Genomic DNA, 56775 nt, shown 5'->3' on the forward strand with positions numbered 1-56775 from the left:
ATCGCGGTGCCGAGGAACCCGCGGAAGGTGACCAGATCCCAGGCGGTCTTGAACTCGCCCAGGTCCTCGACGTACTCGATGCGGGTGTCGCCCTGCGGCTGGTAGCCCAGCGTCTCGGCGAGCACCCGCTGCTTGCTGGCCGCCTTGGCCGCGTTCGGCGCGGGCTGGGCCAGGTTGGCCCCGTCACCGCCGCCCAGCAGGTTCGCGCCCGACCAGCTCCGCACGGCCAGCGCCCGCATCGCGAACATGGGCGCGAGCACCGACTTGACCAGGGTCTCCCCCGTCTTGCCGTCGTGCCCGGCGTACGGCACCCCGCGCTCGTGGGCCAGCTGCGCCAGCGCGGGCAGCCGAGCGCCGGTGGACGGGGTGAAGTCGACGTACGAGCAGCCGGCCGTGAACGCCGCGTACGCGTACAGCGAGCTGGGCGGCAGCACCGGCGTCGGGCCGCGCAGGGCCTCGCGCAGCACGTCGAGCGCGGCGTGCGCCTCGTGCGGCTCGGCGGCGGGCTCGGTCGACGACACGTTGACGACCACGACCCGCCCCAGTTCGTGGCGGCGGCGGAACTCGTCGATGTCGGCGGCTACCAGCGCGGCCGTCTCGGCCTGGGTCGCGCCGCGCGGCGCGGGACGCACCTCGGCGTCCAGCGCGGCCAGCTCCGGCTGCAGCGCGGTGACCAGACGGCCGGGCAGCACGCCCGCGTCGGCGAGCGCGTCGGCCTTCTTGAGGATCGGGGTGGCGACCACGTCGTGCCCACCGAATACCAGGTCGGCCAGGCCCGGCAGGGCGGGGCTGCGCAGCTGCGGCAGTTCCGTGACACAGCCAGCGGGCTCGGCGAGCCCCGCGCGCAGCGCGAATGCTCCGACGATGCTGGTGACGGCGACCGACCCCCGCCCACCGACCAGCCAAACACCTGTTCGCATGCGGTCTCCCGGGGAGATGGAGGAAAAACCACGACAGATTACTTGATTTCGCCGAGACTACCCGGATTCGGACCTACCGGCGTTTCGTGAATCGTCGTCGCAGCTCACCCCCGCGTTTCGAACAAAGGAAGGGCACCTTCCCATCGCTATGCGATGTAGAAGGTGCCCTTCTTAACGGTGACTGCGGGTGTGGCGCTCCGGCTCCGGGCGAAGATCGCCGTTTCGGGTTAAGATCTGCGGTTGAACCGCACATCTCGACCGCAAACAGCGATCTTCGACCCGCCGGCCGCCGGGCCGGACAGCGCCGGGCCAGGCGTGGGTGTCAGCAGGTTGAGCAGGCCGAGTCGGCCGGGGCGGGCTGCGCGGGCGGCCGACCGATGGTGGGCAGGCCGAGCATCACTCCGGCGGTACGCGCCACCCGTCCCGCCTCGTATGCGTCCCCCGCCCGGGTGCGCCGGTGCGACACCAGCGCCCCGTCGCAGTTCAGGTGGTGCGGCGCGGCGTAGTCGACCACGGCGTGCACGATGTCGCCCGGCCGGACCAGCGCGGACTGCTCCGGCGCGACCGCGAAGTGCACCAGCCGGCCGTCCCGGGCCCGCCCGGACATCCGCCTGGTGGCCTGGTCCTTGCGGCCCTCGCCGACGGCGACCAGCACCTCGACCTCACGCCCGACCAGCTTCTTGTTCTCCGCCCAGGTGATCTCCTCCAGGGTGGCGACGAGCCGCTCGTAGCGCTCCTGCACCACCGCCTTGGGCACCTGGCCGTCCATGGTCGCGGCGGGCGTGCCGGGCCGGATCGAGTACTGGAACGTGAACGCGCTCGCGAACCGCGACTCGCGCACCACCCGCAGCGTCTCCTCGAAGTCCGCGTCGGTCTCGCCCGGGAAGCCCACGATGATGTCGGTGGTGATCGCCGCGTCCGGCATGGCCGCACGCACCTTCTCGATGATCGACAGGTACCGGTCGGACCGGTACGAGCGCTTCATCGCCTTGAGCACCGCGTCGGACCCGGACTGCAGCGGCATGTGCAGCGAGTGGCACACGTTGCCGGTCTCGGCCATCGCCTCGATCACGTCGTCGGTGAACGCGGCAGGGTGCGGGCTGGTGAACCGGACCCGCTCCAGGCCCTTGTCCTGCAGCTGCCCGGTGGCCCGCAGCAGCTTGCCGAAGGCGAGCCGGTCGCCGAACTCCACCCCGTAGGTGTTCACGTTCTGGCCGAGCAGGGTCACCTCCAGCACGCCCTCGGCGACCAGCGCCTCGACCTCGGCGAGCACGTCGCCGGGGCGGCGGTCCTTCTCCTTGCCGCGCAGGCTGGGAACGATGCAGAAGGTGCAGGTGTTGTTGCAGCCCACCGAGATCGACACCCAGCCGGAGTACGTCGACTCGCGCCGCGTCGGCAGCGTCGACGGGAAGACCTCCAGCGACTCCAGCAGCTCGACCTGGGCCTGCTCATTGTGGCGGGCCCGCTCCAGCAGCACCGGCAGCGAGCCGATGTTGTGGGTGCCGAACACCACGTCGACCCAGGGCGCCTTCTTGACGATCTCGCCCTGGTCCTTCTGCGCCAGGCAGCCGCCGACCGCGATCTGCATCCCGGGGTGCTTGTCCTTGACGGGTCGCAGGTGGCCGAGGTTGCCGTAGAGGCGGTTGTCGGCGTTCTCGCGAACCGCGCAGGTGTTGAAAACGACGACGTCGGGGGTGCGGCCGGGTTCCGCGGCCGGGTCGAGCCGCACGTATCCCGCTCCGTCGAGCAGGCCCGAGATGCGCTCGGAGTCGTGCACGTTCATCTGGCACCCGTACGTGCGCACCTCGTAGGTGCGGGCGGGCGCGCTCTGGGTTTCAGGCTGACTGGTCATCTCAATCGACCAGGGTATCCGGTCGCGGGCACGGGTACGGAATCCGGGGAAGTTACCCGGTCGTGACCATCCAGCGCCGTTGTCGTCGCTTCGGCGGCCCTAAGGTCGGTGGGACGACGATGTACGAACGCCGAAAGGACGGTGGCATGTCCCACGAACCGCTCATTGTGCTGGACGCGGTGAACAAGTGGTTCGGAGACCTGCACGTGCTCCGCGATGTGAGCCTCACGGTGGACCGCGGTGAGGTGGTCGTGGTGATCGGCCCGTCCGGCTCGGGCAAGTCGACGCTGTGCCGCGCCGTCAACCGGCTGGAGACGATCAACTCGGGCTCCATCCGCTTCGACGGCAATCCACTGCCGGCCGAGGGCCGCGCGCTGGCGAAGCTGCGCAGCGAGGTCGGCATGGTCTTCCAGTCGTTCAACCTCTTCGCGCACAAGAGCATCCTCGACAACGTGACGCTGGCGCCGATCAAGGTGCGCGGCGAGTCGAAGGCGAACGCTCGAGCCCGCGGCATGCAGCTGCTGGAGCGGGTCGGCATCGCCAACCAGGCCAACAAGCTGCCGGCGCAGCTGTCCGGCGGCCAGCAGCAGCGCGCGGCGATCGCGCGAGCGCTGGCCATGCAGCCCAAGGCGATGCTGTTCGACGAGCCCACCAGCGCGCTCGACCCGGAGATGGTCGGCGAGGTGCTCGACGTGATGACGTCGCTGGCCAAGGAGGGCATGACCATGATCGTGGTCACCCACGAAATGGGCTTCGCCCGGGCGGCCGCCGACCGGGTCGTCTTCATGGCCGACGGCCAGCTCGTCGAGCAGGCGCCGCCCGCCGAGTTCTTCGGCGACCCCCAGAGTGAGCGAGCCCGCGACTTCCTGTCGAAGGTGCTGTCCCACTGATCGACTTCTGCCGGCCGCCCGGAGCGACCCTCCGGGCGGCCGGTGATGACTCCGCCGCCGGCCGCGGCGGGTTGGGTAACGAGCTTCGTCGCCTCCGGCGGCGGGAGATATGAGGAGGAAGCATGCGTCTGAAGCGTTTCGCGGCGCTGGCCGCTGTGTCCGTACTGGCGTTCGGGGCGGCGGCCTGCGGTGGCGAGGACCCCGGCACCGCGCCGACCACCTCGAAGTTCGAAGCCGGCACCACGATGGAGAAGCTGAACAAGGCCGGCAAGATCACTATCGGCACGAAGTTCGACCAGCCCGGCTTCGGCCTCAAGGGCCTGGACGGCAAGCCGGCCGGCTTCGACGTGGAGATCGGCAAGATCATCGCTGCTGAGCTGGGCATCTCCGCCGACAAGATCAACTGGATCGCGACGCCGTCCGCGGTGCGCGAAGAGGTGCTGGAGAAGGGCGACGCCGACGTGGTGATCGCCACCTACACCATCAACGACAAGCGCAAGGAGCGCATCGACTTCGCGGGTCCGTACTACGTCGCGGGCCAGCACCTGATGGTGCGCTCGGACGACAGCTCGATCACCGGGCCGGACTCGTTCAAGGACGGCGCCAAGAAGGTCTGCTCCGTGCAGGGCTCCACGCCGGCCACGAACATCGAGAAGTTCCTCAAGGACAAGGCCACCCAGCTGGTGCTGTTCGACGTGTACACCAAGTGCGTCGACGCCCTGAAGAACAAGCAGGTCGACGCGGTGACCACCGACAACGTCATCCTGCTGGGCTACGTCTCGCAGAGCAACGGCGCGTACAAGCTGACCGGCAGCAAGTTCACCGACGAGCCGTACGGCATCGGCGTGAAGAAGGGCGACGCCAAGTTCCGCGCCTTCATCAACGACCTGCTGGAGAAGATCTACGCCGACGGCCGCTACGCCAAGGCGTGGACCGACACCGCAGGCAAGTTCGACGCGAACGTGCCCACCGGCCCGGCCGTGAACCGTTACTGATCCACCCCCGATTGACGTAGTACTGGAGAGGTGAGCCGATGGATGTCCTGATCGACAACGCCGACGTGTTCGTCAGCGGCTTCTGGCTCACCCTCCAGCTCTGCGTGCTGTCGGCCACGGGGGCACTGCTGATCGGCACCACCGTGGCGGCGATGCGGATCTCTCCCGTGCCGTCGCTGCGGTGGGCCGGCGCGACCTACGTCACGCTGGTGCGCAACCTGCCCCTGACGATCGTCTTCTTCCTGACCTCGTTCGGCCTGCCGGAGCTTGGCTCCAACGCCGACTTCCTGCGCATCCCCGGCCTGTCGTCGATCTTCGACCGGCTCGGCATCGACCTGCCGTACTTCCGGTTCGCGGTGATCGCGCTCAGCGTGTACACCGCGGCGTTCGTCTGCGAGGCGATCCGGTCGGGCGTGAACGCCGTGCCGGCCGGGCAGGCCGAGGCGGCACGCTCACTGGGCCTCACCTTCCGGCAGAACCTGCTCTCCATCGTGCTGCCGCAGGCCTGGCGGGCGGCCATCGTGCCGCTGGGAAGCGTCATTATTGCGATGATCAAGAATTCGGCGCTGGCCGGCGCGTTCGGCGTCACCGGCGAGCTGTTCAGCTCCGGGCAGTCGCTGACGTCCTCGGGGGGCAACCCCATCGTTCCTGTCTTCATCGGCATCTCGATCGGCTACCTCATCATGACCGTGCCGCTCGGCATCTTCATCGACCGGGTCGAGAACCGTCGGGCGGTGGCCCGATGAGCCCCCAGTCGAGCGTCCTGTATGACGCCCCCGGTCCCCGCACCCGCCGCCGCACCACCGTCGCCGCCGTGCTGATCGGCGTCCTGCTGCTCGTCGGCGCCTACTATCTCGTCTACCGGCCGCTGGAGGCCAACGGCCAGTTCACCGCGCTCAAGTGGGGCCCGCTGGTCGATCCCGACGACCCGAACCTGCCACTGGTCTGGGAACGCATCCGGCTCGGCATCATCGCCACGCTGACCGCCGCCGCGCTGGCCATCGTGTGCTCCCTGCTCGCCGGCACGCTGCTGGCCATCGCTCGGATGCTGCTCAAGGAGCAGGCGAAGCGCCGCTACGCCGGAATTCCGGTGGCCGCCGCGTACGCCCTGCGCGGGCTCAACACCGCCCTGCGTGGGATCACCCGGTTCTGCGTCGAGGTCTTCCGGGGCCTGCCGGTGCTGGTCACCATCTTCTTCGCGTGGCGGATCTCGGGCATCAGCGACCCGCTGTGGCCGTTGGTCATCGGCCTGAGTATCTACAACAGCGTTGTCATCGCCGAGATCATCCGATCCGGCATGGAGGGCCTGCCCCGCGGCCAGCGCGAAGCGGCCGACTCCCTCGGCCTGACCCCGTTCCAGGCGATCCTGCTGGTCCAACTGCCCCAGGCGTTCCGGATCATGCTTCCCGCGCTGATCAGCCAGCTTGTCGTGATCCTCAAGGACACCACGCTCGGCTACATCATCACCTACGAGGACATCCTCGCCGTCGCCCAGCAGATGATCCAGATCCTGCAGAACCCGATCCAAATGTACGCGATCATCGGTGCCATGTTCATCGCGATCAACTACGCGCTGTCCCAGCTCGCCGGTTACGTGCAGCGCCGAGTCTCCCGCGTCCGGGCACACACCCCGACTGCCGCGAACTCCGCACCGGCAATCGAGCAGGTCGGCATCGACGCCTGATCGGCGTCAAGCACCCGGTCCCGCAGGGACCATCGGGCCCGGTCTCCGTGGAGACCGGGCCCGATTTCCGAGCCCACCCCCCATCTGCCTGAAGCTGTCGCCCATTGGCGATGCGTTACATCGCACAATGCTCGGCCGGACGGCTTTCCCCTTGCTTTCCACAGTTGTTGTCCATACAGATTTCCCGATGGCAGATTAGTCAATTCAGAAATACGCGGGCGCCACCCGAGTCATTTATCCATTGACATGTCATGACCATTCTGAAAAGCTCGATCAGCAAATGACCCACTCCATCCCTCGAGATTGGGGACATCTTGACGAGCGCACTCCGCTCTATCCGCATCGGTGTACTCGCCCTGCTTTTGGGCGTCGCCGGATCCATCGCTTCCGCTGGCGCCGCGAGCGCCGCGACCGGCGACGCCACCCCCACACCCACCCCAGCCGCGGCAATGCCGACCGACGTCTCCCCGCAGGGACTATTCGGCGACGTGTACAACTACTCGTCGTACAAGATGGTCATTGCGAAGTGGGACAACGTCGGCGGCGGAACCTGCAAGATCTGGAACCAGTACGCGGGCACAACGGCTTCCTCGAAGACCGTCAAATGCACGACCCGCGACGTTTCGCCGGGCGGCACGGACCCGTCCACGTGGGACACCGATCTCTTCACTCTCGTCGTGCCGTACTCGCTGAGCATCGACGGCGTTTACGTCGGGGTGAAACCCGCCAACACCTACACCCGCATCCAGGACAACCAGATCGCGGAATGCTACACCGACCAGGACGGCACCTACTGCCTGGTCACCACGTAAGGAACGACTGACGGCCCCGGGGTGCACCGTTCGGAGGTGGTGCAGCCCGGGGCCCTTCCGTGCGGTCAGCGGGCGATCTCGGTGGTGCGGGACTCGCGGACCACGGTGATGCGGATCTGACCCGGGTAGGTCAGCTCCTCCTCGATCTGCTTGGCGACGTCGCGGGCCAGCACCGCCGCGCCGATCTCGTCGACCTCCTCGGGCCGCACCATGACCCGGATCTCCCGGCCGGCCTGCATCGCGAACACCTTGTCCACGCCGCTCTTGGCCCCGGCGATCTCCTCGATGCGCTCCAGCCGCTTGACGTACGCCTCCAGCGACTCCCGCCGCGCCCCCGGCCGCCCGCCCGAGCAGGCGTCCGACGCCTGAGTCAGCACGGCCTCGATGGTCTGCGGCTGCACCTCGTTGTGGTGCGCCTCGATCGCGTGCACTACCTCGTCGCTCTCCCCGAAGCGCCGGGCCACGTCCGCGCCGATCAGCGCGTGCGAGCCCTCCACCTCGTGGGTGAGCGCCTTGCCGATGTCGTGCAGGAACGCCGAGCGCTTGATCAGCTCCGGGTCCAGCTTCAGCTCCGAGGCCATGATCCCCGCGATGTGCGCGGTCTCGACCAGGTGCTTGAGCACGTTCTGCCCGTACGACGTGCGGTAGCGCAGCCGGCCCAGCAGGGTCACCAGTTCCGGGTGGATGTCGGTGATGCCGACCTCGACCAGTGCGTCCTCCGCAGCGCGCTGGCACATCCGCTCGACCTCGAACCGGGCGACGTCGTACACCTCCTCGATGCGGTGCGGATGGATCCGCCCGTCGAGGACCAGCTTCTCCAGGGTGAGCCGGCCGACCTCCCGGCGCACCGGGTCGAAGCAGGACAGCAGCACCGCCTCGGGAGTGTCGTCGATGATCAGGTTGACCCCGGTGACGGTCTCGAAGGCCCGGATGTTGCGGCCCTCCCGGCCGATGATGCGGCCCTTCATCTCGTCACTGGGCAGGTGCAGCACGCTGACCACGCTCTCCGCGGTCTGCTCGCTGGCCACCCGCTGGATCGCGTCGACCACGATGTGGCGGGCGCGGGACTCGCCGGTGGACCGGGCGTCGGCCTCGATGTCGCGCACCAGCAGCGCCGCCTCGCGCTTGGCCTGGACCTCGATCGTCTCGACCAGCTCGCTCTTGGCGGCGTCGGCGGTCAGCCCGGCGACCCGCTCCAGCTCCTTGCGCCGCTGCTCCTGCGCCTGGGCCAGCTCCTGCTCCTTGCCCTGCAGGCTCAGCTCCCACTTGGCCAGCTCGGCCTCGGCGGCGGCGATGCGGCGGTCGCGTTCGGCGAGGCGCTCGGCCTCCTCCACGTTCTGGCGCTCGCGCTCGGCCAGCCGCTCGGCCTCGGCCGCGTGCATGCGCTCGCGCTCGTCGAGCCGCTGCAGCCGCCGCTCGGCCTCAGCGGCCTGGTCCTTGGCGGTGGAGGTGAGCATCGCGATCTCGCGCTCGCCGGTGCGCCGGGCGGTCGAGCGGACCTGCTCGGCGTCCTCCTCGGCCTGCCGGTGGGCCCGCTGCAGCACGGTGTCGGCCTCAGCGTGCGCCGCGTCCAGCACCCGCTGCGCCTCGGCCCGAGAGGTGGTCACCTCGGCCTTCGCGGCCGCGTTCTCGGCGCGTACTGCGGTGGCCTCGGCGCGGGCGGCGGCCACGGAGCGGCGTTCGGCCTCCAGGGCGGTCTGCGCATCGGAGACGGAGTTCTGCAGCTCGACCAGGGTCTGGCGCTGGCGCTCGCGCTCGGCCACGGCCTCCGGGTCGTCCACGATCACGCTCAGCGGCTGACCGGTCGGGGCGGTGGGGGCGGCCAGCCGGCGCACCAGGCGCACGCCGACCGCCAGCATCCCCGCCACCATCAGCGCGAGGAGGACGATCGCCGCCAGCAGCAGCCCTTCCATCGTGGTCATGCCACTCGCCCGTCGAACTCGGTCATGGCCGCCTCCTGACGCTCCGAACCGCCGACACGGTGGTGCCGGCGCGGAGGCAACCCGACCAGATGTGCGGACCCGCCACACGACGCGCACGGCACGGCCCGGCGACACCCACCCTTTCGGTGGATGCGACCGGCGCACCAAAGCCCGCGAACCGCTTCAACGGCCCTGAGCTGCGACTACATGTAGGCAGCCGCAGGGGTACAGCGGCTGCGCGTATCCTCACCAGGCAAAACTGTTGTCGTACTGTTACACGTTCTATGTTGTGTGGTTTAACACGTACTGGTCGGTGATACCTCTCCTGCGAGGCTAGGTTGCCGATGGCGGTCCGGTCAAGAACTCATGATCGGACACCAAGACGGACGCATCGCCCATTGTGTCCGGTTGTCACGCAGCCCACCGATGCCGAACCGTGACCTGACCGGCGAACCCACGCCGCGCGCGGCGTGTCGCGAACCCGACCGAAGGCCGAGAAAATCACTGCTCCGGCGTGTCGAAAAGATCGGGGTCGAGCAGCTCCGCCAGCTCCGCGTCCTCGGCGCTGCGAGCCGCCAGGGCGTCCTTCACGGCACGCACCGCGATCCCGCCCGGGTAGCCCTTGCGCGCCAGCGCGCCCACCACCCGCCGGAACACCGCGTCCGGCTCGCCGCGCGTCGTGCGCAGCTTGCGCACCGCCAGCTCGTACGCCGTCCGTGCCTGGGTCTCGTCGTCGAGCTCGGCCAGCGCCTCGGTGACCACCTCGGCATCCACGCCGCGCCGCCGCAGCTCCTGGCCCAGTGCCCGGGACGCCAGCCCCTTGCCGTGATGGCGGCTGGACACCCAGGCCCGCGCGAACGCCGCATCGTCGATCATGCCGACCTCGTCGTAGCGGTCGAGCACCGCCTCGGCAACCTCGTCGGCCACGTCCTTGGCCCGCATCGCGGCGGCCAGCTCCGCCCGGGTGCGCGGCCGCACCGCGAGCTGGCGCAGGCAGATCTCCCGCGCGACCTCGTGCGGGTCGCGCTGCGCCTGCCGTTTCGCGGCCCGTTCGGCTCGGGGCGAGCCGTCGTCCACGAGCTCCGCACTGTCCGACAGGCCCGTGCCGTCGTCGCCGGGGCGCGCGGGCCGGGCCGGGGCGGGCGGTTTCGCGTCCCATCCCCGGCCGGTGCGCGCACCGCGGCGTCGTCCCGTCATGGGTTCGTCGGCTTCTCAGACGGCGGTCAGAAGTCGACCGGCGGCAGCGCCGGGCCGCCCGCGGCGTCCGACACGCTCGACTGGCCGACGCCCAGCTTCTCCAGGATCTTCTTCTCGATCTCGGCGGCGACGTCCGGGTTCTCCTTGAGGAACTCGCGCGCCTTCTCCTTGCCCTGGCCCAGCTGGTCGCCCTCGTACGTGTACCAGGCGCCGGCCTTGCGGATGATGTTCTGCTCGACGCCCACGTCGATCAGCGAACCCTCACGCGAGATGCCCTTGCCGTACATGATGTCGAACTCGGCCTGCTTGAACGGCGAGGCGACCTTGTTCTTGACCACCTTGACGCGGGTGCGGTTACCCACGACCTCGGTGCCGTCCTTCAGGCTCTCGATGCGGCGGATGTCCATGCGGACCGAGGCGTAGAACTTCAGCGCCTTGCCACCGGTGGTGGTCTCCGGGCTGCCGAACATGACGCCGATCTTCTCGCGCAGCTGGTTGATGAAGATCGCGGTGGTGTTGGAGCTGTGCAGGCCACCGGTCATCTTGCGCAGCGCCTGGCTCATCAGACGCGCCTGCAGACCGACGTGGCTGTCGCCCATCTCACCCTCGATCTCGGCGCGGGGCACCAGCGCCGCCACCGAGTCGATCACGATCAGGTCCAGCGCGCCGGAGCGCACCAGCATGTCCGCGATCTCCAGCGCCTGCTCACCGGTGTCCGGCTGGGAGACCAGCAGGGCGTCGGTGTCGACGCCGAGGGCCTTGGCGTATTCCGGGTCGAGGGCGTGCTCGGCGTCGATGATCGCCGCGATGCCGCCGGAGCGCTGAACGTTCGCGATCGCGTGCAGGGCCAGCGAGGTCTTACCGCTGGACTCCGGGCCGTAGATCTCGACGATGCGCCCGCGCGGCAGGCCGCCGATGCCCAGCGCCACGTCCAGCGCGATCGAGCCGGTGGGGATGATCGCCATCTGCACCTGCGGCCGCTCGCCGAGGCGCATCACCGAGCCCTTGCCGAACTGCTTGTCGATCTGGGCGAGCGCCAGGTCGAGAGCCTTGCTCTTATCGGGGTTAGCCGCCATCTTCGTCGCCACCTCTTTTAGGGCACTGTCAGTCGCCGACTTCGCAGCCTTCTTCGTCACGCCGACACGCTAGGCGCTGGGTCCGACAAAGGCGATACGGGCACGCCGGGCCTGTGGACAACCACGGCATGCACAAGCACTGGTTGTGGACGATAGCCGAACACGTGTACGAGCGCCATCCTGCCACGCCGTAGGTGTGCTCGCACACGCAAACGGGTCAGCGAAGGCGGCCGGGCACCCGTTCGGCGTACTGGTCGCACACGGCACGCCAGATCACGTGCACTTCCTCACCGTCGGCCAGGGCGGTGTCGATCGTCCGCCCGCCCAGCTGCGGCAGCACCTGGTCGGCGGCGACGCTGGCGGCATAGGTCGGGCCGAAGACCTCGGTCAGCCGTTCGTAGAAGTCGGTCCGTCGCATCGGGCTAGTCTGCCACCTTCACGGCGGCGAGCGTGGAGGGCCGCAGCGCCAGCGCGATCAGCGGGATCGTGGCCAGCGCGGCGAGCAGGGCGAGCACCGCATACCCGGACAGCTCGACGACGACGCCGGACAGCACCCCGGCGGTCGCCCCGGACAGGCCGGTGACCAGGTCCGACAGGCCCTGCGCGCGGGCCTTGACCGCGATCGGCAGCGACTCGGTGAACAGGGTCGACCCGGCGACCATGGTGCCCGACCAGCCCAGCCCCAGCGTCAGCAGCGCGACGGTGAGCAGCGCCGTGTCGTGGCCCGCGGTGGCGGCGACCGCACACGCCGCGATCAGCAGCGCGACCCCGCCCAGGATCACCGGCACCCGCCCTACCCGGTCGGTGAGCCAGCCCACCACCGGCGACAGCCCGTACATCCCCGCCACGTGCACGCTCAACACGAAGCCGACGATGCGCAGCGTGTCCGGGGCGCTGTGGGTCTCCCCGATGTGCACCGGCGTCATCGCCATCACCGCCACCATGACCAGGTGGCCCAGCGCCATCGCGGTCACGCCCAGCCGGGCGGCCGGCGATGCCAGCACCGCCCTCGCCGCCGAGCCCAGCGTGTGCCGCTCGACCGGCCCACCGCCCGCCGCCGCACCTGCCCCGCCGTCCGCCGCCTGGCCTCCCCCGGCCGGCAGGCGCTCCGCGGCCGCCGCACCGCCGGGGACCGCGGTGGTGCCGGACAGTGCCGCGGTCCGGTCCGCCGGGGCACGCACTCCGGCCGCGACCTGGGCCAGCAGCAACGGGTCGGGCCGCAGGAACAGGGTGAGCAGCAGGGCGCTGAGCAGGAACGAGACCGATGCGAAGGCGAACGGGCCCGCCAGCTCGGGGATGCCGAACCGGGACAGCGACCCGCCCAGTGGGGCGGCCAGGTTCGGGCCGATCACCGCGCCGAGCGTGGTGGACCACACCACCAGCGACAGCTGGCGGCCTCGGCGCTGCGGTTCGGCCAGGTCGGTGGCCGCGTAGCGGGACTGCAGCTTCGCCGTGCTGCCCGCGCCGAACAGGAAGAAGCCGACGAACAGCAGCGGGATCGAGTCGAGCGCCGCCGAGGCCAGCACCGCCACCCCGCCGACCGCGCCGGTGAGGTAGCACAGGGCCAGGCCGGGCCGCCTGCCGTACCGGCTCATCAGGGCCGCGGCCGGCACGGCCAGCACACCGCCGCCGACGACCGCCGCGCTCTGCGCCACCCCGGACAGGGCGGTGCCCGCCATCGCCCGGGTGAGCAGCGCACCGACCGAGATGCCCATGGCCACGCCCAGACCGCTGACGACCTCGACGACCATGAGCAGGCGAATGGTCCTGGCCTGGACCGCGCTGTGCACGGCGACGGCGGACGTCATGAGGGGCTCCCGGGGGCGTAAGGGGTGTGGGCGCTTGCTCTACCTTGCCCGACCGCGCCCGATCACGCCGCCCCGCCCCTGGCGGGCCGCCCCTAGCGCAGGTCCTCGGGAAGCAGGTCCATCAGCAGTCCGTCGTGCCAGGAGCCGTCGGGGCCGAGCTCGTACCGGCGCATCACGCCCACCGGCTGGAAGCCGACCTTGGCGTAGCAGGCGATGGCCGCGGTGTTGTCCGCGGCCGGGTCGATCACGAGCCGGTGGTGCCCCAACTCGTTGATCAGGTGCCGGGACAGCGTGCGCACCGCGTCGGTGCCCAGACCACGGCCGTGCACGCCGGGGTCGAGGTAGAGATCCATGCCCGCATGCCGGTACATGGCGTCGGTCTCCTCGTGCCACTGGATGGCGCCGACGACCCGGCCCTCGTGCTCGATCGCCAGCAGTTCGAGATCGGGATCGGCCAGGTCGTCCTTGATCTCCGCAGCGAGATCCTCGCCCTGCCACCGGACGCGGACCTCCGGCGTGGCCCGGATCGCGGCGAGGCCGTCCACGTCCTCCGGCCCGGCCGGCCGCAGCGTGACCCGCTCGCCGTGCAACGTCGTCATGCCGCCACCGTACGGCCCGGCCCGGCTCCCGGCCCGCGGATTACCCATGATCGACTCTGGACGCGACTCGCTAGGCTCGGGCGCATGCAGATGACATGCCCGAAATGCCACGGACAGATGCGGCAGTACGAGCGCAACGGCGTCACCGTCGACCAGTGCACCGACTGCCGCGGCATCTTCCTCGACCGCGGTGAGCTGGAGCGGCTGACCGCGGCCGAGAACGCCTGGCACGGCAGCCGGCAGCAGGCCGCCCCGCCGCCGCCCCCGCAGCAGCACGGCCACCACGACTCGTACCCCCGTCACGACCAGCACCGCTACGACGACCACGGCCACGGCCACCACAAGAAGCACAAGCACCAGGAGTCCTTCTTCGAGGACCTCTTCGGCTGACCGCCCGTTTCTTAACCGACGTTGGCCTATCACATCGAGTTTTCGTCGATCGGAGTCGATGTCATAGGCCAACGTCGATGACAAGACGGGTCAGCGCAGCACGGCGCCCGGAGCCGGGAGCACGGCGGCGGCCACGGCCGCGGCCAGCGGCTCCACCTCCTCGGCACGCAGCGTCGCGATCGTGATCCGGATCCCGGGCCCGGTGGCGGTGCGGAACACGTGCCCCGGCGCCACCGCGAACCCGGCATCACGCAGCGCGGTGACCGCCCCCGTCTCGTCGGGCACGGGCACCCACACGTTGATCCCGGTCCGCCCGCTCGCCGCCACGCCCCGCCCGCGCAGCGCCGCGACCAGGGCGTCCCGGCGCTCGTCGTATACCCACCCGGCCGCCGCCACCGCCCGCCGCGCCGCCGGGTCGCGCCACAACTCCAGCAGGGTCCGCTGGAGCAGCCCGGACACCCAGCCCGGCCCGAGCCGCAGCCGCCCCTCCACCCGCGACACCGTCTCCGGGTCCCCGGCGAGCACCGCGCAGCGCAGGTCGGGGCCGTACGGTTTGCTGGCGCTGCGCACGTAGGCCCAGTAGGCCCCACCGGCGACCGGGTGCGACGGCACCGCCGCGAGCTCTCCGGCGTGGTCGTCCTCGATCACGAACACGTCGCGCAGCAGCGGCCGCAGCAACGCGGCCCGCTCGGCACTCACCGCGCCGCCGGTCGGGTTCTGCGCCCGCGTCGTGATCACCGCGGCGCGCGCACCGGCCGCGACGGCCGCGCGGACCCCGTCCGGCAGCGGCCCGTCGTCGTCGACCGGCATGGACACCGGCACCAGGCCGTGTGCCGCGATCAGGTGCAGCAGCGCGGCCCAGCCGGGATCCTCCACGGCCACCCTGTCGCCGGGCCGCAGCCGTGCGCCAAGCAGCCGGTCGATCCCGTCCAAAGCCCCATTGACCAGGGTGTACGCCGCACCATCCGGCAACCCCGTCAACCGCGTGCGGGCCTGTTCGAGCAGTTCGGGCAGCGGCCCGCCGTCGGCGTAGCGCAACGCGGCCGCACCGGCGGCGAACGAGTCCGCCACGCGCCGCAGCACCGGGGCGAGTTCGGGCAGCAGGGCCGGGTTCGGCTCGCCGTCGGACAGGTCGCGTACGCCCTCGGGCACGGCGCGCGCCGCCCGGCCGGTCGCGATCGGGGTCACCGGGCGCACCCGGGTGCCGTGGCGGCCTGCGGTCACCACGATGCCCCGGTCACGCAGCCGCTGGTAGGCGGCGGCGACCGTGGCCGGGCTGATCGCCAGCTCCTCGGCCAGCGCGCGCACGCTGGGCAGCGCGTCCCCGGGGGCGAGCGCACCGCGGCGTATGCCCTCCTCGACGCAGGAGGCGATCGCCGTTGCCGTGCCCCCGGTGATCGGATATCGTACTGTCACAAAGCCAATAATGTACTAGTACATTATTCGAGTCAAGGAGGCGGGCGTGACGGCCTACCCGCAGACCTCGCGCACCACCGCACTGCGGATGCGCGAGCGCATGTCCTACGAGCGCAGCGCCGCGCACGCGATCCTCGACGAAGCCTGGCACTGCACCCTCTCCTTCGTCCTCGACGGCGAGCCCCGGGCCCTGCCCACCCTGCACGTACGCGTCGACGACACGCTCTACCTGCACGGCTCCAGCGGCGGCCGGATGGGTCTGCAGGCACGCTCCGGCCTGCGCGTGGCCGCCTGCGTCACCCACCTGGACGGCCTGGTCCTGGCCCGCTCCCAGTTCCACCACAGCGCCAACTACCGCTCGGTCATCGCGCACGGCACCGCCACCCTGGTCACCGACGAGCAGGAGAAGCTGCGCGTCTTCACGGCGCTGGCCGAGAAGATCGGCGAGGGCCACGCGGCCCGCACCCGCCCCCCGTCGGCCAAGGAACTCGCCCAGACGGCGCTGCTCGCGCTCCCGCTCGACGAGGTCTCGGTGCGCGCCCGCACCGGCACCGCCGGCGACGACGAGGAAGACCTGTCCCTGCCGCACTGGGCGGGCGTGCTGCCGCTGCGGGTCACCGCCGGCCCGGCCGAACCCGCGCCCGGCGTCACCGTGCCCGCCCCCGCCTACCTGCGCACCGACCGCAGCCCCTGGCACGAGCCGGCGGTCCTGCGCGGCTCCGTGGTCACCCTGGAGCCGCTGGACATGTCGCACGTCGACGGCCTGTACGCCGCCGCCGGCAACGACGAGGAGGTCTGGCGCTGGCTGTACAAGCCCGCTCCGCGCCACCGCGAGGAGATGGCCGCCGTCGTCTCCGACGCACTGGCCATGCAGGCCCGCGGCGACCGGGTCCCGTGGGTGCAGCGCGCCACCGCCACCGGCGAGATCCTCGGCACCACCTCGTACTACGCCATCGACACGGTGCAGCGCCAGCTCGGCATCGGCCACACCTTCCTGGGCCGCCAGGCCTGGCGCACCGGCGTCAACACCGAGTCCAAGCTGCTCCTGCTCGAACGCGCCTTCGACGTCCTCGGAGCCGAGCGCGTCGAATGGCACACCCACCACAACAACCTGCGCTCCCAGGCCGCCATCGCCCGCCTCGGCGCGGTCCGCGAAGGCGTCCTCCGCCACCACCGCATGCACCACGACGGCCAGTGGCGCGACACCGTCACCTTCTCCATGCTCGCCGCCGACTGGCCCACCGCCCGTCTCCACCTCGAAGGAAGGGCACCTTCACATCGCTCCGCGTAGAGGAAGGGCACCTTCTTAACGTGGCACCCGTGGCGAGCTGCAACGTTCGGGCTCGGACGGTGATGTAGGGCACGTCCCCGGTCGGCCTATCGGCCGAGGTCGCGGTCGGGTCGGGCACGAGAGGATGTAAGGCATGCTCGGCATTACGGACCTGTACACCTTCGTGCTCGGCACGATCGCCATCGTGCTGCTGCCCGGCCCGAACTCGCTGTACGTGCTCGCCGTCGCGGCCCGGCGCGGCGTACGCCAGGGCTATCGGGGCGCGATGGGCGTCTTCTGCGGCGACGGTGTGCTCATGCTGGTCTCCGCCGCGGGCATGGCCTCGCTGCTGCGCGCCGTGCCCGCGCTGTTCATGGTCGTCAAGTACGCCGGTGCCGCGTACCTCGGCTTCGTCGGCGTGAAGATGCTCTACGGCGCGATCCGCAGCTGGCGGGACCGGGCGGCGGGCCAGGCGGCCGCACCCGCCCCGGAGGTCGAGCCCAAAACCGAGAACGCGTTCCGGCGGGCGTTCACGATCAGCCTGATGAACCCGAAGGCGATCCTGTTCTTCGTCTCGTTCTTCATCCAGTTCGTCGACCCGGGGTACGCGTACCCCGCCGTGTCGTTCCTGCTGCTGGCGATCATCGTGCAGATCTGCAGCGCGCTCTACCTCAGCGCGCTCATCTTCAGCGGCAACCGGCTGGCCGCCGCGTTCCGCACCCGGCGCAGGCTGGCGGCGGCCGGCACCAGCGCCATCGGCGCCCTGTTCGTCGGCTTCGGCGTCAAGCTAGCCACCTCGTCCCTGAGCTGACCCACCCCGCGCACCCCGACCGCGCACCCCGACCCCGCACTCCGACGGCACGCGGCCGCCGCGGCCCGTACACCAAAAAGACGTTGGCCTATCTCATCGAAAATTCGGCGATCGAAGTCGATGAGATAGGCCAACGTCTGTGAGAGACGCGGTGCCGACACCCACAAAAAACGGCGGTCGGCTCAGAGGCCGGTCGCGCGTCGGCGGGGCGGGCGGGGCTCAGGCGATGGCCGGCTCCGGGATCAGCAGGTCGTGGCGGCCGAGGTCGCGGATGATGTCGTTGACCACCCAGACGTCCACGTGCGCGGGGCGCGCGTGCGTGTGCGGGTGCCGGGCGTCGCGGTTGCGCACGACGAAGTAGTGCACGGCCGCGCGCACGCGGGCGCGGTCGACGGCGCTGGCGCGCACCGTGTCGCGGATCAGCTGGCGCAGGTGCGCCGCGATGCGCTCGGCCAGGGCCAGCTCGTGGCCGGAGTGCTGGGACTGGGACTGGCCCGCCTGCAGCCGGGCGAGGTGCCCGTCGAGCTGGCGCAGCAGGACGTCCGATTCGTGGCGGCTGTTCTTCCTGTCGACTGCCGGTGTGGTCTGTCGTTCGGTCATGCTCACCCTCCGCACACCGTGTTCGATGGACTACTCATCGTGAGCAAGACGGTACGTGATTCGGGCGCATCCGGGCAAGACTCCCAACGAAACCGTCTCACTGACTGGGCCTACCCGCGCGTGGCGTGTGGTTAACGCCTCACCTGCGGCATCACCCGGACGAGACCGCGAACGTGTGCCAGGCGATTGTCGGTGGCGGAGGGCAGGATGGTCGGTGATGAACACGCCCGCCGCCCTGTTCGGCCCTGCCACGCAGGCCTGGTTCGACGCAGCCTTCGCCGCCCCCACTCCGGCCCAGGCGGGCGCCTGGAAAGCCGTCAGCGCCGGTGACCACGCCCTGGTCGTGGCCCCGACCGGCTCGGGCAAGACCCTGGCGGCGTTCCTGTGGGCGCTGGACCGCCTTGCTCACGAAACCCTGCCCGAGGACCCCACCCGGCGCTGCCGCGTGCTCTACGTCAGCCCGCTCAAGGCCCTGGCCGTGGACGTCGAGCGCAACCTGCGCACCCCGCTCACCGGCATTCGCCACGCCGCGGCCCGGCTCGGGCTCCCCGAACCGGACATCACGGTCGGCATGCGTACGGGCGACACACCCACGGAAGAACGCCGCACCTTCAACCGGCGGCCGCCGGACATCCTGATCACCACCCCCGAGTCGCTGTTCCTGCTGCTCACCTCGCAGGCGCGAGAGTCCCTGCGCGGCGTGGAGACGGTGATCGTCGACGAGGTGCACGCGGTCACCGGCACCAAACGCGGCGCGCACCTGGCCCTGTCCCTGGAGCGGCTGGACGCCTTGCTGCCCAAGCCGGCGCAGCGCATCGGCCTGTCGGCGACGGTCGAGCCGGTCGAGGCGGCGGCGCAGTTCCTCGGCGGGGCCGCGCCGGTGCACGTGGTGCAGCCGAAGTCCGCCAAGACCATCGAGGTCAGCGTCGAGGTCCCGGTCGAGGACATGACCGCCCTCGACGAGGGCCACGCCGACGACGAGGGCCCGCGCCGGGCCTCGATCTGGCCCGCGGTCGAGGAGCGGGTGTACGAGCTGATCGGCGAGCACCGCAGCACCATCGTCTTCACCAACTCCCGCCGCGGCGCGGAACGCCTCTGCGCCCGGCTCAACGAACTGGCGGCCGAGCGGCTGGTCACGGCGGTGCCGCCGCCCGCGCAGATCATGGCCCAGTCCGGCGCGTCGTACGGGGCCGCGCCGCAGATCGCCCGCGCGCACCACGGCTCGGTGTCCAAGGAGGAGCGCAAGCAGATCGAGGAGGAGCTGAAGTCCGGGCGGCTGCCCGCCGTGGTCGCCACCTCCAGCCTCGAACTCGGCATCGACATGGGCGCGGTCGACCTGGTCGTGCAGGTCGGCGCGCCGCCCAGCGTGGCCGCCGGGCTGCAGCGGGTCGGTCGCGCCGGGCACCAGGTCGGCGCGGTCTCGCGCGGCGTGGTGTTCCCGACGCACCGCGGCGACCTGCTGTCCTGCGCCGTGGTCGCGGGCCGGATGACCGGCGGCAAGCTGGAGCCGCTGACCTTCCCGCACAGCCCGCTGGACGTGCTCGCCCAGCACATCGTGGCGATGACGGCGCTGGACGAGTGGACCGTCGCCGAGCTGGCGGCCCTGGTGCGCCGGGCCGCGCCGTTCGCGGCGCTGCCCGAGTCGGCCCTGCACGCGGTGCTGGACATGCTGGCCGGGCGCTACCCGTCGACGGCCTTCGCCGAGCTGCGCCCGCGCATCGTCTGGGACCGCGCCGCCGACCGGCTCTCCGGCCGCCCCGGCAACCAGCGACTGGCGGTCACCTCCGGCGGCACCATCCCCGACCGCGGCCTGTTCGGCGTGTTCCTGGCCGGGTCGGAGAAGGCGTCGCGGGTCGGCGAGCTGGACGAGGAGATGGTTTACGAGTCCCGCGTCGGCGACGTGTTCGCACTCGGCACCAGCTCCTGGCGCATCGAGGACATCACGCCCGACCGGGTGCTGGTCTCCCCCGCCCCGGGCCAGCCCGCCCGGCTGCCGTTCTGGAAGGGCGACCAGGCCGGACGGCCTGTCGCGCTCGGCAAGGCGCTGGGGGCGTTCCTGCGCAACCCGTCCGGGTTGGACAACCTGGACCCGTCCGCGGTCGGCAACCTCACGGCATACCTGGAGGAGCAGCGGGCGGCGACCCGGCACCTGCCGGACGACCGGACCGTGCTGGTCGAGCGCTTCCGCGACGAGCTGGGCGACTGGCGCATCGTGCTGCACAACGTGCTCGGCGCACCGGTCAACGCGCCGTGGGCGCTGGCCATCGGGCAGCGGCTGCGCGAGCGATACGGCGTCGACGCGCAGGTGCACGCCGCCGACGACGGCATCGTGATCCGGTTGCCGGAGACCGCCGAGGAGCCGCCGGGCGCGGACCTGTTCGCCTTCGACGCCGACGAGATCGAGCCGCTGGTCGCCGAGACGGTCGGCGGGTCGGCGCTGTTCGCGTCCCGGTTCCGCGAGTGCGCGGCCCGCTCGCTGCTGCTGCCGCGCCGCGACCCGGGCCGGCGGCAGCCGCTGTGGCAGCAGCGCCAGCGCGCCGCGCAGCTGCTCGACGTGGCCCGGGAGTACCCGGATTTCCCGGTGACCCTGGAGGCGGCCCGGGAGTGCCTGCGCGACGTGTTCGACCTGCCGTCGCTGTCGGCGATGATGCGCGACATCGCCTCGCGCAAGATCCGCATGGTCGAGGTGGCCACGCCGCAGCCGTCGCCGTTCGCCCGCTCGCTGCTGTTCGGCTACGTGGGCGCGTTCCTGTACGGCGAGGACACCCCGCTGGCCGAGCGCCGGGCGGCCGCGCTCTCCCTGGACCCGACGCTGCTCGGCGAGCTGCTGGGCCGGGTGGAGCTGCGCGAGCTGCTCGACCCGGCGGTCATCGAGGCGACCGCGCTGCGGCTGCGCTGGACCGACCGGCGGGTACGCGACGCCGAGGACACCGTCGAGATGCTGCGCCAACTGGGCGACCTGTCCCCGGACGAGCTGGCCGAACGCGGCGTGCAGCCCGGCTGGCTCGACGAGCTGGCCCGCACCGGCCGTGTCCTGGCGGTCCGGGTCGCCGGGCAGGAGCGCTTCATCATCGCCGAGGACGCCGGCCGCTACCGCGACGCCCTCGGCGTGGCGCTGCCGCCGGGCCTGCCCGCCGCGTACACCGCCGCGGTCGCCGATCCCCTGCTCGACCTGATCGGCCGGTATGCGCGCACCCACGGCCCGTTCCGGGCCGACGACTGCGCGATCCGGTTCGGGCTGGGCGTCGCGGTGGTCGAGCACACGCTGCGGCGGCTGTCCGCCTCGGGACGGCTGGTGCAGGGCGAGTTCACCGCGTCGTCGGACGGCGGCTTCATCGAGTGGTGCGACGCGGAGGTGCTGCGTACCCTGCGGCGACGCAGTCTGGCCGCGCTGCGCAAGGAGATCGAACCGGTCCCGCCGGAGGTGCTCGGCCGGTTCCTTCCGGCCTGGCAGCACATCGGGCGGCGCAGCGAGGGCATCGACGCGGTCGCCGCCGCCATCGACCAGATCCAGGGCGTGCCCGTGCCCGCATCGGCTCTGGAACGCCTCGTGCTGCCCGCGCGGGTCGCCGACTACCGGACCTCCTATCTGGACGAGCTGTGCGCCACCGGTGAGGTCGTCTGGGCCGGTGCGGGGCCGATCGGCGGCAACGACGGCTGGATCGTGCTGGCCTTCGCCGACTCCGCGCCGCTGCTGCTGCCCCCGCCCACCGAACTCGCCCAGACGGGGGTGCACGAGGCGCTGCTGGCCGCGCTGGGCGGGGGTGCGCTGTTCTTCCGGCAGCTCGCCGACCAGATCGAGGCCGAGCACGACGAGTTGCTGTCCGCGCTGTGGGACCTGGTCTGGGCCGGGCTGGTCGGCAACGACACGCTCGCCCCGGTGCGGGCGCGGCTGTCCGGCGGCGGCGCGCACCGGGCCAAGCCCACCCCCGGCCGGGCCCGCTACCGGCGGCCCAGCCTGACCGGGGGCCGCTCACTGGCCGCCGCCCGGGGACCGGCGCATCTGCCCGCCGCGGCGGGCCGCTGGCACGCGCTCGGCGAGCGGGACACCGACCCGACCGCGCGGGCCGCGGCACTGGCCGACGCGCTGCTGGAACGCTACGGCGTGGTGATCCGGGGCGCGGTCGCCGCCGAGAACCAGCCCGGCGGTTTCGCCGCCGTGTACCCGGTGCTGGCCGCCCTGGAGGACCGGGGCGCGGCCCGGCGCGGCTACTTCGTCGAAGGGCTGGGCGCGGCCCAGTTCGCGCTGCCCGGAGCGGTGGACCGGCTGCGCTCGTACGCCGACACCCGCGACGGGGCACCCCGTGCCCTCGTGCTGGCCGCCACCGACCCCGCCAACCCGTACGGCGCCGCCCTGCCCTGGCCGCACACCGCCGAGGGCCACCGCCCCGGCCGCAAGGCGGGCGCACTGGTCGTCCTGGTCTCCGGCGCGCTCGCCCTGTACGTCGAGCGCGGCGGGCGCACCCTGCTGTCCTTCAGCGACGACGAGGCGGTCATGGCCGCCGCGGCGGCGTCGCTCACCGAGGCGGTGACCAGCGGGGCGCTCGGTCCACTGACCGTGGAACGGGCCGACGGCGAGTCCGTCACCGGCAGCCCGCTGGGCGCGGCGCTGGAGGCGGCCGGGTTCCGGATCACTCCCCGTGGACTGCGGTTACGTGGCTGAGGGCGGTCCCGGACCCGGCCATCAGGGAAATACCGGGGAAACCGGTGTCGGATTCGCGCTGGCGGGTCGCGCCACGCCGGTGGCATGCTGCGGTTCATGAGCACTGCCGCCGCCCCTGCGCGCCGTGACACCTATGTGGACTTCCTCCGGGCGTTGAGCCTGATCGTGGTCGTGGTCTGGCACTGGGCGTTCACGATCCTCGACTGGCGCGCCGACGGCCCGCATGCCACCAGCCCGCTCGGCTTCACCCGCGGCCTGTGGCTGGCGACCTGGCTGTTCCAGGTCATGCCGCTGTTCTTCTTCATCGGCGGCTTCGTGCACATCCGCAGCTGGGAGCGGGCGCGGGCACGCGGGGTCAGCATGGGCGCGTTCGTCTGGCGGCGCATCCGCCAGCTGCTCATCCCGGCCGGCATCGTGCTGCTGCTGTGGATCGCGGTGGGCGGCCTGATCGGCAGCTACTTCAACCTCACCGGCGTCGGCCGGGCGGTGAAGCTGGTGGTCAGCCCGCTGTGGTTCCTCGGCGTGTACCTGATGCTCATCGCCCTGCTGCCGCTCGGCCTGTGGCTGCACAAGAAGGTCGGCGTGCTGGCCCTGGTCTGGCTGGCCGGTGCGGCGATGGTGGTCGACGTGGCCCGCTTCGGCAAGGGCCTGGAGGACATCGGCTGGCTCAACATGGTGCTGGTGTGGGGCCTGGCCCACCAGGCCGGCTTCTTCTACCAGAACGTGGTCGACTCACCCCGCCGCAACGACTGGGCCCTGCTCTGGGCAGGGCTGTTCGGCCTGGTGGGACTCGTCGGGTCGGGGCTGTATCCGGGCTCCATGGTCGGTGTGCCGGGCGAGCGCTTCTCGAACATGGCCCCGCCCACCTTCGTCATCGTGGCGCTGCTGCTGTTCCAGATCGGATTCGCCGAGCTGCTGCGACCCCGGATGCAGATCCTGCTGGAACGCCCACGCTGGAAACGCCTCAATGAACTGATCAACGAGTTCTCGCTGCCGCTGTACCTGGTGCACACCACCGGCATGGCGCTGTTCCTGTTCCTGACCTGGCTGTGGCTGCGCTACGACATGGACAAGCCCGCCGACGTGGACCTGGGCTGGTGGCTGACCCGACCGCTGGCCATCATCGGACCGCTGATCTGCACGATCCCCGTACTGCTGCTGTTCCGGAAGATCCAGCGCCGGGGCGCGGCGAGTGCCGCGGCCGCGAGCCCACCGGCCGTGCCCGCGCAACGCGACGCCGAGCAGTCGGCCGTCGACGCCGAGGCGCCGGAGGAGATCGGCTCGCCGCGGCGGCCATAGTGGACAACGGGCCGGATCGGTCTACCTTCTTAGGCATGCCCGGATTCGACTACATCTCGTTCACGACCGACTACGGTCTGTCGGACGGTTTCGTCGCGGCCTGCCATGGCACGATCGCGCGCACAGCCCCGGCCGCCCGCGTCATCGACGTGACGCACCTGATCGCGCCCGGCGACGTGACCCGCGGCGCGGCGGTGCTGGCCCAGACCGTGCCGTACCTGCCCGACGCCGTGCACCTCGCGGTCGTCGACCCCGGTGTCGGCACCCCGCGCCGCGCGGTGGTCGTGCAGACTCCCCGCGGCCTGCTCGTGGGCCCCGACAACGGGCTGCTGATCTGGGCCGCGCAGGCGCTCGGTGGCCCGTCCGCGGCGTACGAGCTCGCCAGCGAGGACTGGTTCGCCCCCAACGTGTCGCGGACCTTCCACGGCCGCGACGTGTTCTCCCCGGTGGCGGCCCGGCTGGCGCGCGGCGCGGACCCCGCCGACGCCGGCCCGCCGGTCGCGCCGGACGACCTGGTCGTGCTGCCCGAGCCGGTGGTGGCCTGGGGCGACGGCTGGCTGGAGGCCGAGGTGCTGACCGTGGACCGCTTCGGCAACGTGCAGCTCGCCGCCCCCGGTTCGGCCCTGGAACAGCTCCCCGACCGGCTCACCGTCGGCGGCTGCCGGGCGATCCGCGGCACCACGTTCGCCGACGCCCCGTCCGGCGGCCTGGTCGTCTTCGCCGACTCCGCCGACCGCGTCGCCATCGCCGTCAACGGCGGCCGCGCCGTGGTCATGCTCGCCGTTACCCCCGGCGACCTCCTCCGCATCTCCTGACCGCTCCTTGCGTCGATCATGAACTTATGGCACGGCTCGACGGCGTGTCCCTGCCATAACTTCATGATCGACCGCAGCGGCCAGACCACATGGCGCGTCGACGGGCTACATCTTTTTTGATGTGGCCACATCAAAAAAGATGTAGCGGCCCGCAACGACATGCCCGCGCACGGCAGTCGACCGCACCGCAAGTCGCGGACCGGCGCACTTGCCGCCCAGGGCAGCGCCCGACACAGGCCTACAAGCCGCCAGGCACCACTCGGCACGCTGCCCTCAGCGACGACCCCCGAGGTGCGAAATCTTGTCATTGACAAGTTCTCGCGTGCGTGGCAATCTTGGCGACGTCAAGATGCATGATGAGTGCCACTAGATGCGGAGGTATGGGCGATGTCGGAGACCGTCGGACTGGGGTTGGTGCGCCAGATGTGGCAGGTGCTGGAGCCGGTGCACGCGGCGATCTACTACTCGCCCCAGGCGAACGAGGAGGCCGCGGCGCTGGGCTACGACACCGGCACCCGCTGGCCGAGCTACTTCGCATGGCGCTCGGCACCGCTCGGCGCGGCCGGACCCGAGTTGGTGGCCGCGACCTACTACAGCTTCAGCCCAGCCATGATCCGCGACCACGTCCCGGCGATCTGGGACACCGCTACCCCGGAAACCGTGCTGGCCTCACGACTGAGGGCGGTGGACCGTACGCTGCGCGGGCTGCTGCCCGAGGTCATCGGCACGCCGGAACTGGCCGAAGCCGCCGCGCTGGCCCGCCGCGCCGCCGAGGCCGCCGTCACCGCGGGACGCCCACTGGCCGCCGCGAACGCCGACCTGGCCTGGCCCGACGAGCCGCATCTGGTGCTGTGGCAGGCCGCCACGGTGCTGCGCGAGCATCGCGGCGACGGTCACCTCGCGGCGCTGCTCGCCGCCGGGCTGGACCCGTGCGAGGCCCTGGTCTCGTTCGCGGCGATCGGCGCGGCACCCGCCGAGGTCTTCGCCGGCCGCGGCTGGACCCTACAGGAGTGGCAGGCCGCCCAGGCCCGCCTGGCCGCCCGGGGCTGGATCGACACGGACGGGCAGGCCACCGAGGTGGGCGCGGCCGGTCGCGCCGAGATCGAGCGGCTCACCGACGAACTCGCCGCCGGCCCGTGGCGGGCCCTCGGCACGGCGGGCGCGGGCAGACTCGCCCAGCTGGTCGGGCCGTCAGCGGTCGCGCTGGCTCGCTCGGGAATCTTCCCCCGACAGAGCACGCTCGGCCTCGGCGCACGGCGCTGAACACACTGAACCGGCATGGGCCGACATCTCGGCACGAGCATCCGGCAGCCGCCGAGCGTGCCGGCCCTCGGCAACGGCAAGCTGAACCGGCCGGCGGCGAGCCGAGCCGGGGGTCCGCGTCAGACGCCGACGACCTCGCGGCCGCGCGCGTTGCCGGTGTTGCCCGGCCGCATGTTGCGGGACGTCCGCAGCGTGGTCCGCAACGGATTGTCCCGCCGGACCGTGACCGAGACCTGGCCGTCGGTGGCCACCTCGGTACGCGGCCGGTGGGCCAGCTCGGGCACCGGCTGGTCACCGCGCGGCAGCGGCGTGAGCACGCCCTCGACCTGCTCGGCGACGGCCATGGTGTCGCTGACCTCGCGAAGGACCTCGGACAGCCGCGCACCCAGCGCGTCGCAGATCGAGGTCAGCAGCTCGCTGGACGCCTCCTTCTGCCCCCGCTCGATCTCGGACAGGTATCCGAGACTCACGTTGGCAGCGGTGGATACCTCACGCAGGGTGCGGTGCTGCCCCTGCCGGCGGGCACGGAGGGCATCACCGATCACTCGACGCAGAAGCACCATGTTCGCACCCCCTGTACTGTTCCCCGTCACGACGCTCGGCTGATATGCGCTCAGCCGCCGGTTGTCACCGACGGCTGAGAAGAACCGTACTCTCTTCATGCCAGTTCGACACCCCGCCCCGCCGGGGCAGGTTGACTATCGGCGGCCGACGCCACTTTCATACACACTACGACAGTCCGGCCAAACCCCGCTCAGGTCACGAAGAGATCACGCCTTACGGATCGATGACAGCCGCACGGAGCAGGCCCAGCGCCGCCGCCACCGCGGTGTCCCGGACGTGCTGCCGCTCACCCTCCACGTGCAGCTCGCTGACCTGGGCCTGACCGTCCGGACCGGCCAGCGCGACGTACACCGTCCCGGCGGGCACCCCGTCCTGCGGTCCCGGTCCGGCGACCCCGGTGGTGGCCAGGCCCCAGTCCGCCCCGCAGCGCTCGCGGGCTCCCCGGGCCAGCGCCAGCGCCACGTCCGGGTCCACCGGACCCCGCTGCGCCAGCAGCGCCGCGTCCACCCCGGCCAGGCTGTGCTTGAGGTCGGTGGCGTACACCACCAGCCCGCCGCGCAGCACCTTGCTCACCCCGGGCACGGTGACCAGGGTCGCGGTGAGCAGCCCGCCGGTCAGCGACTCCGCCGCCGCGACGGTCTGCCCCCGCGCGGCCAGCACGCCGACCAGTCCAGGAATGTCGATCATGAAACGGGTTCCGGTGCCGGGTGCGCCGCTGCCCGCGCCGCGGGCACGTGACCGGCGGATGCCGGCGCCGCGGACGCTTCCTGAGCGGCCCGCCGGGCGACCCACTCCTCGTGCGCGGCCACCGCACCGGGCCACAGCTCGTCGAGGTCGTCGCCGGTCAGGCCGAAGAGGTCGGCGAGCGCCTCTCGCCATCGCTCTCGCGTCGACAGGTGCTCCTCGCGCCGCCCGGCCGCGTCGATGGTGAGCAGCAGGCAGCCACGCAGGATGTCGACTCCGGCGGCGGTCCGGCGCTGGGCCGTGAGGAACCGGGTGAACGGCGACTCGGCCGAGGTCGACAGGTGCTCGTGCGCGGCCGCGAAGTCGCCGAGCACCGTCGGCGCGGCGACGATGTCGCAGGCCGCGAAGGAGCCGACGGGGTCGTGGCGCAGCCGCCAGCCGGCCTCCGGCCGTGGCGAGGCCGCCAGGGCGTACGCGAAAGGGCCCTGCACGTGTTCCCCGTCGACCAGCGGCAGCGGGTCGAACAGCGCGTCCCCGAGCCCGGCGTCGGCCAGCCACCGCCCGCCCGGGTTGGCCGCGTCCGGCAGGTCGTGCACCAGCAGGGCGAGATGGTTCAGGGCGGGGTCCACCTCGTCGAGGGCGGCCACCACGTAACCGCGGTGCAGGGTGACGGTGAAGCCCAGCGCGCGCAGCAACTCGCTGAAGGCCGCGTTCAGGTGGAAGCAGTAGCCGCCGACGCCGCCCATGACGCGGCGCAACGCCTCGTCGGCGGTGACCGCGCCCGGCCGGCCCAGCATGATCTCCTGGTTCGTGTACGGCACCCGGGTCACCTGAGCCCGGTGCAACTCCCGCAGGTACGCCGCCGAGGGCGTCCGGCGGGGCACCCCGAGTCGGCTCAGGTAGGCGTCGATCACGGGGCCGGGCGGAGCGCGCCGCGCCGCAGGCGGATCGCCGCCACCACGTAGTCGATGCCTGTGACCACGGTCACCAGCAGCGCCGCGCCCATCAGCCACGGGCCGACCGCCGACCACGGGGCCGGGAACGGCCACAGGTACCAGGCGATCGCCGCGATCTGTAGCACGGTCTTGAGTTTGCCGCCGCGGCTGGCCGCGATAACCCCGTACCGGATGACCCAGAAGCGCAGCAGCGTGATGCCCCACTCCCGGACCAGGATCACCAGGGTGACCCACCACGGGAGCAGGTCGTACCAGCTCAGCAGGACCAGCGCGGAGCCGGTCAGGGCCTTGTCCGCGATCGGGTCGGCGACCTTGCCGAACGAGGTGACCAGCTCGAAGCGCCGGGCGATCCAGCCGTCGACGTAGTCGGTGAACGACGCGACGCCGAACGTGATCGCGGCCGCGATCCGCCAGCGGTTGTCGGTCATCCCAGAAACGATCACCAGTGCCACGAAGACCGGCACCAGCACGATGCGCACGACCGTGAGGACGTTGGCGGCGTTGAGCAGCGGTGGCACCCGGCGTGAACGTTCCTGCACGGCAGACACGCTAACCAGCCACCACGGCCAGCGCAGGCCGACCGGCGGGAGCCGCGTCGATCATTTCCACGGGTACGGCCACCAGGTCCACGCCCTCGGTCCCGGTCACCCGGGCCCGCACCAGGTCACCGGGGTGCAGCGCGCCGAGGTCGACGCCGCCCTCCCCCGCGACCAGCGTGGTCGAGCCGTCGACCTCGGGCGCCTGGTGCGCGGCGCGGCCCTCGACGGTCTTCCCGTCGGTGGTGTCCACGAGCACGTCCACCAGGCTGCCCAGCCGCTCCTCGGCCCGCTGCCCGCACAGCTCCTCGACCAGGCTCAGCATCCGGTCGTACCGGCCGCGGATCGTCTTCGCGCCGACCTTGCCGTCCATCGTCGCGGCCTCGGTGCCGTCCTCGTCGCTGTAGTCGAACACGCCGATCGCGTCGAGGCGCGCCTCGCTGACGAAGCGCACCAGCTCCTCGTAGTCGGCGCGGGTCTCGCCCGGGAAGCCGACGATGAAGTTGCTGCGCGCGCCCGCCTCCGGAGCGAGCTTGCGGGCGCTGTCCAGCAGCTCCAGGAATCGCTCGGTGGAGCCGAAACGGCGCATCCGGCGCAGCACCGGCTCGGACGAGTGCTGGAACGACAGGTCAAAGTATGGTGCGACGCCCGGCGTGGTGGCGATCGCCTCGACCAGGCCGGGCCGGGTCTCGGCGGGCTGCAGGTAGCTCACCCGCACCCGGACCAGACCCTTGATCGCGGCGAGCTGCGGCAGGAGCTTCTCCAGCGCCCGCGGGTCGCCCAGGTCCTTGCCGTACGACGTCGAGTTCTCGCTGACCAGCACCAGCTCACGCACGCCCGTGCCGGCCAGCCACTCGGCCTCGGCGAGCAGCTCGTCGGGGGTGCGGCTGACGAACGAGCCGCGGAACGCCGGGATGGCACAGAACGAGCAGCGGCGGTCGCAGCCGCTGGCCAGCTTCAGCGAGGCGACCGGGCTGCTGTCGAGCCGGTGCCGCAGCACGGGCCGCAGGTGCGCCGGGGTGTGCTCGTCGTTGGTGAACGCGGCGTGGCCGGGCACGATCACGCCGGTCTCGCGGCGCTTGGCCGGGGCGATCGGCAGCAGCTCGCGGCGGTCACGCGGGGTGTGCGCGTCGTGGTGCTCCCCGCGCAGCACCGAGCCGAGCGCTGCGGAGATCGACGGGTAGTCGTCGAAGCCGAGCACCGCGTCGGCCTCGGGCAGGCTCTTGGCCAGCTCGTTGCCGTACCGCTCGGCCATGCAGCCCGCGGCGACGACCTTCGCGCCGGTGTCGGCGGCGGCCAGCAGCGTGTCGATCGAGTCCTGCTTGGCCTTCTCGACGAATCCGCAGGTGTTGACGAGGACCACGTCTGCGCCCTCGCCGTTGGTGCTGACCTGCCAGCCGTCGGCCGCCAGGCGGGCGGCCAGCTCTTCGGAGTCGACCTCGTTGCGGGCGCAGCCCAGGGTCAGCAGCGCGACCCGCCGCCCGTTCTCGGGCACGGAAAGATCATGGGAAGAGTTGACTGGCACCCGACCAGGCTACCGGCCCCCCGCGACAAACCGCCTACCGCCTTCCATGTAAGGAAGGGCACCTTCTTATCGCTATCGGTGGTAAAAGGTGCCCTTCTTAACTCCTCAGGGCTACCCTTGCTGGCGGCCGCGCCCTCCGGCGCCTGCCCCGGACGAGTGCCTGCCGTACCCGGAACGACAAGACGGCGCGCAGAAGACACGATCATGAATCATGACGTCCTGCAGATCCTGGGCGCGCTGACCGTGCTGGCCGGATACGTGGCAGCGCAGCTCGGCTGGACCACGCCCCGCTCCGTCGGCTACCTGACCGCGAACATCCTCGGCGCCGGCGCGCTCGCGTGGCTCGCCTGGACCAGCCAGGACTGGGGATTTCTCCTCCTGGAGGGCGTCTGGTCCGCGGTGAGCGCATTCGCCCTGGTCTCCGTCCTACGCACCCGCCGCGCCCCAGACCCCACCCCCTCCTGACACCCGCCGTCGCGCGCCGAGCGGCTCACAAGGGCCGCGATGGGGTCGCGGAGCACACCAAGGTCGTTCGACTTGCCCGGCACATGGTCGAAAGCGGTCTCAAGATACGCACATGTGCCCGGCAACTCGGATGACCTTGGGCCAGTCCGTCAGCCGGGGCAGCACCGGGCGGACGGGTCAGTCGTCGCCGACGCCGAGGGCGGCCAGGACTTCGGCCAGCTCGTCCGGCTTGATCAGCACCTCGCGGGCCTTGGAGCCCTCGGACGGGCCGACGATGCCGCGGGTCTCCATCAGGTCCATCAGGCGGCCCGCCTTGGCGAAGCCGACGCGCAGCTTGCGCTGCAGCATGCTGGTCGAGCCGAGCTGGGACACCACGACCAGCTCGATCGCCTGGATCAGCAGCGTCAGGTCGTCACCAATCTCCTCGTCGATCTTCTTCTTGGTGTCCTGCACCGGGGCGAGCACCTCGGGCCGGAACTCCGGCTCGCGCTGGCGCTTGCAGAACGCGACGATGTCGTTCATCTCGTTCTCGCTGACCCAGGAGCCCTGGATCCGCTGCGGCTTGCTCGCGCCCATGGGCAGGAACAGCGCGTCGCCGCGGCCGATCAGCTTCTCCGCGCCGGGCTGGTCGAGGATGACCCGGGAGTCGGCCAGTGAGCTGGTCGCGAACGCGAGCCGGGACGGCACGTTCGCCTTGATCAGGCCGGTCACCACGTCCACCGACGGGCGCTGGGTGGCCAGCACCAGGTGGATGCCGGCGGCGCGGGCCAGCTGGGTGATGCGCACGATCGAGTCCTCGACGTCGCGTGGCGCGACCATCATCAGGTCGGCCAGCTCGTCGACGACCACCAGCAGGTACGGGTACGGCTTGAGCACCCGTTCGGAGCCCGGCGGCGGCTTGATCTGCCCTGCCCGGAGCTTGCGGTTGTAGTCGTCGATGTGGCGCACCCCGGCGGCGGCGAGGTCGTCGTAGCGCATGTCCATCTCGCGGACGACCCATTCGAGGGCGTCGGCGGCCTTCTTCGGGTTGGTCACGATCGGGGTCACCAGGTGCGGGATGCCCTCGTAGTTGGTCATCTCGACGCGCTTGGGGTCGATCAGCAGCAGCCGCACCTGGTCCGGCGTGGCCCGCACCAGGATCGACACCAGCAGCGAGTTGAGGCAGGACGACTTGCCCGCGCCGGTCGCGCCAGCGATGAGGATGTGCGGCATCTTGGCGAGGTTTGCCACCACGTAGCCGCCCTCGATGTCCTTGCCGAGCGCGACCACCATCGGATGCGTCTCGGCCGCGGCCACCCGGGAGCGCAGCACGTCGCCGAGCGCCACGTCCTCCCGGTCGGTGTTGGGGATCTCCACGCCGACCGCGCTCTTGCCCGGGATCGGGCTGAGGATGCGCACGTCGGGGCTCTTCACCGCGTACGCGATGTTGCGCGACAGGGCGGTGATGCGCTCCACCTTCACGCCGAGCCCGAGCTCGACCTCGTAGCGGGTGACCGTCGGCCCGCGGGTGAATCCGGTGACCGCGGCATCCACGTCGAACTGGTCGAACACGTGCGCGAGCGCGGCGATGACCTCGTCGTTGGCCTTGGACCGGGTCTTGGCGGCCTCGCCGGGCTTGAGCAGGCTCGCCGGCGGGAGGGTGTAGTCCCCGCCGAGGCTGGGCAGCATCATCTGCTCGGTCTTGGTGGGCGGCGGCGTGTGCTGGGGCGGGTCGGGCTTGCGCCGCTTGGCCGGCCGCTCGATGGCGACGGTCTCCTGCTCGGCCAGGTGCCGCTCGTACGCCGCGTCGTCGAAGTCGTCGTCGGGGTCCGGCGGCTGGAACGCCGCGGGCGGGGTGAGCCGCTTGCGCCGCCGCGGCGCGGGCACCTCCTGCTCCTCGTCGACGTCTTCGTCGGAGCGCTCGGGGGTGGCCACGCCGAGCAGGCTGTCGCGCAGGTTCGCCAGCCGCTCCGGGATCTTGTTGACCGGCGTCGCCGTGATCACCAGTACGCCGAAGGTCAGGAGCAGCAGAAAGAGGAGCACGGCGACGAAGTTGGACAGCACGCTGCCGAGTCCGCCTCCGACGAACTTGCCCAGCAGGCCTCCGGCCTGTTCGAGCTGGACCACGTCGACCGGTGCGCGAGCGATGTGCAGGAGCGCGGTCGAGGCGAGGGTCAGCGCCGTCCAGCCGACGATGCCCCGGCCGCGCTGGGCGGGGTCGGGATCGGAGCGCATCACCCGGACGCCGCACACGAACAGCAGCAGGGGCAGCGCGGCGGCGGTGGCGCCGATGAAGAAGCGGGTGGTGTCGGCCAGCCAGGCGCCGAACGTGCCGCCACTGCCCTGGGCCGAGCCCCAGACGGCGACGCCGAACAGGATGGACAGGGCGATCAGCAGCAGCCCGAGCCCGTCACGGCGGTGCTCGGGGTCGAGGTCGCGGGCCTTGGCCGCCTGCGAGCCGACGGCGCGTACCATCCAGCCGAGACCGTGCGCGATCGCCATCCAGATGCCGCCGACCAGCCGTCCGAACAGCGCGGCCGGGTTGATCGTGGCGCGGGTCCGGCGGCGCACCGCGGGCCGCCGCGCCGGGGCACGCCGGGCGGGCGTCCGTCCCGTCTGTCGGGTACGCGCGGACGCGGCCTTCGTCGGCGTGGCAGCTCGACGACGGCTCGATGAGGAAGTACCGCCCGCCATGTCCCACACCGTAACCCCTCCACGTTGATCATGAACTTATGGAACGGTTCGACGGCGTGTCGCTTCCATAACTTCATGATCAACGCGGAGAGGGGTCCACGGCGGACAGTCGGGGTCAGACCTCCAGGACGGAGGGGACGATCATCGGGCGGCGGCGGTAAGCCTCGTTGACCCAGCGGCCGACGACCCGGCGCACGATCTGCTGGAGCTGGTGGGCGTCGGTCACGCCGTCCAGCGCCGCGCGGTCGAGGGCCTCGGTGACCAGCGGCAGCGCCGGGTCGAACGCGGTCGGGTCCTCGGAGAAGCCCTTCGCCGACAGCAGCGGGCCGCCGACGACCTTGCCGGTGACCGAGTCGACGACGACGGTGACCGCGATGAAGCCGCCGTCGCCCAGCACCCGGCGCTCGGTCAGCAGGCTCTCGCCGACGTCGCCGATGGCCAGACCGTCCACATAGACGTACCGGCTCTTGACGTGACCGACCAGCTTGGCGTGGCCCTCGACGAGGTCGACGACGTCGCCGTCCTCGCACAGCACGACCCGCGACGGGTCCACCCCGGAGTCGACGCCGAGCTGGGCGTGCGCGCGCAGGTGCCGCCACTCGCCGTGCACCGGCATCAGGTTGCTCGGCTTGACGACGTTGAGCAGGTAGAGCAGCTCACCCGCGGGGGCGTGGCCGCTGACGTGGACCTTGGCCACGTCCTTGTGGATGACGTTCGCGCCGAGCCGGGCCAGCTGGTTGATCACCCGGTACACGCTGGTCTCGTTGCCGGGGACCAGCGAGCTGGCCAGCACCACGGTGTCGTTGGGGCCGACCGTGATGTGGCGGTGGTCGCCGGTGGCCATCCGGCCCAGCGCGCTCATCGGCTCGCCCTGCGAACCGGTCGACATCAGCACGATCTCGTTCGGCGGCAGGCTGGCCGCCTCCTCCATGTTCACCACCAGGCCGGCCTTGACCTTCAGCAGGCCCAGGTCGCGGGCGATGCCCATGTTGCGGACCATGGACCGGCCGATCAGGGCGACCTTGCGGCCGTGCTCCTCGGCGGCGTCGAACACCTGCTGCACGCGGTGCACGTGCGAGGCGAACGAGGCCACGATGATGCGGCCGGTCGCCTTGCCGAAGATCGAACCGAGCACGGGGCCGATCTGCTTCTCCGGCGAGACGAAGCCCGGGATCTCCGCGTTGGTGGAGTCCGACAGCAGCAGGTCGACGCCCTCCGCGCCGAGCCGGGCGAAGCCGGCCAGGTCGGTGATGCGACCGTCCAGCGGCAGCTGGTCCATCTTGAAGTCGCCGGTGTGCAGCACCAGGCCGGCCTCGGTGCGGATGGCGACCGCCAGCGCGTCCGGGATCGAGTGGTTGACCGCGAAAAACTCCAGCTCGAACGGGCCGAGCCGCTCCCGCTGCCCCTCGGCGACGGTCAGCGTGTACGGCGTGATGCGCCGCTCGGCGAGCTTCGCCTCGATCAGCGCCAGCGTGAACTGGGAGCCGACCAGCGGGATGTCGTTCTTGTGGGCGAGCAGGTACGGCACGGCGCCGATGTGGTCCTCGTGGCCGTGCGTCAGCACGATGGCCTGGACGTCGCCGAGGCGGTCCAGGATCGGCGCGAAGTCCGGCAGGATCAGGTCCACGCCGGGCTGGTCGGCGGTGTCCGGGAACAGCACGCCGCAGTCGACGATCAGCAGCTTGCCGCCGAACTCGAACACGGTCATGTTGCGGCCGATGGCCCCCAGCCCGCCCAGCGGGATGATCCGCAGGCCGCCCTCGGGCAGCGGCGGTGGCGCGCCCAGATTGGCGCTACGCCCGGTCTCCAGTTGCGGCGAGGTCAATGAACATCACTCCTTATGTTCTCCGGCGCGGGTGCCGCCGTTTCAGGGCTGCGGCACGCGGCGCGCCGTTCGTGCTGGGGCTTCGCGCCCCGGTGGCGTCTAGAGCGGCAGGCCGGCGTCCGCGCAGTCGATGCGCAGTTGCGCCAGCTCGGCCTCGGTCGCGTCGACCAGTGGCGGGCGGACCGGCCCGGCGGGCAGGCCGCGGGCGTTCAGGCCCGCCTTGACCAGGATGGTGCCCTGGGTGCGGAAGATTCCGGTGTACAGCGGGAGCAGCGCCTGGTGCAGGCGCCGGGCCTGCTCGACGTCTCCGCGCTCGTACGCCTCGATCAGGTCTAACGTGGCGACCCCGGTGAAATGGGTCGAGGTGCCGACCACGCCGACGCCGCCGATCGACAGCAGCGGGAGGGTGGCCGCGTCGTCGCCGCTGTAGTAGGCGAACTCGGCGCGGTGCATGACCCAGGACGCGGCGGCGAGGTCGCCCTTGGCGTCCTTGACGCCCACGATGCGCGGGTGCCCGGCCAGGGTGACCATGGTGTCGGTGGAGATCGCGACACCGGTGCGGTGCGGGATGTCGTACAGCAGGACCGGCACGTCGACGGCGTCGGCGACCGTGGTGAAGTGCTTGACCAGGCCCGCCTGCGGCGGCTTGTTGTAGTAAGGCGAGACGACGAGCAGGCCGTGCGCGCCCGCCTTCTCGGCCGCGCGGGCCAGCTCGACGGTGTGGTGCGTGCTGAAGGTGCCGACCCCGGCCACGACCTGGGCCCGGTCGCCGACGGCCTCGACGACGGCCCGGATCACGGCGTCCTTCTCGGCGTCGGTCGTGGTGGGCGACTCACCGGTGGTGCCGTTGACGACCAACGCGTCGTTGCGCTGCTCGTCGACGAGGTACGCCGCGAGCCGCGCGGCACCGTCGACGTCGACGGACCCGTCGGCTGCGAAGGGCGTCACCATCGCGGTGAGCAGGCGGCCGAACGGCCGTTGAGCGTTGTTCGTCATGCACACAACCTAGCGGAATACGACGGGGGCCATCGTGGCCCTCAGGACTCCCAGGTGTAGACGCTGGAGGCGATCTCCGAGCCGTCCGGCAGGGCGCTGATCGAGAAGTCACCGAACACGCTCGGTGCGAGTTTCTGCAGCTCGCGGAGGGTGGTGATGGCCAGCTCGCGGATCTCCACGTCGGCGTGCTCGGTCGCCCGCATGGCGATGAAGTGCCGCCACGCGCGGTAGTTGCCGGTGACCACGATCCGGGTCTCGGTGGCGTTCGGGAGCACCGCGCGGGCCGCCTGACGGGCCTGCTTGCGCCGCAGAGTGGCGTTCGGCACGTCCGCGAAGGTGGCCTCCAGGCCCTCCAGGAGCTCGTTGTACGCCCGCACCGCGGCCTCGCTGGCCTCGACGAACTTCTTGTGCAGCTCCGGGTTGGCGGCGATCACCTCGGGCTCGACCATGGCCGCGTCGCGCTCCGGAACGTAGCGCTGGGACAGCTGGGAGTACGAGAAGTGCCGGTGCCGGATCAGTTCGTGCGTGAAAGAACGTGAGACGCCCGTGAAGTAGAACGTCGCGGTGCCGTGCTCCAGCACCGACAGGTGGCCCACCTCGAGGATGTGGCGCAGGTAGCCCTCGTTGGTCGCGGTCGCCGGGTTCGGCTTGGACCAGGACTGGTAGCAGGCCCGGCCGGCGAACTCCGCCAGCGCCTGGCCGCCCTCGGCATCGGTGTCCCACGGCACGTCGGCCGGGGCCTGGAAGTTCGTCCAGGCGATCAGCTGCACGGAGGGCTTCACCATCTCAGTCACACGCGCCAGCTTAGCGTTTCGCGGCCGCCGGCCCGCTGGCGGGATATGGCCGCCATTGTCCGTAAGGCGATAGCGGTCGGCCGTCTCGCTGACACGACATCGGGACGGCGTCGCAATGACATCAGGTTGACACTTGTGTGATGTCATTAATGACGTCATAGTGATGTCATGGACCTGTCCCCGTACCTCGAGTCGCTCCGGCGGGATCTCGCCGCCGCGGCCGCACCGGCCGGCGACGACGTCGCCCGCACCGCCGAACTGCTGACCCTCGCCCTCGACGCGTCAGCCCGGCTCTGCCTCATCGAGGTGCTGGCCGACGCGAGCGCCGAGATCACCACCAAGCTCGACGGCCCGACCGTCGAGGTGCGTATCCGGGGGCGGGAGGCCGACCTGGTCGTCACCACGCTCGCCGCCCCGGCGCACGAGACGCCCCTCGCCGCGCCCGACCCGCTGCTCACCGAGGGCGGCGACCAGGCCCGGCTCACCCTGCGCCTGCCCGAGCAGCTCAAGGAGGCGGCCGAGCGGGCCGCCGCGGCCGAGGGCATCTCGGTCAACTCCTGGCTGGTGCGCGCCACCGCGAACGCGCTGCGCCCGGTCACCCCACCGCCCACCTCCCACCTCGGCCGCCGGGTCACCGGCTGGGCCCAGGCCTGACCCCAAGGAGCCGACCATGAACCAGACCTTCCCCTGCACCGGCACCATCCGGGCCGACCTGCGCGTCGCCGCCGGCCGCCTCGAGGTCGTCGCCTCCGACCGCGACACCGCCACCGTCAGCGTCACGGCGATGGACAACAGCGAGTCCAGCGCCGAGGCGGTACGCGAAACCAAGATCAGTTTTGTGGAGGGCCGGCACCTGCTGGTCCAGGCGCCTGAGCACGGCGGCTGGCGGCTGTTCCGCCGGGCCCGCATCCTCGTCCGCGTCGAGCTGCCCACCGGCAGCGCGCTGAACGTGAAGATCGCCTCCGCCGACGCGGTGTGCGAGGGCACCTACCACGACGCGGTGGTGAGCACCGCCAGCGGCGAGATCACCCTGGGACCGGTGACCGGAGACGTCACCGTCAAGAGCTCCAGCGGCGACATACGCCTGAGCACGGTCGGCGGCAACCTGCACGCCAGCAGCGCCTCCGGCGATGTGCGCACCGGGCAGATCGGCCGCTCCGCCACCGTCAACACCGCCAGCGGCGACATCGAGCTCGCCGGCGTGGTCGGTGACGCGCGGGCCACCACCGCGTCCGGGGACATCGTCGTCGGGGTCGCCCGCGGCGGCGAGGCCAGACTGAACTCGGCCAGCGGCGACATCACCGTCGGCGTCGCCGCCGGGACGGCCGTCTGGCTCGACCTGAGCACCGCCGCGGGGCGCACCCGCAGCGATCTGAACATGTCTTCGACCGCACCACCCGCAGAGACCACCGGCGGCACCCTCAGCCTCAAGGTGCGCACCGCCTCCGGCGACATCACCCTCCGCCGCGTCGTCCCCGCCTGACCCCGCACGACGATCCGCGCGTCCCCGTCGACCTGCGCGTTCACCAACCACCGCGCACCGTCGACCGCTCGCCGCTCGCCGGTCGCCGGTCGCCGGTCGCCATAGACGCTGGCCTATCACATCGACTCCGAGGCACGGAAAGTCGACGGGATAGGCCAATGTCGATGTCAACTGCGGCCGCCGGCCACGAACCAGCCCGGACGTGGTCCGGCAGGCCGCGCCCGAGAGCGGCGGGCGCGCTCGGTCAGACGAAGAAGTACGTGAACGGGGCCCAGGGCAGGTTGCGCAGCACCATGAAGACCGCCCACGCGCCCAGGAACCAGGCGAGGTGCTTGGGAGTGATCTTGAGCTGGGGCAGCTTCCACTTGAAGGTGGTGTTGCCCGCCCAGGCCACGTACATGTAGATCAGGAACGGCACGGCGAAGACGAACATGATGTGGTGGCGGGCCGCCGCGGGCAGGTCGCCTTGCATCAGATACCAGGCGGCGCGGGTGCCGCCGCAGCCCGGGCAGTCGAAGCCGGTCAGCATCTTGACCAGGCAGGTCGGCGTCGCGTTCGCGCCGACGTTGGCCGGGTCGGCCAGCTGGGTGTAGGTCAGCGCGCCGCCGATGCAGGCCAGCGCCGCCAGCGGGCCCGCCCAGACCGGCGTATGGGCGCGCAGCCAGTCGGTGAACCGGGTGATCCGGTCGGCCGGCGGAGGCGTGAAGGGGTCGCCCGCGAACTGCGGGCCGTGCGGGTTCACAGCGGCGGAGGCCTCGGTCACAACACCGAACTTACACTGCCCCGCATACCCGCGTCGGCGAGCGCGTCAGCCAGATCGCCGCGCTCGGGCGCGGCCACCTCGCCCAGTCCCAGCCAGGCCGCCAGCCTGCGCAACTCGACCGCGAGGGCCTCGGCCGTGGCGTGCTCGTCGACCCCGGGCTCGGCCCAGGCGGCGGGCACCCGCAGCACCCCGGCCCGCCGGTCGGCCTTCAGGTCCACCCGGGCCGCGAACCGGTCCCCGTGCAGGAACGGCAGCACGTAGTAGCCGTGCACCCGCTGCTCCTGGGGCACGTAGATCTCGATGCGGTAGCGCAGGTCGAACAGCCGCTCGGTGCGCGACCGTTCCCAGATCAGCGGATCGAACGGGCTGACCAGCGTGGACACCGCGACCTTGCGGGGCAGGGCGGCGTCGCGATGCCGCCACGCCTTGTGCTTCCAGCCCTTCACCTCGGTGGGGATGAGCACCCCGGCCTCGGTCAGCTCGGCGATCGCGGTGCGGGCCCCCGCCAGCGGCAGCCGGAAGTAGTCGCGCAGCTCCGGTTCCGCGGCCACGCCCAGGCCGCGCGCCGCGATCTCGACGAGCGCCCGGTACGCCGCCGCCGGCTCCGGTGTCGGGGTGTTCATCACCGCGGCGGGCAGCACCCGCTCGGTGAGGTCGTACAGCCGGGCGAACTGGCTGTTCCGGCCCGCCGAGGTGATCTCGCCGGAGTAGAACAGCCACTCCAGCGCCTTCTTCACGTCCGACCAGTTCCAGCCCCAGTTGTCCTTGGGCTTGGGCACGTCCTGCTCGATCACGGCGGCGGTCACCGGGCCCCGGTCGCGCACCTCCCGCAGCACCCACTGCACCAGGTCCGGCCGCTGCGCGGCGATGTTGCGCGGCCCGCCCCAGACGCCCTGCGCGGTCGCCATGCGCCACCGCATCAGCGGCTGCAACTCGACCGGCAGCAGCGACGCCTCGTGTCCCCAGTACTCGAACAGCCAGCGCGGCCGGCGGGCGCTCGCCCCGTCCAGCACCGACGGGTCATACGACCCGATCCGGCTGTACGCGGGCAGGTAGTGCGCCCGCTGCAGCACGTTCACCGAGTCGATCTGCAGCAGCCCCGTGCGCCCCACGACCTTGCGCAGCTGCCGCGCCCCCACCGGCCCCTTCGGACCCCGGTCCGCGAACCCCTGCGCCGCCAGCGCCATCCTCCGCGCCTGCACCACCGTCACCGTCTCCACGCCGCCCGACGCTACCCCGCTCCCCCGACGACTTTAAGAAAGGAAGGGCACCTTGCCATCGCCATACGTAGCGGAAGGGCACCTTCTTAACGGTTTGCGCCAGGTGAGCAGGCTTTCCTAGGCTCGGCGACCATGGGGATCACCGTCCGTCCCGAGACGCCGACCGACTGTGCGGCCGTCGCGGCACTGCACATACGCGCCTGGCAGGTGGCGTACGCCGGGATCGTGCCCGACCACGTGCTCGGCGCCCTCGACGTGGCTGCCCGCACCGCCTGGCGGCTCGAACGGCTCGCCGACCCGGACAGCCCCTTCCACAACCTCGTCGCGCTCGACGGCGACACGGTCACCGGCTTCGTCTGCCACGGCCCCTACCGCGCCCAGGAACTGGACGGCAGCCCGCTGCAGCCGGAGTACGGCGAGATCCTCGCCATCTACGTGCACCCTGACCGCTGGGGCACCGGCGCGGGCGACGCCCTGCTGCTGGCCGCGCTGGACGCGCTGCCGCAACCCGAGGTGCGGCTGTGGGCGCTGTCGGACAACCACCGGGCGCTGCGTTTCTACGCCCGGCACGGGCTACACCCGGACGGCCTTCGGGCGACGTACCGGCCCACCGGCAGCGACGTCGACATCCCCGAGCTGCGCTGCACCCTCCGGCGCGGCTGACCCCGCTGCCAGCGGCGTGCAGCACAGCAGCGCCAGGCACACCCAGACGTACAGGTTCGAGCCGAGCAGCGTGCCGACCCCGCCGACCTCGCCCTCCCAGAGCCAGACCACCCGGCTGGACAGGATCGCGTACGACACCGCGGCCAGTCCCAGCAGCGACCACCGCCGCCGACTGCCCGGCTCGGCGGCGAAGCCGCGCTCGACCAGCAGCACGAACGCCGGGATCAGCCAGACCAGGTGGTGCACCCAGGTGACCGGGCTGATCAGCACGCCGATGATGCCGGTGAAGGCGAGCCCCGCGACCTCGTCGCCCCGCGCCACCGCCGCGCGGGAACGCACGAACCACACCGCCAGCACGGCCAGGACCAGCACCGCCCACAGCGCCTTGCTCGGGTGACCCGCGGTCAGCCGGGCCACCACGCCCTGCAGCGACTGGTTCGAGATGAACGACAGCACGCCGACCCGGTCGGTGTCCCACAGCGCGCTGGTCCAGAACTCGCGCGAGGCGTCCGGCGCGACCGCCGCCGCGCCCAGCGTCGCCGCCGCGGCCGTGCCGCTCGCCACCGCGGCGGCCCGCCAGCGCTTCGTGATCAGCAGGTACACGATGAAGATGCCCGGGGTCAGCTTGATCGCCGTGGCCAGGCCGATGCCCACGCCGCCCCACCTGCTGCCCTTACGCGTGAACAGCAGCAGGTCCGCCGCGACCAGCCCCAGCAGCAGCATGTTGACCTGGCCGAACAGGAACGTCTCGCGCATCGGCTCGTACACGGTGACCAGGCACAGCGCGACCGCCACCACGAACCACGGCGTCCAGCGCTGCGCGGCGATGACCGGGCCCAGCAGCAGTCGCAGCAGCCACCAGGTCACCAGCGCCGTCGCCACCGAGCTCACCACGATCGCGGCGGGCCAGGACAGCAGCGCCATCGGCAGCATGGCCAGTGCCGCGAACGGGGGGTACGTGAAGCCGTACGTGCTGTAGGGCCGAACGAAGTCGTAGATCTCGCCACCGCTGGTCCAGAACCGGACGGCGCCGTAGTAGACGTTGAGGTCGAAGAAACCGTGCCGCTGCGCGAAGAGCGCGACGAACACCAGCGACGCGACGGCCAGTGCCGACACGGTCGCGATCTGCCGTCCGCGGCTCAAGCTCAGACCTCCTGATCAGTGCCCGGATGGGCTCGGTACGCTTCGGGGCGTGGCAGTCGGGTTCGTCCGACCGGCGCGTCCTGACGACGCCGGCGAGATCGCACGTATCCAGTTGGCGACCTGGCGGGTCGCCTATCGCCGGGTGCTGCCCAAACACGTCCTCGACGAGATCGACGAGGCGTTCCTGGCGCAGCGCTGGCTCGACGCGGTGACCACGCCCCCCAGCGCCCGCCACCGGGTCCTCGTCGCCGTGGAGCAGAACGCGGTCGAGCAGGCTGTCCAAGAATACGTGGTGGGATTCGCCGCCTCCGGTCCCTTCGACGACGGGGCGCTGGCCGCGGACGAGGATCACACGCCCGACCGCGAGAATGTGGCGGCGATCACGGACATGCTCGTCGAGCCCCGCTGGGGCCGCCGCGGCCACGGCAGCCGGCTGCTGGCCGCCAGCGTCGACCTGTGGCGCGGCGACAAGTTCGACAGCGCCGTGTGCTGGGCCTTCGACGCCGACGCCGCGACCCGCAAGTTCCTCACCTCAGCCGGCTGGGCCCCTGACGGCGCCACCCGCGCCCTCGACGTCGACGACCTCCTGGTCCCCCAGCTCCGCCTCCACACCACGCTCTGACCCACCCCCACCGCGTTGATCATGAACTTATGGCAGTGTTCGACGGCGCGTCGCTGCCCTAACTTCATGATCAGCCAAAACCACACCGCCACAACGATCGCGACGATCTTGCGCGAACGTTGTGGCGGTGTGGGAGTGGGTTAGAGGAGGTGGTTGAGGCCTAGGGTGAGGCCGGGGCGGTTGACTACCTCGCGGATGGCGAGGAGGACCCCGGGCATGAAGGAGACGCGGTCGAAGGAGTCGTGGCGGATCGTCAGGGTCTCGCCGGTGGCACCGAAGAGGACCTCCTGGTGGGCGACCAGACCGGCGGCGCGCACGCTGTGGATGCGTACGCCCCCGACCTCGGCCCCGCGGGCACCGGCCATCTCGTCGGTGGTGGCGTCGGGCATCGCCGCCTTGCCCGCCGCCTTGCGAGCCTGCTCGATGAGGCGGGCGGTGTGCAGCGCGGTGCCACTGGGGGCGTCGACCTTCTTCGGGTGGTGCTGCTCGATGATCTCCACCGAGTCGAAGTAGCGGGCCGCCCGCTCGGCGAACTCCATCATCAGCACCGCGCCGATGCCGAAGTTGGGAGCGATCACCACGCCGACCCCGGGCTTCTGGTCGAGCCAGCCCTTGACCTGCGCCAGGCGCTCATCGGTGAAGCCGCTGGTGCCGACCACCACGTTGATGCCCTGGTCGATGCACCAGTGCAGGTTGTCCATCACCACGTCGGGCGTGGTGAAGTCCACCACTACCTGCGCACCGGCGTCCGAGGCGTTGAACAGCCAGTCGCCCTGGTCGATCATCGCCACGAGGTCGAGGTCGTCGGCCTGGTCGACGGCCCGGCACACCTCGATGCCCATCCGGCCCCGGGCACCCAGCACACCGACCCGCAGCAGCTCCACGTCATCAGTCACGCGCCCCAACCTAGCGGATCAGACCGCCTCGCCCGCGCCAACCACGCCCTTCTGGGATGCCCGCCGACCGGTGGTCGCCAGCCAACACTTGATCATGAACTTGTACCCACGACACACCGCCGACCCGTGCCATAAGTTCATGATCAAGTGCGCAAGAAAGGTCAGAGCTGGAAGGCGGTCTCCTCGAAGGGGCCGACTACCGCGAGGGACATCGGGGTGTTGAGGATCTTGGCGGCTATGTGGTTGACCTCGTCGAGGGTGACGGACTCGATGCGGCGGAGGAGTTCGTCGACGGACATGAGGTCGCCGTGCAGGAGTTCGCCCTTGCCTAGGCGGCTCATCCGGGAGCCGGTGTCTTCCAGGCCGAGGACCAGGGAGCCCTTGAGCATGCCCTTGCCGCGGCGCAGTTCCTCGGCGGTGATGCCGTGGGCGGCGGCGTCGGACAGCTCCTGGCGGATCAGGGCGAGCACCTCCTCGGCCTTGGCGGGGGCACAGCCGGCGTACACCGCGAACGTGCCGGTCTCGGCGTACTGCGAGGTGTAGGAGTACACCGAGTACGCCAGCCCGCGCTTCTCGCGGACCTGCTGGAACAGGCGGCTGGACATGCCGCCGCCGAGCACGTTGTTGAGCACCCCGAGCGCGAACCGGCGCTCGTCGTGGCGGTGCAGGGCCGGGCCGCCGAGCACCAGGTGGGCCTGCTCGGTGTCGTCAGGGCGCACCAGGGTGGCCGGGGCGCGATGCTTGACCCGCGAGTGCGGCGAACGGGTCGGCTCGGGTGAGGCGGCCACGGCGTCGCCGAGCGGAGTGCCCGCGAACGCCTCCCGGACCTGCTTGACCACGGTCGCGTGGTCGAGGTTGCCCGCGGCCGCGACGACGATCACGGGCGGGGCGTACCGCCGCCGGTAGAAGCTGTTGATCTGCTTGCGGGTCATCGGCGTGATCGTCTCTACGGTGCCCGAGATCAGCCGGCCCAGCGGGTGGTCGCCGTACACGACCTCGGCGTGCAGGTCGTGCACCTCGTCGCCAGGCTCGTCGGCGTGCATGGCGATCTCTTCGAGGATCACCCCGCGCTCGGTCTCGACGTCGGCCTCGGCCAGCACCGAGTCGGCGACCGCGTCGCACATGACGTCGATGGCCAGCGGCAGGTCCTCGTCGAGCACCCGCGCGTAGTAGCAGGTGTACTCCTTGGCGGTGTACGCGTTGGTCTCGCCGCCGACCGCCTCGATCTGCGCGGAGATGTCCAGCGCGGACCGCTTGCGGGTGCCCTTGAACAGCAGGTGCTCCAGGAAGTGCGAGGCCCCGCCGAGCTGGGGCGCCTCGTCGCGCGAGCCGACCCCGACCCAGATGCCGAAGGTCACGCTGCGCATCGCGGGCACGGCCTCGGTGAGGATGCGCATCCCGTTGGGCAGCGTGGTACGCCGCACCGTCCCGCCCAGCGGGTCGCTGTCGACGGTCCGGGTCACCGCCCGCGAGCCGCCCGTGGGGCGGGTGGCGGGGACCGATCCGGTGGGCTGCGGCGCGGGCTCGCCGCCGGTGGTGAAGGCAGAAGACATGGGCGGCACAGTTCCTCAACGGCGGGTAACGGGCACAGCCCGCAGGGAAGGAGTCCTTCCCCGCGGGCTGTGTTCTAGCTGTTCTTGCTGGTCACCGACTAGTCGCGGCGCTGGGTGCGCCGACGCTCGCCGCCCTCGCGGGCCGGGCGGTCGCCGCCCTCGCGGCGCGGGCCGCGGTCGCCGCCCCGGTCGCCGCCGCGCTCGCCGCCCTCGCGGGGCGCCTTGTCGCTGACGATCGGGTTGCCGTCGGGGCCGATCTTGTCCAGGTAGACCTTGCCGCGCGCGTCGATGTCGGCGATGACGACCTCGACCTTGTCGCCGACATTGAGGAAGTCCTCGACGCGGTCGACCCGCTTGCCGTCGCCCACCTTGGAGATGTGCAGCAGACCGTCGCGGCCGGGCAGCAGCGAGACGAAGGCGCCGAACGCCGCCGTCTTGACCACGGTGCCCAGGAAGCGGTCGCCCACCTTCGGCAGGGTCGGGTTCGCGATGGCGTTGATCCGGTCCACGGCGGCCTGGGCCGACGGGCCGTTGGTCGCGCCGACGTAGATCGTGCCGTCGTCCTCGATGGAGATCTCGGCGCCGGTCTCGTCCTGGATCGCGTTGATGGTCTGGCCCTTGGGCCCGATCACCATGCCGATCTTGTCGACCGGGATCTTGACCGAGGTCACCCGCGGGGCGTACTCGCTCATCTCACCCGGGGCGGCGATGGCCGCGGCCATCACACCCAGGATGGTCTGGCGCGCCTCGTGGGCCTGCTGCAGCGCGGCGGCCAGCACGTCCGACGGGATGCCGTCGAGCTTGGTGTCCAGCTGCAGGGCGGTCACGAAGTCCGGCGTGCCGGCGACCTTGAAGTCCATGTCGCCGAACGCGTCCTCGGCGCCGAGGATGTCGGTCAGCGTCACGTACTGGGTCTTGCCGTCCACCTCGTCGGAGATGAGGCCCATGGCGATGCCGGCGACCGGGGCCTTCAGCGGCACACCGGCGCTCAGCAGCGACATCGTCGACGCGCAGACCGAACCCATCGAGGTCGACCCGTTGGAGCCCAGCGCCTCCGACACCTGCCGGATGGCGTACGGGAACTCCTCGCGCGCCGGCAGCACCGGGATCAGGGCCCGCTCCGCCAGCGCGCCGTGGCCGATCTCGCGGCGCTTCGGCGAGCCGACCCGGCCGGTCTCACCGGTCGAGTACGGCGGGAAGTTGTAGTTGTGCATGTAGCGCTTGGTCTTCGCCGGCGACAGCGTGTCCAGGGCCTGCTCCATGCGCAGCATGTTCAGCGTGGTGACGCCCAGGATCTGGGTCTCGCCCCGCTCGAACAGCGCCGAGCCGTGCACCCGCGGCAGCACCTGCACCTCGGCGGTGAGCTGGCGGATGTCGCGCAGCCCGCGGCCGTCCATGCGCACGCCGTCCCGCAGCACGCGGTTGCGCACCTCGGACTTGGTCACCGACCGGAACGCGGCCGAGACCTCCTTCTCGCGCCCCTCGAACTGCGGCGCGACCTGGCCGACGACCTTCTCCTTGACCAGGTCGAGGGCCTCTTCGCGATCGGCCTTGCCGGCGATCTTGAGGGCCTCGGCGATCTCGGAGCCCGCCGCCGCCTTCACGGCCGCGTACACGTCGTCCTGGTAGTCCAGGAACACCGGGAACTCGGTCACCGGCTTCGCGGCGACCGCGGCCAGCTCGCTCTGCGCCCGGCACAGCTCGCGGATGGCGATCTTGGCGGCCTCCAGGCCGCCGGCCACGATCTCCTCGGTCGGCGCCTGCGCGCCGCCCGCGACCAGCTTGACGGTGTTCTCCGTCGCCTCGGCCTCGACCATCATGACGGCGACGTCGCCGTCCTCCAGCGCACGGCCGGCGACCACCATGTCGAAGGTGGCGCGCTCCAGCTCGGCGTGGGTCGGGAAGGCCACCCACTGGCCGTCGATGTGCGCCACGCGGGTGGCGCCGATCGGGCCACTGAACGGCAGGCCGGACAGCTTGGTGGACATGCTGGCCGCGTTGATCGCGACCACGTCGTACGGGTGCTCCGGGTCGAGCGAGAGCACCGTCTCGACGACCTGGACCTCGTTGCGCAGGCCCTTGACGAACGACGGCCGCAGCGGCCGGTCGATCAGGCGGCAGGTCAGGATGGCGTCCTCGCTGGGACGGCCCTCACGGCGGAAGAACGAGCCCGGGATGCGACCCGCGGCGTACATCCGCTCCTCGACGTCCACCGTCAGCGGGAAGAAGTCGAAGCTGTCGCGGGGCTGCTTGCTGGCGGTGGTCGCGGAGAGGACCACCGTGTCGCCCAGCTGGGCGATGACGGAGCCGGCGGCCTGTCGGGCCAGCCGTCCGGTGGAGAAAGTGACCTCACGGGTGCCGAACGACCCGTTGTCGATCACTGCTTTGCTGGTCTGTTCGCCGAGGTTGTGCTCGGTCATGAAGCTGTGTGCTCCTTCTGTCGCGGCACGTGCCGCCCGTTGCCGGTAGGACAGTCGGTCTTCGATCGAAGCGCCCGGAGCTCGCTCCGGACACCACTACCGAGGACCGACCCAAACCGGCCGGCCTGGGTGTGTTGCTTGCGCCAGGCCCGGTGTTCCTCCCGACGGCGGGTCCGTGCCAGGTGTATTCAAACGTCGGGGGAGCGACTGGCGCCGCTCCCCCGTCAGAACTATCGGCGCAGGCCGAGGCGCTCGATGAGCGCACGGTAGCGGGCGATGTCCGACTTCTGCAGGTAGGCCAGCAGCCGCTTGCGGCGGCCGACCAGCAGCAGCAGACCACGACGGCTGTGGTGGTCGTGCTTGTGCTGCTTGAGGTGCTCCGTAAGATCCTGGATCCGCTTGGTGAGGACCGCCACCTGGACCTCCGGCGAACCGGTGTCACCTTCGACGGTGGCGTAGTCCGCCATGATCTGGGTCTTGACTTCAGCGTCGAGCGCCATGGTCTCCCTAACTGTGGGTTCTGTGCCACCCGATATCCCGCGGCGTCGTGCAGGCATACCAGGCCGACACCGGTGACCCGGTGTCCCCTCCAGGCTACCAGTCGGTGAGACACCACCCCGGCGGGATACGCAAACTACGCGTTCCTCGCCGCGGGCGAGCTGCTGCAAGATCACTGTTTCCGGTCATGATCTGCGTTCGGAACGCAGATCATGACCGGAAACGACGATCTTCACGGCTGCGGCACGCCCAGGACGGCGCGGGTGCGGGCGACGTCATCGTGGATGGCCTCGACCAAGCCCTCGACGCCGTCGAACTTCAGCGTCGGGCGCAGGTGGCTGACGAAGTCGAGGGCCAGGCGCTCGCCGTAGAGGTCGCCGGAGAAGTCGAGCACGTACGCCTCGACGCGCCGGTCCTGTCCGGCGAACGTGGGGTTCGTCCCGATCGACACCGCCGCGGGCAGGCGCTCGTTGCCGCGCACCAGCCAGGCCGCGTACACGCCGTCCGCGGGCACCGCCGCGTACTTGGCGACCATCAGGTTGGCGGTCGGGAAGCCGATCTCGCGCCCGCGCTGGTCGCCGCGGACCACGACGCCCTCCAGCCGGTGCGGGCGGCCCAGCACCGCCGCGGCCGCCTCGACGTCACCGGCGTCCACGCAGGCCCGCACGTACGTCGAGGAGTAGACGGTGCCGTCGCCGGTGACCAGCGGGGCCGACTCGACCGCGAAGCCGAACGTGCGGCCGAGCTTGGCCAGCAGCTCCACGTCCCCGGCCGCCTTGTGGCCGAAGCGGAAGTTCTCCCCCACCACGACCAGCGCCGCGTGCAGGTGCTCGACCAGCACGTCGTGCACGAACCGGTCCGCGTCGAGTTTCGAGAAGTCGAGCGTGAACGGCTGCACGCACAGCACGTCGACGCCCAGGCCCGCCAGCAGCTCGGCCTTGCGCTGCGGGGAGGTCAGCATCGCCGGGTGCGAGCCGGGCCGCACCACCTCGGACGGGTGCGGGTCGAAGGTCAGCACCACGGCGGGCAGGCCCATCTCACGGGCCCGCTTCACCGCGTGGCCGATGGTCTGCTGATGCCCGGTGTGCACGCCGTCGAAGACGCCGATGGTGACGACCGCGCGGCCCCAGCCGCCCGGCGCCGCGTCGTACCCCCGCCAACGCTGCATCACTGCTCGCCTCCCACCAGGACGATCTCCGCCTTGGCCCGGCCGCCGCGCTCCGACATGACGGCGAGCGCGGCCCCGTCCGGGCCCACCACACCGTACGGCCCGGCCTGGCCGACCGCGGGCAGCGGCCCGCCGTGCGACACGATCTTCGCGGCGTCGGCGTCGACCGTGCGCACCGGCATGGCGCGGCCCAGGGCCTGCGCCAACGGCAGCGCCACCGGGTCGGCGAGCTCCGCGAGCTGTTCCAGGGTGTACGCCTCGGCGAGGGTGAACCCGCCCACGGCCGTGCGCCGCAGCGCGATGAGGTGACCACCGACACCCAGCGCGGCGCCCAGGTCACGGGCGATGGCCCGGATGTAGGTGCCCGACGAGCAGGCCACCTCGACGGCGACGTCGACGACGTCTTCGGTCCGGGTGATCTCGGACACGTCGATCCGGGAGATGGTCACCCGGCGCGCGGGCAGCTCGACCTGCTCGCCCTGGCGCACCCGGTGGTACGAGCGCACCCCGTTCACCTTGATCGCGCTGACCGCCGACGGCACCTGGTCGACCTCGCCCGTCAGCGCGGCCAGCCCGGCTCGGATCTGCTCGTCGGTGACGTGCCCCGCGGGGGTGGTGGTGGTGACGTCGCCCTCGGCGTCGTCGGTGACCGTGTCCTGCCCCAGCCGGATCACGCCCCGGTAGACCTTGGCCGTGCCCACCACGTACGTGAGCAGCCGGGTGGCCTTGCCGACGCCGAGCACCAGCACCCCGGTCGCCATCGGGTCCAGCGTGCCGCCGTGGCCGACCTTGCGGGTGCCCGCGATGCGGCGCACCCTGGCCACGACGTCGTGCGACGTCATGCCGCCCGCCTTGTCGACCACGATCAGCCCGTCGGTCACCGGGCGCTGTTCCCTCTTCCCACTGCTCACAACAGACCAGCCTAGGGCGAGGTGGGAACCGGGCTCGGCACGGCCCAGCCGCCGGTGCGCATGCGCAGCAGCAGCGCCACGAAGCGCACCACCATGAACGCGGTCAACCCGGCCCACACCCCGGGCAGGCCGAGCCGCAGGTAGTACGCCAGCCAGGTCAGCGGGAGGAAACCGGCCACCGCGGCGATGATGGTCAGATTGCGCAGGTACGCGACGTCGCCGGCGCCGATCAGCACCCCGTCGAGGGCGAACACCAGCCCGCCCAGTGGGAGCAGCACCAGGAACCACGGCCAGATCAGCGCGGTCTGCTCCCATACGGCGGGATCGTCGACGAACAGCGCGGGCAGCACGGCCACGCCCGCGCCGAGCACGACGGCGAACGCGACCCCGCACCAACCGCCCAGCCAGGCGACGCGGCGGGCGGTGCGCTTGGCCGCGGGCGCGTCCCCGGCCCCCAGCTCCGCCCCGACCAGCGACTGCGCGGCGATCGCCACCGAGTCCAGCACCAGCGCGCTGAAGAACCACAGCTGCAGGGCGATCTGGTGGGCGGCCAGCGCGGCCGCGCCGAACCGGGCCGCCACCGCCGCCGCGGACAGGAAGCAGGCCTGGAAGGCCGCGCCCCGCACGATCAGGTTGCCGTTGACCGACAACTGGCGGCGCAGCACGTGCCAGTGCGGCGCGAGCGGCACCCGCTCCACGACCAGCGCCCGCAGGAACAACCCGCCCGAGGCGGCCTGCGCAACCACGTTGGCCCAGGCCGAGCCGACCATGCCCCAGCCCAGCCCGTACACCAGCAACGGGCACAGCACGGCCGAGGCGAGGTTCGCGCCGAGCACGTACCGCAGCGGGCGGCGGGTGTCCTGCACCCCGCGCATCCAGCCGTTGCCGGCCATCGCCAGCAGGATGAACGGCGCGCCCAGGCAGGCGACCCGCAGCCACAGCTCGGCCTGCGCGGCGACCTCGGCGGACTCGGGGCCGTTGCCGGACAGCGCCCGGGTCAGCGGCCCGGCGAACAGCTGCGCCGCGACGACCAGCGCCAGTCCGGCGAGCACGGCCAGCCAGGACGCCTGCACGCCCTCCTGCACGGCCCCGGCCCGGTCGCCCGCTCCGAAACGGCGCGCGGCCCGGCCCGTGGTCCCGTACGCCAGCACGTTGCCGAGCCAGACGGCCAGCCCGAGCACGGTGCCGGCCATGCCGAGCGCGGCCAGCGGCACCCGGCCCAGGTGGCCCACCACGGCGGTGTCGACCAGCACGTAGAGGGGTTCGGCGGCCAGCACCACCAGCGCGGGCAGCGCGAGTGACGCGATCCGGCGGTAGTCGGTCGCGGATTGCTGTCGCACAGCGGTCACGGTACTGCCGCGGCGGGCTCCAGGCCCGAATCGGTGACCGGTTCGACAGCCGGCCCGGGGGCGGCCAGGTAGTCCCTGCGGCGGCGGGCGAGTTCGGCGGGCGCGCCGATCGCGGTCCGGTCCTCGGGCACGGCGGCGTAGTGCCGCAGCAGGTGGAGGAGGAACGCCCGGTCGACGTCGAGCGGGTTGAGCGGGGCGCGCACGGTCCCCAGCCCTCGGCCGGGCACGTCCACCGCGAGCGACAGCTCGTCGGCCAGCCCTGAATTCGTCACCCGCACCCCGGTGAGCTGGGACCACGGCACTCGCCGCGTGCGGAGGCGACGGACGAGCACGGCACCGGGCGTGAGCGCGACCCGTGCCGGGCGCAGTCCTGTCAGCACGGCGAGCAGCAGCGCTCCGACGGCCACACCGTCAGCGCCCAGGCCCCACGCGTACCCGGCGAGCGTCAGCAGGTAGGCCGGCGCCGCGAGGCTGCGCGGCGAAGCCGCGGTCACGAAGGCCGCCGGGGCCAGCGGGGCCAGCACCGGCGCATGGCGCAACCGCCACAGCGGGCGTACGGCGAGGTGATGGCCGACGACGATGGCCAGTGCCACCGCGCCGGACAGCAGCTGTCCGATCCAGACGTCGTCCGGCAGGCTCGCGACGACGGCGGCGGCCGGTAGGCCTGCGCTGCCGGCGACCCAGGCCGCGATGCGCTGCCGACGGGTCTGCAGCGCCAGGTCGGCGAGGATCTCGTCGATGGCGGGGGCCGCCGGCGCGGCTGTCGTGGACATCACGACAGCGTAGACGCAGCGATCACCCCGCCGGGTCCCCGATTCTTGCGGGGTGGACTACTGCCGGGTGTCCATGGAGGTCTGCAGGGCGCGACGAGCCTGCTCGCGCTCGCGCTCTTCCTCGGTGGGCTGCGGCTGGGGCTTCTTCGACGTGGGCATGGCACGGTCCTTCCAGAACAACAACGGGTCAACTTCGTCGCGCGGTCGCGTCAGGGACGCGCCGTGCTCGTCTAGTCCGCCGCCGCTCTCGGGATCGCCGAGCTATATCGCCGGTGTGACTGCCGCGGAGCCGCAGGTCGTTGTGGACCACAGGCGGTACCGCTAGAGGCAAAACTATCGTTCAGGTCCACATCCTGCACAGCTGTTCCCACATCACGGAACGTCAAGCACACGACACCCCTGCTGAACGTCTCCTTAACGCACGACCAGTCGGATATATCCGTTTGCTGATCCATCACACCGGGACAGACTCGGCGCGGCTCATGATCGTGACGGGGCCGCGGGCGGCCGGCATCGTCAGCGGGCGAGGAAGTGCCAGCCGAGCCAGAACCAGAAGCTCAGGAGGGCTAGGCGGCCGACCGGGATGCCGCCGATGTCGTAACGCATGACGAGGGCGGATACGTCGCCGATGGTCGGGATGCGGGAGTCCGGGCGGCGGGCGGCCCATTCGACGGCGAGAATCGCGAGGCCGGCGAGCACGAACCCGGCGATGGCGAGCAAACGGGTCAGGCTCATCGGCGCACCAGCCCCCAGAAACCGGCGAGCCAGCCGAAGTACGCCATGGACCGCAGCAGGTAGCCGTCGAGCAGCGGGTCGGCCAGCAGGGACAGCGTCGGGTAGTCGTGCGTGGAGCCCATGGCGAAGGTGACGATCTCGGCGATCGCGAACACGCCCACCGGGACCAGCCACCACGCCACTCCGGGCAGCAGGGCCACCGGCGCGGCCCGGCGCGGCAGGCGCGAGGACAGGCCCGCCAGCATCAGACCGCCGCCCAGCGCCAGCACGTACAGGTTCGCGGCCAGCGAAAACGAGGGAAGCAGCCCGCCGATCAGCGCGAACGGGACGAACACCGGCAGCATGACCTGTGCCCGCGCCCAGGGCGACACCGGCTCGACGGTGAGCTCAGGACGCTGTTCCATGACCTGATTGTGCTCCGTTGACCGGTCTTCCGGGAGATCTTTCCACCCGGAAGCCGGTCTTGGTGATCAGCCCTGCGCCGCCAGGCGCCCGCGTACCGCGTCGATGATCTCTTCGGCGGTCCCGTGGCCGGTGAACCCGGCCGCCAGCCGGTGCCCGCCGCCGCCCATGGCGACCGCGATCAGGCTCACGTCCGCGCCGCCCTTGCTGCGCATGGAGACCGCCCACTCGGTGGGCGCGACCTGCTTGAGCAGCAGCGCCACGTCGGCCTCGGCCACGCAGCGCACCGAGTCGATGAGCGCCTCCAGCACGTACGGCGGCTGGTCGTGCTTGGCCAGGTCGGCCAGCGTCGCCACGGCGTACACCAGCCCGCGCCCGCCCGCCGACGCCGGCTCCAGCTGGGCACGGCCCATCACCTCGCCGAACAGGCGCACCGCGCCGAACGGGCGGCTGTCGAAGATCCGGCGCGAGATGGCCCCGACGTCGATGCCCGTGGCCACCAGCCGTGCCGCGAGCTCGTGCACCTCGGGCGTGGTCAGGTCGAACTTGAACGAGCCGGTGTCGGTGACCAGGGCGATGTACAGGCACTCGGCCATGTCCCGGTCCAGCGGCACGTCCAGGCGGCGCAGCAGTTCCGCGGCGACCACCGAGGTAGCGGCGGCGAACGGGTCGACCAGCGACACCTTGCCGAAGCCGGTGTTGGAGGCGTGATGGTCCAGCACCAGGCTGACCGTCGCCGTCTCCAGCCGGTCCACCAGCGCGCCCAGCCGCGACTCGCTGGCCGCGTCGAAGGTCACCAGCAGGTCCGGGGCCGGGTCGGCCTCGGACTCGGGGATCAGCAGGTCCATCGCCGGCATGTGCAGCGGCTCCGGCACCGTGAGCGGGCCGGGGAAGGTGCACTGCAGCGAGGTCACGCCGAGCCGGCGCAGCCCCTGGGCGAAGCCCAGCATGCTGCCCAGCGCGTCACCGTCGGGGTTGACGTGGCACACCAGCAGGACCCGGGCCCCCGGCCGCAGGCCGGAACGCACCGCGTCGACCGCGGCGGCCCAGTCCTGCTCGGTCGGGCGGCCCGTGGTCCCGGCGGCCGGCGTGGTCGCCTTCACCGCTGAGCTGCCGCGCGCAGCGCCGGCTCGTCCTCGTCATCGTCGTCCGACGAGCCCTCGTCGTCGTCTTCCTCGACCTTGTACGGCTGCGCCTCACCGGCGTACGCCGCGCCCGCGGCCAGCTGCTGCACCTGCTCGTCGCGCTGCTTCGCCTCGGCGAGCAGGTCGTCGATGTGCTTCACGTGCTCCTGCACGTCGTCGGAGACGAACGCCAGCGACGGCGAGTGGCGCAGGCCCAGCGCCCGGCCCACCACACCGCGCAGCATGCCCTTCGCGCTCTCCAGCGCGGCGGCGGTGCCGGCCTGCTCCTCGGCGTCGCCGAGCACGGTGTAGAAGACGGTCGCCTCGCGCAGGTCGGCGGTGATCCGCGCGTCCGTGATCGTGATCATCCCCAGCCTGGGGTCCTTGATCTGGGTACGAACCGCCGATGCGACGAGCTCTCGCACTCGCTCCGCATGCTTGCGAACCTTGGCCGGATCAGCCATCACGTCACCTCCGCGACCGACGACCACGGCGCGCCCGCGCCGACTCACGCCGGCCGCGGTGACGAGCCAGGGTCGAAACCAACACCATGACACTACCCGCCGGGCCCGACCCTCATTCGTGGGAGCGGAGCCCGAGCACGTGCTCCAGCCCAGAGGCTGTGATCACGAATACACCGGCACCCGACCATGGGCACCGGTCCTCGCCGCGCTTTCGATCGACGTTGGCCCATGACATCGACTTTTCGGCGATCGGAGTCGATGTGATAGGCCAACGTCGATGGCAAGTGGGCCGCGGCGCGCCCGACTCAGTCGTCGTCGCCGTACCAGCGGCGTTTGACCGAGAGGACCTCGACCTCCGGGCGGCCCACCACCAGGCGCTCGCAGTTGTCGAGGACCTCGTTGACGTGGGCCGGGTCGGCGGCGACCACGGCCACCCCGATCTCGGCGCGCCCGTGCAGCTCCATGGCCCCGACCTCGGCGACGGCCACCTCGTACTTCTTCAGCGCCGCGATGATCGGACGGATGTACGACCGCTTCTCCTTCAGCGACCGGGAGTCCCCGGGCAGGAGCAGGTCGAAAACGGATGTTCCGGTATGCACGAGCGATGACAGTACGCCAGGTCACACCTTGCGGGCCACCAGAATGTCCCGGGTGATGGCCTGGTCGACGCGGTGCTCGAAGCCCTCGTAGTCCACGGCCTCCAGGCCGTGCTCCTCCAGCAGGTCCAGCGCGTCCTCGCGCGGGGCCACGTGGGTGTTCCAGGAGATGCCCAGCGCGCCGCCGGGGCGCAGCAGGGACGACCAGCCCGGCAGCGCCTCCTCCAGCAGCTCCTGCGGGCCGCGGGACAGGCCCTTGGCGCTGCGGCTGCCGTGGACCACCCCGTACGGCAGGTCGGCCGCGATCACGTCGACCGAGTTGCCCTTCAGCAGCGCCCGGGACTGGATCGTGTCCGCCTCGAACAGCGAGAGGTGCTGCGGCTGGTCCCGCACGTCGCCGATCCGGGCGTCGAAGCGGCGGCCGAGCCGCTTGCCCTCGCGGCGCAGCGGCGTCATGTCGGTGGTGTGCTTGATCCGCTTGTTCTTGAGCCAGGTCTTCAGGAACGCGCTGTACGCCTCGACGTCCTTGCCGTCGAGCTCGATGCCGACCGCGTCCCAGCCGTACATCAGCGCCTGGTTGAGCGTGGTGCCCCGGCCGGCGACCGGGTCGAGCACGGTGAACCGCTTGGTGAGCAGCTGATCGGCCCAGGACGTGGCCAGCACGGTGACGTTGAGCAGCAGCTTGGTGAAAT

The 56775-nt window shown here is 71.5% G+C and carries 53 protein-coding genes and 1 riboswitch (2 of these 54 running past the window's edge); of the genes, 17 read left to right on the top strand and 36 right to left on the bottom strand.

All coding sequences use genetic code 11. The features are described 5' to 3' along the window. Positions 1-920, bottom strand: partial view of an inositol-3-phosphate synthase gene (locus AB0B66_RS17345; RefSeq protein WP_360530057.1) — the 5' portion only. The gene continues 214 nt to the left of window position 1, outside the view; only the first 920 of its 1134 coding nucleotides appear in the window; the start codon lies at positions 918-920; the stop codon falls past the left edge of the window. 322 nt (positions 921-1242) lie between these two features. Next, a complete protein-coding gene (gene miaB / locus AB0B66_RS17350) occupies positions 1243-2772 on the bottom strand; it encodes a tRNA (N6-isopentenyl adenosine(37)-C2)-methylthiotransferase MiaB (protein ID WP_360530060.1) in 1530 nt (509 codons plus the stop codon). A 146-nt stretch (positions 2773-2918) separates the two neighbouring features. Here miaB and AB0B66_RS17355 point away from each other — a divergent pair, with 146 nt between their 5' ends. From AB0B66_RS17355 to AB0B66_RS17375, 5 genes are all read left to right on the top strand, one after another. Next, positions 2919-3662: an amino acid ABC transporter ATP-binding protein gene (locus AB0B66_RS17355; protein ID WP_360530063.1), complete on the top strand. Its 744-nt coding sequence runs from the start codon at positions 2919-2921 to the stop codon at positions 3660-3662. Positions 3663-3784: 122 nt separating this feature from the next. Then, positions 3785-4657: a glutamate ABC transporter substrate-binding protein gene (locus AB0B66_RS17360; RefSeq protein WP_360530066.1), complete on the top strand. Its 873-nt coding sequence runs from the start codon at positions 3785-3787 to the stop codon at positions 4655-4657. Between the two features lie 38 nt (positions 4658-4695). Then, positions 4696-5403, top strand: a complete 708-nt coding sequence (locus AB0B66_RS17365) for an amino acid ABC transporter permease (protein WP_360530069.1) — start codon at positions 4696-4698, stop codon at positions 5401-5403. Continuing rightward, the gene (locus tag AB0B66_RS17370) at positions 5400-6341 is read left to right on the top strand and encodes an amino acid ABC transporter permease (RefSeq protein ID WP_360530072.1); all 942 of its coding nucleotides are present in this window, start codon (positions 5400-5402) and stop codon (positions 6339-6341) included. Before AB0B66_RS17365 ends, AB0B66_RS17370 begins: the two co-directional genes overlap by 4 nt. 449 nt (positions 6342-6790) lie before the next feature. Then, positions 6791-7153, top strand: coding sequence for a hypothetical protein (locus AB0B66_RS17375; RefSeq protein WP_360530075.1), 363 nt, complete (start codon positions 6791-6793; stop codon positions 7151-7153). Between the two features lie 65 nt (positions 7154-7218). On the opposite strand, the gene rny is transcribed toward AB0B66_RS17375, so the two are convergent. The 6 genes from rny to AB0B66_RS17405 form a co-directional block, all read right to left on the bottom strand. Continuing rightward, positions 7219-9075, bottom strand: a complete 1857-nt coding sequence (gene rny, locus AB0B66_RS17380) for a ribonuclease Y (RefSeq protein WP_360530078.1) — start codon at positions 9073-9075, stop codon at positions 7219-7221. A 501-nt stretch (positions 9076-9576) separates the two neighbouring features. Beyond that, positions 9577-10272, bottom strand: a complete 696-nt coding sequence (locus tag AB0B66_RS17385; RefSeq protein ID WP_360530081.1) for a regulatory protein RecX — start codon at positions 10270-10272, stop codon at positions 9577-9579. Between the two features lie 26 nt (positions 10273-10298). Then, positions 10299-11348, bottom strand: a complete 1050-nt coding sequence (recA, locus tag AB0B66_RS17390; RefSeq protein ID WP_203693961.1) for a recombinase RecA — start codon at positions 11346-11348, stop codon at positions 10299-10301. 217 nt (positions 11349-11565) lie between these two features. Then, the gene (locus AB0B66_RS17395) at positions 11566-11766 is read right to left on the bottom strand and encodes a DUF3046 domain-containing protein (protein WP_203693909.1); all 201 of its coding nucleotides are present in this window, start codon (positions 11764-11766) and stop codon (positions 11566-11568) included. 4 nt (positions 11767-11770) lie between these two features. Beyond that, positions 11771-13156 carry an MFS transporter gene (locus AB0B66_RS17400; protein ID WP_360530084.1) on the bottom strand — a complete coding sequence of 462 codons (1386 nt, stop codon included), beginning with the start codon at positions 13154-13156 and terminating at the stop codon, positions 11771-11773. Between the two features lie 92 nt (positions 13157-13248). Then, complete coding sequence (locus AB0B66_RS17405; RefSeq protein WP_360530087.1) at positions 13249-13755, bottom strand: GNAT family protein; 507 nt, start codon at positions 13753-13755, stop codon at positions 13249-13251. 84 nt (positions 13756-13839) lie between these two features. Between AB0B66_RS17405 and AB0B66_RS17410 the strand changes: the two genes are divergently transcribed. Next, positions 13840-14145, top strand: coding sequence for a zf-TFIIB domain-containing protein (locus AB0B66_RS17410; protein ID WP_360530090.1), 306 nt, complete (start codon positions 13840-13842; stop codon positions 14143-14145). A 90-nt stretch (positions 14146-14235) separates the two neighbouring features. Here AB0B66_RS17410 and AB0B66_RS17415 read toward each other — a convergent pair whose 3' ends face one another. After that, entirely contained in the window at positions 14236-15561 is a 1326-nt protein-coding gene (locus tag AB0B66_RS17415; RefSeq protein WP_360530093.1) for an aminotransferase class I/II-fold pyridoxal phosphate-dependent enzyme, read from the bottom strand. A gap of 88 nt (positions 15562-15649) precedes the next feature. Here AB0B66_RS17415 and AB0B66_RS17420 point away from each other — a divergent pair, with 88 nt between their 5' ends. After that, positions 15650-16852, top strand: a complete 1203-nt coding sequence (locus AB0B66_RS17420) for a bifunctional pyridoxamine 5'-phosphate oxidase family protein/GNAT family N-acetyltransferase (protein WP_360530216.1) — start codon at positions 15650-15652, stop codon at positions 16850-16852. Between the two features lie 133 nt (positions 16853-16985). Next, entirely contained in the window at positions 16986-17642 is a 657-nt protein-coding gene (leuE, locus tag AB0B66_RS17425; protein WP_360530096.1) for a leucine efflux protein LeuE, read from the top strand. A gap of 219 nt (positions 17643-17861) precedes the next feature. Here leuE and AB0B66_RS17430 read toward each other — a convergent pair whose 3' ends face one another. Beyond that, positions 17862-18242: a hypothetical protein gene (locus AB0B66_RS17430; protein ID WP_360530099.1), complete on the bottom strand. Its 381-nt coding sequence runs from the start codon at positions 18240-18242 to the stop codon at positions 17862-17864. Between the two features lie 217 nt (positions 18243-18459). On the opposite strand from AB0B66_RS17430, the gene AB0B66_RS17435 reads away from it, so the two are divergent. The 4 genes from AB0B66_RS17435 (at position 18460) to AB0B66_RS17450 (ending at position 26282) form a co-directional block, all read left to right on the top strand. Continuing rightward, positions 18460-22905 (top strand): ATP-dependent helicase, encoded by a 4446-nt coding sequence (locus AB0B66_RS17435; protein WP_360530102.1) that lies wholly within the window; start codon positions 18460-18462, stop codon positions 22903-22905. A gap of 96 nt (positions 22906-23001) precedes the next feature. Then, a complete protein-coding gene (locus AB0B66_RS17440) occupies positions 23002-24204 on the top strand; it encodes an acyltransferase (RefSeq protein WP_360530105.1) in 1203 nt (400 codons plus the stop codon). Between the two features lie 35 nt (positions 24205-24239). Next, a complete protein-coding gene (locus AB0B66_RS17445; protein ID WP_360530107.1) occupies positions 24240-25019 on the top strand; it encodes an SAM-dependent chlorinase/fluorinase in 780 nt (259 codons plus the stop codon). Positions 25020-25406: 387 nt separating this feature from the next. Then, on the top strand, positions 25407-26282 hold the full coding sequence (locus AB0B66_RS17450; RefSeq protein ID WP_360530110.1) for a hypothetical protein: 876 nt from the start codon (positions 25407-25409) through the stop codon (positions 26280-26282). A 119-nt stretch (positions 26283-26401) separates the two neighbouring features. On the opposite strand, the gene AB0B66_RS17455 is transcribed toward AB0B66_RS17450, so the two are convergent. The 5 genes from AB0B66_RS17455 to rimO all read right to left on the bottom strand — a co-directional run bounded on the left by AB0B66_RS17455 (position 26402) and on the right by rimO (position 30517). Next, positions 26402-26845: a helix-turn-helix transcriptional regulator gene (locus AB0B66_RS17455; RefSeq protein ID WP_360530113.1), complete on the bottom strand. Its 444-nt coding sequence runs from the start codon at positions 26843-26845 to the stop codon at positions 26402-26404. Positions 26846-27059: 214 nt separating this feature from the next. Beyond that, positions 27060-27533 carry a CinA family protein gene (locus AB0B66_RS17460; RefSeq protein ID WP_360530116.1) on the bottom strand — a complete coding sequence of 158 codons (474 nt, stop codon included), beginning with the start codon at positions 27531-27533 and terminating at the stop codon, positions 27060-27062. After that, positions 27530-28444 (bottom strand): arylamine N-acetyltransferase, encoded by a 915-nt coding sequence (locus AB0B66_RS17465; RefSeq protein WP_360530119.1) that lies wholly within the window; start codon positions 28442-28444, stop codon positions 27530-27532. Before AB0B66_RS17465 ends, AB0B66_RS17460 begins: the two co-directional genes overlap by 4 nt. After that, entirely contained in the window at positions 28441-29025 is a 585-nt protein-coding gene (gene pgsA, locus AB0B66_RS17470) for a CDP-diacylglycerol--glycerol-3-phosphate 3-phosphatidyltransferase (protein WP_360530122.1), read from the bottom strand. Before pgsA ends, AB0B66_RS17465 begins: the two co-directional genes overlap by 4 nt. A gap of 10 nt (positions 29026-29035) precedes the next feature. Further along, positions 29036-30517, bottom strand: a complete 1482-nt coding sequence (rimO, locus tag AB0B66_RS17475) for a 30S ribosomal protein S12 methylthiotransferase RimO (protein WP_360530125.1) — start codon at positions 30515-30517, stop codon at positions 29036-29038. A gap of 154 nt (positions 30518-30671) precedes the next feature. Next, positions 30672-30739, top strand: a riboswitch (guanidine-III (ykkC-III) riboswitch). 12 nt (positions 30740-30751) lie between these two features. Between rimO and AB0B66_RS17480 the strand changes: the two genes are divergently transcribed. After that, complete coding sequence (locus AB0B66_RS17480) at positions 30752-31012, top strand: hypothetical protein (protein WP_360530128.1); 261 nt, start codon at positions 30752-30754, stop codon at positions 31010-31012. A gap of 177 nt (positions 31013-31189) precedes the next feature. On the opposite strand, the gene AB0B66_RS17485 is transcribed toward AB0B66_RS17480, so the two are convergent. The 4 genes from AB0B66_RS17485 to thyX all read right to left on the bottom strand — a co-directional run bounded on the left by AB0B66_RS17485 (position 31190) and on the right by thyX (position 37291). Continuing rightward, positions 31190-33685: a DNA translocase FtsK 4TM domain-containing protein gene (locus AB0B66_RS17485; protein ID WP_360530131.1), complete on the bottom strand. Its 2496-nt coding sequence runs from the start codon at positions 33683-33685 to the stop codon at positions 31190-31192. 115 nt (positions 33686-33800) lie between these two features. Continuing rightward, the gene (locus AB0B66_RS17490) at positions 33801-35471 is read right to left on the bottom strand and encodes a ribonuclease J (RefSeq protein ID WP_275412067.1); all 1671 of its coding nucleotides are present in this window, start codon (positions 35469-35471) and stop codon (positions 33801-33803) included. A gap of 138 nt (positions 35472-35609) precedes the next feature. Beyond that, positions 35610-36506 carry a 4-hydroxy-tetrahydrodipicolinate synthase gene (gene dapA / locus AB0B66_RS17495; protein WP_360530134.1) on the bottom strand — a complete coding sequence of 299 codons (897 nt, stop codon included), beginning with the start codon at positions 36504-36506 and terminating at the stop codon, positions 35610-35612. Between the two features lie 41 nt (positions 36507-36547). After that, the gene (thyX, locus tag AB0B66_RS17500) at positions 36548-37291 is read right to left on the bottom strand and encodes an FAD-dependent thymidylate synthase (protein ID WP_360530220.1); all 744 of its coding nucleotides are present in this window, start codon (positions 37289-37291) and stop codon (positions 36548-36550) included. A 177-nt stretch (positions 37292-37468) separates the two neighbouring features. Here thyX and AB0B66_RS17505 point away from each other — a divergent pair, with 177 nt between their 5' ends. Together AB0B66_RS17505 and AB0B66_RS17510 are read left to right on the top strand one after the other, a co-directional pair. Continuing rightward, on the top strand, positions 37469-37954 hold the full coding sequence (locus AB0B66_RS17505) for a toxin-antitoxin system HicB family antitoxin (RefSeq protein WP_360530137.1): 486 nt from the start codon (positions 37469-37471) through the stop codon (positions 37952-37954). Positions 37955-37970: 16 nt separating this feature from the next. After that, positions 37971-38783, top strand: coding sequence for a DUF4097 family beta strand repeat-containing protein (locus AB0B66_RS17510; RefSeq protein WP_360530140.1), 813 nt, complete (start codon positions 37971-37973; stop codon positions 38781-38783). 244 nt (positions 38784-39027) lie between these two features. Here the strand turns inward: AB0B66_RS17510 and AB0B66_RS17515 are convergent, their stop codons facing one another. Together AB0B66_RS17515 and AB0B66_RS17520 are read right to left on the bottom strand one after the other, a co-directional pair. After that, positions 39028-39546: a DUF2752 domain-containing protein gene (locus AB0B66_RS17515; protein WP_203693928.1), complete on the bottom strand. Its 519-nt coding sequence runs from the start codon at positions 39544-39546 to the stop codon at positions 39028-39030. After that, on the bottom strand, positions 39543-40733 hold the full coding sequence (locus tag AB0B66_RS17520; RefSeq protein WP_360530223.1) for a crosslink repair DNA glycosylase YcaQ family protein: 1191 nt from the start codon (positions 40731-40733) through the stop codon (positions 39543-39545). Before AB0B66_RS17520 ends, AB0B66_RS17515 begins: the two co-directional genes overlap by 4 nt. A gap of 165 nt (positions 40734-40898) precedes the next feature. Here AB0B66_RS17520 and AB0B66_RS17525 point away from each other — a divergent pair, with 165 nt between their 5' ends. Then, positions 40899-41429, top strand: coding sequence for a GNAT family N-acetyltransferase (locus AB0B66_RS17525; protein ID WP_360530144.1), 531 nt, complete (start codon positions 40899-40901; stop codon positions 41427-41429). Here the strand turns inward: AB0B66_RS17525 and AB0B66_RS17530 are convergent. Further along, positions 41340-42572, bottom strand: a complete 1233-nt coding sequence (locus tag AB0B66_RS17530) for a glycosyltransferase 87 family protein (RefSeq protein WP_360530147.1) — start codon at positions 42570-42572, stop codon at positions 41340-41342. The genes AB0B66_RS17525 and AB0B66_RS17530 overlap by 90 nt on opposite strands. A gap of 49 nt (positions 42573-42621) precedes the next feature. Between AB0B66_RS17530 and AB0B66_RS17535 the strand changes: the two genes are divergently transcribed. Continuing rightward, positions 42622-43194 carry a GNAT family N-acetyltransferase gene (locus tag AB0B66_RS17535; protein ID WP_203693930.1) on the top strand — a complete coding sequence of 191 codons (573 nt, stop codon included), beginning with the start codon at positions 42622-42624 and terminating at the stop codon, positions 43192-43194. 140 nt (positions 43195-43334) lie between these two features. Here the strand turns inward: AB0B66_RS17535 and dapB are convergent, their stop codons facing one another. From dapB to AB0B66_RS17605, 14 genes are all read right to left on the bottom strand, one after another. Continuing rightward, positions 43335-44090 (bottom strand): 4-hydroxy-tetrahydrodipicolinate reductase, encoded by a 756-nt coding sequence (dapB, locus tag AB0B66_RS17540; protein ID WP_360530150.1) that lies wholly within the window; start codon positions 44088-44090, stop codon positions 43335-43337. A gap of 161 nt (positions 44091-44251) precedes the next feature. Continuing rightward, the gene (locus AB0B66_RS17545) at positions 44252-45643 is read right to left on the bottom strand and encodes a pitrilysin family protein (RefSeq protein WP_360530153.1); all 1392 of its coding nucleotides are present in this window, start codon (positions 45641-45643) and stop codon (positions 44252-44254) included. 98 nt (positions 45644-45741) lie between these two features. Further along, a complete protein-coding gene (locus AB0B66_RS17550; RefSeq protein ID WP_360530156.1) occupies positions 45742-48063 on the bottom strand; it encodes a polyribonucleotide nucleotidyltransferase in 2322 nt (773 codons plus the stop codon). Positions 48064-48293: 230 nt separating this feature from the next. Next, positions 48294-48563, bottom strand: coding sequence for a 30S ribosomal protein S15 (gene rpsO, locus AB0B66_RS17555; RefSeq protein ID WP_203693934.1), 270 nt, complete (start codon positions 48561-48563; stop codon positions 48294-48296). Positions 48564-48793: 230 nt separating this feature from the next. Further along, on the bottom strand, positions 48794-49729 hold the full coding sequence (locus AB0B66_RS17560; protein ID WP_360530160.1) for a bifunctional riboflavin kinase/FAD synthetase: 936 nt from the start codon (positions 49727-49729) through the stop codon (positions 48794-48796). Then, positions 49729-50640 (bottom strand): tRNA pseudouridine(55) synthase TruB, encoded by a 912-nt coding sequence (gene truB, locus AB0B66_RS17565; protein WP_360530163.1) that lies wholly within the window; start codon positions 50638-50640, stop codon positions 49729-49731. The genes AB0B66_RS17560 and truB overlap by 1 nt, the downstream gene beginning before the upstream one ends. A gap of 11 nt (positions 50641-50651) precedes the next feature. Beyond that, the gene (locus AB0B66_RS17570) at positions 50652-51980 is read right to left on the bottom strand and encodes an MATE family efflux transporter (protein WP_360530167.1); all 1329 of its coding nucleotides are present in this window, start codon (positions 51978-51980) and stop codon (positions 50652-50654) included. Between the two features lie 5 nt (positions 51981-51985). After that, positions 51986-52762: a hypothetical protein gene (locus AB0B66_RS17575; protein WP_360530170.1), complete on the bottom strand. Its 777-nt coding sequence runs from the start codon at positions 52760-52762 to the stop codon at positions 51986-51988. A 516-nt stretch (positions 52763-53278) separates the two neighbouring features. Continuing rightward, positions 53279-53497, bottom strand: coding sequence for a DUF6186 family protein (locus tag AB0B66_RS17580; RefSeq protein WP_360530173.1), 219 nt, complete (start codon positions 53495-53497; stop codon positions 53279-53281). Beyond that, complete coding sequence (locus AB0B66_RS17585) at positions 53494-53901, bottom strand: hypothetical protein (protein WP_360530176.1); 408 nt, start codon at positions 53899-53901, stop codon at positions 53494-53496. The genes AB0B66_RS17580 and AB0B66_RS17585 overlap by 4 nt, the downstream gene beginning before the upstream one ends. A 66-nt stretch (positions 53902-53967) precedes the next feature. Then, positions 53968-55002, bottom strand: coding sequence for a bifunctional oligoribonuclease/PAP phosphatase NrnA (locus tag AB0B66_RS17590; protein WP_360530179.1), 1035 nt, complete (start codon positions 55000-55002; stop codon positions 53968-53970). Next, positions 54999-55487: a 30S ribosome-binding factor RbfA gene (rbfA, locus tag AB0B66_RS17595; protein WP_203693942.1), complete on the bottom strand. Its 489-nt coding sequence runs from the start codon at positions 55485-55487 to the stop codon at positions 54999-55001. Before rbfA ends, AB0B66_RS17590 begins: the two co-directional genes overlap by 4 nt. Positions 55488-55792: 305 nt before the next feature. Continuing rightward, positions 55793-56086, bottom strand: coding sequence for a DUF503 domain-containing protein (locus AB0B66_RS17600; protein ID WP_360530182.1), 294 nt, complete (start codon positions 56084-56086; stop codon positions 55793-55795). Positions 56087-56107: 21 nt separating this feature from the next. Beyond that, positions 56108-56775 carry the 3' portion of an SAM-dependent methyltransferase gene (locus AB0B66_RS17605; RefSeq protein ID WP_360530185.1) on the bottom strand. 349 nt of this gene lie beyond the right edge of the window, so 668 of the gene's 1017 nt are visible here — the last part of the coding sequence; its start codon lies beyond the right edge, outside the window; the stop codon is at positions 56108-56110.

The organism is Catellatospora sp. NPDC049111, from assembly GCF_040648615.1.
In the GTDB taxonomy this organism is placed as follows: domain Bacteria; phylum Actinomycetota; class Actinomycetes; order Mycobacteriales; family Micromonosporaceae; genus Catellatospora; species Catellatospora aurea.

Coding starts and splice junctions, on each gene's coding strand:
- miaB (WP_360530060.1), bottom strand. CDS start 2,772: ATGACCAGTCAGCCTGAAACCCAGAGCGCGCCCGCCCGCACCTACGAG.
- AB0B66_RS17355 (WP_360530063.1), top strand. CDS start 2,919: ATGTCCCACGAACCGCTCATTGTGCTGGACGCGGTGAACAAGTGGTTC.
- AB0B66_RS17360 (WP_360530066.1), top strand. CDS start 3,785: ATGCGTCTGAAGCGTTTCGCGGCGCTGGCCGCTGTGTCCGTACTGGCG.
- AB0B66_RS17365 (WP_360530069.1), top strand. CDS start 4,696: ATGGATGTCCTGATCGACAACGCCGACGTGTTCGTCAGCGGCTTCTGG.
- AB0B66_RS17370 (WP_360530072.1), top strand. CDS start 5,400: ATGAGCCCCCAGTCGAGCGTCCTGTATGACGCCCCCGGTCCCCGCACC.
- AB0B66_RS17375 (WP_360530075.1), top strand. CDS start 6,791: ATGCCGACCGACGTCTCCCCGCAGGGACTATTCGGCGACGTGTACAAC.
- rny (WP_360530078.1), bottom strand. CDS start 9,075: ATGACCACGATGGAAGGGCTGCTGCTGGCGGCGATCGTCCTCCTCGCG.
- AB0B66_RS17385 (WP_360530081.1), bottom strand. CDS start 10,272: ATGACGGGACGACGCCGCGGTGCGCGCACCGGCCGGGGATGGGACGCG.
- recA (WP_203693961.1), bottom strand. CDS start 11,348: ATGGCGGCTAACCCCGATAAGAGCAAGGCTCTCGACCTGGCGCTCGCC.
- AB0B66_RS17395 (WP_203693909.1), bottom strand. CDS start 11,766: ATGCGACGGACCGACTTCTACGAACGGCTGACCGAGGTCTTCGGCCCG.
- AB0B66_RS17400 (WP_360530084.1), bottom strand. CDS start 13,156: ATGACGTCCGCCGTCGCCGTGCACAGCGCGGTCCAGGCCAGGACCATT.
- AB0B66_RS17405 (WP_360530087.1), bottom strand. CDS start 13,755: ATGACGACGTTGCACGGCGAGCGGGTCACGCTGCGGCCGGCCGGGCCG.
- AB0B66_RS17410 (WP_360530090.1), top strand. CDS start 13,840: ATGCAGATGACATGCCCGAAATGCCACGGACAGATGCGGCAGTACGAG.
- AB0B66_RS17420 (WP_360530216.1), top strand. CDS start 15,650: ATGCGCGAGCGCATGTCCTACGAGCGCAGCGCCGCGCACGCGATCCTC.
- leuE (WP_360530096.1), top strand. CDS start 16,986: ATGCTCGGCATTACGGACCTGTACACCTTCGTGCTCGGCACGATCGCC.
- AB0B66_RS17430 (WP_360530099.1), bottom strand. CDS start 18,242: ATGACCGAACGACAGACCACACCGGCAGTCGACAGGAAGAACAGCCGC.
- AB0B66_RS17435 (WP_360530102.1), top strand. CDS start 18,460: ATGAACACGCCCGCCGCCCTGTTCGGCCCTGCCACGCAGGCCTGGTTC.
- AB0B66_RS17440 (WP_360530105.1), top strand. CDS start 23,002: ATGAGCACTGCCGCCGCCCCTGCGCGCCGTGACACCTATGTGGACTTC.
- AB0B66_RS17445 (WP_360530107.1), top strand. CDS start 24,240: ATGCCCGGATTCGACTACATCTCGTTCACGACCGACTACGGTCTGTCG.
- AB0B66_RS17450 (WP_360530110.1), top strand. CDS start 25,407: ATGTCGGAGACCGTCGGACTGGGGTTGGTGCGCCAGATGTGGCAGGTG.
- AB0B66_RS17455 (WP_360530113.1), bottom strand. CDS start 26,845: ATGGTGCTTCTGCGTCGAGTGATCGGTGATGCCCTCCGTGCCCGCCGG.
- AB0B66_RS17460 (WP_360530116.1), bottom strand. CDS start 27,533: ATGATCGACATTCCTGGACTGGTCGGCGTGCTGGCCGCGCGGGGGCAG.
- AB0B66_RS17480 (WP_360530128.1), top strand. CDS start 30,752: ATGAATCATGACGTCCTGCAGATCCTGGGCGCGCTGACCGTGCTGGCC.
- AB0B66_RS17485 (WP_360530131.1), bottom strand. CDS start 33,685: ATGGCGGGCGGTACTTCCTCATCGAGCCGTCGTCGAGCTGCCACGCCG.
- dapA (WP_360530134.1), bottom strand. CDS start 36,506: ATGACGAACAACGCTCAACGGCCGTTCGGCCGCCTGCTCACCGCGATG.
- thyX (WP_360530220.1), bottom strand. CDS start 37,291: ATGGTGAAGCCCTCCGTGCAGCTGATCGCCTGGACGAACTTCCAGGCC.
- AB0B66_RS17505 (WP_360530137.1), top strand. CDS start 37,469: ATGGACCTGTCCCCGTACCTCGAGTCGCTCCGGCGGGATCTCGCCGCC.
- AB0B66_RS17510 (WP_360530140.1), top strand. CDS start 37,971: ATGAACCAGACCTTCCCCTGCACCGGCACCATCCGGGCCGACCTGCGC.
- AB0B66_RS17520 (WP_360530223.1), bottom strand. CDS start 40,733: ATGGCGCTGGCGGCGCAGGGGTTCGCGGACCGGGGTCCGAAGGGGCCG.
- AB0B66_RS17525 (WP_360530144.1), top strand. CDS start 40,899: ATGGGGATCACCGTCCGTCCCGAGACGCCGACCGACTGTGCGGCCGTC.
- AB0B66_RS17545 (WP_360530153.1), bottom strand. CDS start 45,643: ATGTCTTCTGCCTTCACCACCGGCGGCGAGCCCGCGCCGCAGCCCACC.
- AB0B66_RS17550 (WP_360530156.1), bottom strand. CDS start 48,063: ATGACCGAGCACAACCTCGGCGAACAGACCAGCAAAGCAGTGATCGAC.
- rpsO (WP_203693934.1), bottom strand. CDS start 48,563: ATGGCGCTCGACGCTGAAGTCAAGACCCAGATCATGGCGGACTACGCC.
- AB0B66_RS17560 (WP_360530160.1), bottom strand. CDS start 49,729: ATGCAGCGTTGGCGGGGGTACGACGCGGCGCCGGGCGGCTGGGGCCGC.
- AB0B66_RS17575 (WP_360530170.1), bottom strand. CDS start 52,762: ATGTCCACGACAGCCGCGCCGGCGGCCCCCGCCATCGACGAGATCCTC.
- AB0B66_RS17580 (WP_360530173.1), bottom strand. CDS start 53,497: ATGAGCCTGACCCGTTTGCTCGCCATCGCCGGGTTCGTGCTCGCCGGC.
- AB0B66_RS17585 (WP_360530176.1), bottom strand. CDS start 53,901: ATGGAACAGCGTCCTGAGCTCACCGTCGAGCCGGTGTCGCCCTGGGCG.
- rbfA (WP_203693942.1), bottom strand. CDS start 55,487: ATGGCTGATCCGGCCAAGGTTCGCAAGCATGCGGAGCGAGTGCGAGAG.